The 57,671-nt window shown below is 45.9% G+C and carries 42 protein-coding genes and 4 pseudogenes (1 of these 46 running past the window's edge); 15 read left to right on the top strand and 31 right to left on the bottom strand.

Annotated features, from left to right (window positions below):
• The 7 genes and pseudogenes from I8J29_RS21290 to I8J29_RS21260 all read left to right on the top strand — a co-directional run.
• Positions 1–602 carry the end of an aldehyde dehydrogenase family protein gene (locus I8J29_RS21290; RefSeq protein WP_240546379.1) on the top strand. It extends 919 nt beyond the left edge of the window, so only the last 602 of its 1,521 coding nucleotides appear in the window; the start codon falls outside the window, past its left edge; its stop codon occupies positions 600–602.
• Between the two features lie 99 nt (positions 603–701).
• Positions 702–2,080, top strand: a pseudogene (locus I8J29_RS21285) (FAD-dependent oxidoreductase).
• A gap of 181 nt (positions 2,081–2,261) precedes the next feature.
• Positions 2,262–2,800: pseudogene (locus I8J29_RS21280) on the top strand (NAD(P)H-dependent oxidoreductase).
• A 284-nt stretch (positions 2,801–3,084) separates the two neighbouring features.
• Positions 3,085–3,186: pseudogene (locus I8J29_RS21275) on the top strand (IS66 family transposase); the annotation flags it as partial.
• A gap of 119 nt (positions 3,187–3,305) precedes the next feature.
• Positions 3,306–3,989, top strand: a complete 684-nt coding sequence (locus tag I8J29_RS21270) for a response regulator transcription factor (RefSeq protein ID WP_208849496.1) — start codon at positions 3,306–3,308, stop codon at positions 3,987–3,989.
• Between the two features lie 5 nt (positions 3,990–3,994).
• Complete coding sequence (locus I8J29_RS21265; protein WP_208849495.1) at positions 3,995–5,353, top strand: sensor histidine kinase; 1,359 nt, start codon at positions 3,995–3,997, stop codon at positions 5,351–5,353.
• 54 nt (positions 5,354–5,407) lie between these two features.
• The gene (locus I8J29_RS21260; RefSeq protein ID WP_208849494.1) at positions 5,408–6,817 is read left to right on the top strand and encodes a hypothetical protein; all 1,410 of its coding nucleotides are present in this window, start codon (positions 5,408–5,410) and stop codon (positions 6,815–6,817) included.
• A 563-nt stretch (positions 6,818–7,380) separates the two neighbouring features.
• On the opposite strand, the gene I8J29_RS21255 is transcribed toward I8J29_RS21260, so the two are convergent.
• Positions 7,381–8,319: a phosphotransferase family protein gene (locus I8J29_RS21255; protein WP_208849493.1), complete on the bottom strand. Its 939-nt coding sequence runs from the start codon at positions 8,317–8,319 to the stop codon at positions 7,381–7,383.
• A 1,611-nt stretch (positions 8,320–9,930) separates the two neighbouring features.
• Here I8J29_RS21255 and I8J29_RS21250 point away from each other — a divergent pair.
• From I8J29_RS21250 to I8J29_RS21240, 3 genes are all read left to right on the top strand, one after another.
• A complete protein-coding gene (locus tag I8J29_RS21250; RefSeq protein ID WP_208849492.1) occupies positions 9,931–10,848 on the top strand; it encodes a DNA/RNA non-specific endonuclease in 918 nt (305 codons plus the stop codon).
• Positions 10,849–11,317: 469 nt separating this feature from the next.
• Positions 11,318–11,950, top strand: a complete 633-nt coding sequence (locus I8J29_RS34510; RefSeq protein WP_338113258.1) for an oxidoreductase — start codon at positions 11,318–11,320, stop codon at positions 11,948–11,950.
• A 482-nt stretch (positions 11,951–12,432) separates the two neighbouring features.
• The gene (locus I8J29_RS21240; RefSeq protein ID WP_208849490.1) at positions 12,433–12,873 is read left to right on the top strand and encodes a GNAT family N-acetyltransferase; all 441 of its coding nucleotides are present in this window, start codon (positions 12,433–12,435) and stop codon (positions 12,871–12,873) included.
• A 388-nt stretch (positions 12,874–13,261) separates the two neighbouring features.
• Here the strand turns inward: I8J29_RS21240 and I8J29_RS34660 are convergent, their stop codons facing one another.
• The 9 genes from I8J29_RS34660 to I8J29_RS21195 all read right to left on the bottom strand — a co-directional run bounded on the left by I8J29_RS34660 (position 13,262) and on the right by I8J29_RS21195 (position 21,121).
• The gene (locus I8J29_RS34660) at positions 13,262–13,357 is read right to left on the bottom strand and encodes a spore germination protein (protein WP_208849524.1); all 96 of its coding nucleotides are present in this window, start codon (positions 13,355–13,357) and stop codon (positions 13,262–13,264) included.
• A 587-nt stretch (positions 13,358–13,944) separates the two neighbouring features.
• The gene (locus I8J29_RS21230) at positions 13,945–15,063 is read right to left on the bottom strand and encodes a GerAB/ArcD/ProY family transporter (protein ID WP_208849489.1); all 1,119 of its coding nucleotides are present in this window, start codon (positions 15,061–15,063) and stop codon (positions 13,945–13,947) included.
• 16 nt (positions 15,064–15,079) lie between these two features.
• On the bottom strand, positions 15,080–16,174 hold the full coding sequence (locus I8J29_RS21225; protein ID WP_208849488.1) for a Ger(x)C family spore germination protein: 1,095 nt from the start codon (positions 16,172–16,174) through the stop codon (positions 15,080–15,082).
• A complete protein-coding gene (locus I8J29_RS21220; RefSeq protein ID WP_208849487.1) occupies positions 16,167–17,618 on the bottom strand; it encodes a spore germination protein in 1,452 nt (483 codons plus the stop codon). Before I8J29_RS21220 ends, I8J29_RS21225 begins: the two co-directional genes overlap by 8 nt.
• Before the next feature lie 106 nt (positions 17,619–17,724).
• Complete coding sequence (locus tag I8J29_RS21215) at positions 17,725–18,420, bottom strand: YjjG family noncanonical pyrimidine nucleotidase (RefSeq protein ID WP_208849486.1); 696 nt, start codon at positions 18,418–18,420, stop codon at positions 17,725–17,727.
• Positions 18,421–18,494: 74 nt separating this feature from the next.
• On the bottom strand, positions 18,495–18,956 hold the full coding sequence (locus I8J29_RS21210) for a carboxymuconolactone decarboxylase family protein (protein ID WP_208849485.1): 462 nt from the start codon (positions 18,954–18,956) through the stop codon (positions 18,495–18,497).
• 136 nt (positions 18,957–19,092) lie between these two features.
• A complete protein-coding gene (locus I8J29_RS21205) occupies positions 19,093–20,025 on the bottom strand; it encodes an EamA family transporter (RefSeq protein ID WP_338113256.1) in 933 nt (310 codons plus the stop codon).
• A 5-nt stretch (positions 20,026–20,030) separates the two neighbouring features.
• Positions 20,031–20,666, bottom strand: a complete 636-nt coding sequence (locus I8J29_RS21200; RefSeq protein ID WP_208849484.1) for an FMN-dependent NADH-azoreductase — start codon at positions 20,664–20,666, stop codon at positions 20,031–20,033.
• Between the two features lie 11 nt (positions 20,667–20,677).
• The gene (locus I8J29_RS21195) at positions 20,678–21,121 is read right to left on the bottom strand and encodes a carboxymuconolactone decarboxylase family protein (protein ID WP_208849483.1); all 444 of its coding nucleotides are present in this window, start codon (positions 21,119–21,121) and stop codon (positions 20,678–20,680) included.
• Positions 21,122–21,354: 233 nt separating this feature from the next.
• Between I8J29_RS21195 and I8J29_RS21190 the strand changes: the two genes are divergently transcribed.
• Entirely contained in the window at positions 21,355–21,726 is a 372-nt protein-coding gene (locus I8J29_RS21190) for an RrF2 family transcriptional regulator (protein WP_208849482.1), read from the top strand.
• Positions 21,727–22,676: 950 nt separating this feature from the next.
• Positions 22,677–23,426 carry a DUF4046 domain-containing protein gene (locus tag I8J29_RS21185; RefSeq protein WP_208849481.1) on the top strand — a complete coding sequence of 250 codons (750 nt, stop codon included), beginning with the start codon at positions 22,677–22,679 and terminating at the stop codon, positions 23,424–23,426.
• A 38-nt stretch (positions 23,427–23,464) separates the two neighbouring features.
• On the opposite strand, the pseudogene I8J29_RS34655 reads toward I8J29_RS21185, so the two are convergent.
• From I8J29_RS34655 to I8J29_RS21080, 21 genes and pseudogenes are all read right to left on the bottom strand, one after another.
• A pseudogene (locus tag I8J29_RS34655) lies at positions 23,465–23,611 on the bottom strand (transposase); the annotation flags it as partial.
• A gap of 395 nt (positions 23,612–24,006) precedes the next feature.
• On the bottom strand, positions 24,007–24,462 hold the full coding sequence (locus I8J29_RS21175; RefSeq protein ID WP_208849480.1) for a MarR family winged helix-turn-helix transcriptional regulator: 456 nt from the start codon (positions 24,460–24,462) through the stop codon (positions 24,007–24,009).
• Between the two features lie 1,545 nt (positions 24,463–26,007).
• Positions 26,008–28,485 carry a GH116 family glycosyl hydrolase gene (locus tag I8J29_RS21170; protein ID WP_208849479.1) on the bottom strand — a complete coding sequence of 826 codons (2,478 nt, stop codon included), beginning with the start codon at positions 28,483–28,485 and terminating at the stop codon, positions 26,008–26,010.
• Positions 28,472–29,572, bottom strand: a complete 1,101-nt coding sequence (locus I8J29_RS21165) for a response regulator (RefSeq protein WP_090647523.1) — start codon at positions 29,570–29,572, stop codon at positions 28,472–28,474. The genes I8J29_RS21170 and I8J29_RS21165 overlap by 14 nt, the downstream gene beginning before the upstream one ends.
• The gene (locus I8J29_RS21160) at positions 29,569–31,353 is read right to left on the bottom strand and encodes a cache domain-containing sensor histidine kinase (protein WP_208849478.1); all 1,785 of its coding nucleotides are present in this window, start codon (positions 31,351–31,353) and stop codon (positions 29,569–29,571) included. The genes I8J29_RS21165 and I8J29_RS21160 overlap by 4 nt, the downstream gene beginning before the upstream one ends.
• Positions 31,354–31,356: 3 nt before the next feature.
• Complete coding sequence (locus I8J29_RS21155; protein WP_090647517.1) at positions 31,357–32,439, bottom strand: Gfo/Idh/MocA family protein; 1,083 nt, start codon at positions 32,437–32,439, stop codon at positions 31,357–31,359.
• Positions 32,440–32,532: 93 nt separating this feature from the next.
• The gene (locus I8J29_RS21150) at positions 32,533–33,363 is read right to left on the bottom strand and encodes a carbohydrate ABC transporter permease (protein WP_208849477.1); all 831 of its coding nucleotides are present in this window, start codon (positions 33,361–33,363) and stop codon (positions 32,533–32,535) included.
• Positions 33,360–34,247, bottom strand: a complete 888-nt coding sequence (locus tag I8J29_RS21145) for a carbohydrate ABC transporter permease (RefSeq protein WP_090647511.1) — start codon at positions 34,245–34,247, stop codon at positions 33,360–33,362. Before I8J29_RS21145 ends, I8J29_RS21150 begins: the two co-directional genes overlap by 4 nt.
• Positions 34,248–34,310: 63 nt before the next feature.
• On the bottom strand, positions 34,311–35,459 hold the full coding sequence (locus I8J29_RS21140; RefSeq protein ID WP_240546377.1) for an ABC transporter substrate-binding protein: 1,149 nt from the start codon (positions 35,457–35,459) through the stop codon (positions 34,311–34,313).
• Between the two features lie 950 nt (positions 35,460–36,409).
• Entirely contained in the window at positions 36,410–37,300 is an 891-nt protein-coding gene (locus tag I8J29_RS21135; RefSeq protein WP_208849475.1) for a carbohydrate ABC transporter permease, read from the bottom strand.
• Between the two features lie 13 nt (positions 37,301–37,313).
• The gene (locus tag I8J29_RS21130; protein WP_240546376.1) at positions 37,314–38,243 is read right to left on the bottom strand and encodes an ABC transporter permease; all 930 of its coding nucleotides are present in this window, start codon (positions 38,241–38,243) and stop codon (positions 37,314–37,316) included.
• 79 nt (positions 38,244–38,322) lie between these two features.
• The gene (locus tag I8J29_RS21125) at positions 38,323–40,017 is read right to left on the bottom strand and encodes an extracellular solute-binding protein (RefSeq protein ID WP_208849474.1); all 1,695 of its coding nucleotides are present in this window, start codon (positions 40,015–40,017) and stop codon (positions 38,323–38,325) included.
• Between the two features lie 241 nt (positions 40,018–40,258).
• Positions 40,259–42,598 (bottom strand): helix-turn-helix domain-containing protein, encoded by a 2,340-nt coding sequence (locus I8J29_RS21120; protein ID WP_208849473.1) that lies wholly within the window; start codon positions 42,596–42,598, stop codon positions 40,259–40,261.
• Positions 42,599–43,723: 1,125 nt separating this feature from the next.
• Entirely contained in the window at positions 43,724–44,560 is an 837-nt protein-coding gene (locus I8J29_RS21115) for a phytanoyl-CoA dioxygenase family protein (protein WP_208849472.1), read from the bottom strand.
• 88 nt (positions 44,561–44,648) lie between these two features.
• The gene (locus I8J29_RS21110; RefSeq protein ID WP_208849471.1) at positions 44,649–45,665 is read right to left on the bottom strand and encodes a LacI family DNA-binding transcriptional regulator; all 1,017 of its coding nucleotides are present in this window, start codon (positions 45,663–45,665) and stop codon (positions 44,649–44,651) included.
• 44 nt (positions 45,666–45,709) lie between these two features.
• Complete coding sequence (locus I8J29_RS21105; RefSeq protein ID WP_208849470.1) at positions 45,710–46,549, bottom strand: carbohydrate ABC transporter permease; 840 nt, start codon at positions 46,547–46,549, stop codon at positions 45,710–45,712.
• Between the two features lie 18 nt (positions 46,550–46,567).
• On the bottom strand, positions 46,568–47,443 hold the full coding sequence (locus tag I8J29_RS21100) for a carbohydrate ABC transporter permease (RefSeq protein ID WP_208849469.1): 876 nt from the start codon (positions 47,441–47,443) through the stop codon (positions 46,568–46,570).
• A 107-nt stretch (positions 47,444–47,550) separates the two neighbouring features.
• Positions 47,551–48,939, bottom strand: coding sequence for an ABC transporter substrate-binding protein (locus tag I8J29_RS21095; protein WP_208849468.1), 1,389 nt, complete (start codon positions 48,937–48,939; stop codon positions 47,551–47,553).
• Between the two features lie 939 nt (positions 48,940–49,878).
• Positions 49,879–51,408, bottom strand: coding sequence for a molybdopterin-dependent oxidoreductase (locus I8J29_RS34505; protein ID WP_208849467.1), 1,530 nt, complete (start codon positions 51,406–51,408; stop codon positions 49,879–49,881).
• 587 nt (positions 51,409–51,995) lie between these two features.
• A complete protein-coding gene (locus I8J29_RS21085) occupies positions 51,996–52,412 on the bottom strand; it encodes a DUF5071 domain-containing protein (protein ID WP_208849466.1) in 417 nt (138 codons plus the stop codon).
• Between the two features lie 210 nt (positions 52,413–52,622).
• Positions 52,623–53,411 carry an SDR family NAD(P)-dependent oxidoreductase gene (locus I8J29_RS21080; RefSeq protein WP_208849465.1) on the bottom strand — a complete coding sequence of 263 codons (789 nt, stop codon included), beginning with the start codon at positions 53,409–53,411 and terminating at the stop codon, positions 52,623–52,625.
• A 163-nt stretch (positions 53,412–53,574) separates the two neighbouring features.
• Between I8J29_RS21080 and I8J29_RS21075 the strand changes: the two genes are divergently transcribed.
• The 3 genes from I8J29_RS21075 to I8J29_RS21065 all read left to right on the top strand — a co-directional run bounded on the left by I8J29_RS21075 (position 53,575) and on the right by I8J29_RS21065 (position 57,385).
• Positions 53,575–54,477, top strand: coding sequence for an AraC family transcriptional regulator (locus I8J29_RS21075; RefSeq protein ID WP_208849464.1), 903 nt, complete (start codon positions 53,575–53,577; stop codon positions 54,475–54,477).
• A 344-nt stretch (positions 54,478–54,821) separates the two neighbouring features.
• Positions 54,822–55,199 carry a BlaI/MecI/CopY family transcriptional regulator gene (locus tag I8J29_RS21070; protein ID WP_208849463.1) on the top strand — a complete coding sequence of 126 codons (378 nt, stop codon included), beginning with the start codon at positions 54,822–54,824 and terminating at the stop codon, positions 55,197–55,199.
• Positions 55,196–57,385, top strand: coding sequence for a M56 family metallopeptidase (locus tag I8J29_RS21065; RefSeq protein ID WP_208849462.1), 2,190 nt, complete (start codon positions 55,196–55,198; stop codon positions 57,383–57,385). The genes I8J29_RS21070 and I8J29_RS21065 overlap by 4 nt, the downstream gene beginning before the upstream one ends.
• Positions 57,386–57,671: the final 286 nt, after the last annotated feature.

The following is a 57,671-nucleotide window of genomic DNA, read 5'->3' as shown; positions in this document are numbered from 1 at the left end:
CTTGCGTTGCCGGCACGAGATTGTTCGTTCCCGAGCATCGCTTGGAAGAAGTAAAACAGCTGGCCCGCGCGACGGTCGAATCGATGAAAGTCGGCTTGCCGACCGAAGCCGATACGAATCTCGGTCCGATCGTGTCGGAGAAGCAATACAATCAAGTTCAGCACTATATTAACGTCGGCCTTCAAGAAGGCGCGGAACTCGTGGTCGGCGGCGCAGGCCACCCAGCGGGACTGGAGCAAGGTAACTTCGTAAAACCGACCGTATTCGCCAACGTTACGGAAGACATGACGATAGCGAAGGAAGAAATTTTCGGACCGGTACTTTCGATCTTGACGTTCAAAACCGAAGAAGAAGCCATCGAAATGGCGAATAACACGGACTATGGCCTTGGCGCGTATATCAGCTCGAGCAACCTGGAGAAAGCGAACGAGCTGGCTACCCGGATTCAAGCCGGTTCGGTGCTCATCAACGGCGCCGGCTTCGAGATGAAAGCTCCGTTCGGCGGTTACAAGCATTCCGGCATCGGCCGCGAATACGGCGTGCACGGGCTGGAAGACTGCCTGGAGACGAAGACGATCACCGGCTACGATTTGCCGATGTAACTCGCGGTTGCTTTTTGAATACCAAGTTCTTAGTCGAGAACTTGGTTTTCCTTTCTCGAATTATGTGAAATGAATCACAAACTATTGGAGGGAACAACGATGAAAATCGTAGTAGTCGGCTGCACCCATGCCGGAACGGAAGCGACGAAGGACCTTGCGCGCATGTATCCGGACGCGGAAATTAACGTATACGAAAGAAACGACAACGTATCCTTCCTTTCCTGCGGCATCGCGCTTAACGTCGGCGGGGTAGTGGAGAACACGGAGGATTTGTTCTATTCGTCTCCCGAAGAGCTGAGCGCTCTCAGCGTCCATATGTTCATGCAGCATGAAGTGCTCGAAATCGACGCGATGAACAGCAATCTCGTGACGAACGAGCGCTTCTCCGATACGTACGACAAACTCGTCATGACGACGGGCTCCTGGCCGGTCATTCCCGATTTACGCAACATCGGGCTGGACAACATTCTGCTTTGCAAAAACTACAATCACGCCTTGACGATCATCGAGAAAGCCGAACACGCGAACAACATCGCCGTTATCGGCGCGGGATATATCGGCATCGAGTTGGTCGAAGCTTTCGAGCATCACGGCAAAAACGTCACGTTGATCGACAATATGGACCGTGTGTTATTCCGGTACTTGGATCCCGAAATGACGGACCGAGTCGAGGCATCGTTCTCCAACGCGGCATCCGCTTGGCGCTCGGGCAGACTTTGACCGGCTTTGAGGGAAAAGACGGAGTCGTGACGACCGTCGTCACGAACGACGACGAATATGTCGCGGATCTGGTCGTTCTATGCATCGGCTTCCGGCCGAATACGCAGCTGTTGCAGGGGCAAGTCGACACGCTTCCTAACGGCGCGTCCATCGTCGACGAATACATGCACACGAGCGACCCCGACATCTTCGCGGCGGGCGATAGCTGCGCCGTGCGATACAATCCGACGGGGGAGCAGGCTTATATTCCGTTGGCGACGAACGCGGTGCGCATGGGTTCTCTTGTCGCGCGAAATCTACTGAAGCCTACCGTGAAATACTTGGGTACGCAAGGGACTTCCGCGATCAAAATCTACGATCTGCACATCGCTTCGACAGGCATGACGGAAGCGGCCGCGCTAGCGACGGGCATGAACGCGAAGAGCATCGTCGTCGAGCAAAATTACCGTCCCGAATTTATGCCGAGCTACGAGAAAGCCATGTTGAAAGTCGTCTACGAGGAAGAGAGCAAGCGCATCTTAGGAGCCCAAGTATTGTCCAAAGCCGACTTGACCCAATCGATAAATACGATGTCGGTCTGCATCCAAAACCGGATGACGATGGAAGAACTCGCCTACGTCGATTTCTTCTTCCAGCCTCATTACAACAAACCGTGGAACCTTCTTAACGCGCCCGGACTCGAAGTCGTTCAGGATGAACGTCTAATAAAGAAGCAGCCAAGTCCACGTAGAGTGGGGCTTGGCTGCTTCTTTTTATAAAAACCGGTTGAATTTGTTAACGATTATCGATCAGGCGATTTTTGAGATAGATCAAAAAAAAGCGAATAACTTATCCGCAAAATGAAAACGATAAAAATCATGTACACCTTCAAGAATACGAAATGATCTCTGCACAAATAGGTGATGGAACTAAATGTAACGAAAGGAAATTCATTTACTTATGAAAAAATCATTAGTTTTGGTTGCTCATCCGAACTTAGAAAACTCCAATGTAAATAAAAGATGGTTAGTGGAGATACAACAGTATCCTGCGTTTATAACAATTAATGATTTATATGCAAACTATCCCAATTTTCAAATTGATGTTGTAAAAGAACAACTGCTCGTAGAGCAGCATGATCGAATAATTTTTCAATTCCCGTTCTACTGGTATAGCTCACCACCGTTATTAAAAAAGTGGCTGGATGATGTATTGACATATGGTTGGGCTTTTACATCGAAAGGAAGCAAGTTAAAAGGAAAAGAACTCGCACTTGCCATTTCAATCGGAGGATCCGAGAGTGATTATCGTCACGGTGAAGGAGAGGGTTATTCAATAAATGAACTAATTAGTCCTTTTCATGAAACGAGCAATTTAATTGAGACAAATTTTTTAGTTCCATTCACACTTTTGGCACTGATAAAAAGAGTGATAAAGAGTTATGTGAGAGTGCTAGAGAGTATGCAAATTATTACAAGCGCTTTAGAACCTTTCGTTAATGGATAATAATTCTCTTTCAAAATTCTTGATGTATTTTATTGTCCAAGAAACTGTATCGGCAGGCAGTTGAGGAAGGCGTATTCGTCGTTCGACTGGAACCTCGAATGATGGTGCAGATGCACTATGGATCCATTGTCTATCTCCTAAAAGGTTATCAGCAAGATCTGCTGGAACTGACAGATGATATCGCGGACCAAGCGATTCTCGCTTGCTGGAACGCGGTGAGTCAAGAAAAGGGTTGGAACAATTAGTTCAGCCCGATTCTTTTCCCGCATTTTAGATCATCGATAACAACCGAAGTGATCGATCAATCAAGCCATTCGTGATCGAGAGAAAGAACTGGTTATTCGCGAACACGCCCCGTTATGTTTCAGGTTTTATAATTAATACCTAATTTCCATTACACTTTGTTCAATCCTCCTTAAATGCAGGCTGTTTCAGTTTTATTTCAGAATTGCTTGGTATATTGTAATTGATGAGTTGTTTTGAAAAGGAGAATGGATTGTGCGAATTTTGTTGGCTGAAGACGATGAGACGTTAGGAGAACTAACCGAGCATCAGTTGAAGCGACAGTATCATGTAGTAGATTGGATGAAGGATGGGCATCAAGCCAGGGAAGCGATAGCTTCTGGCTGTTATGACGTATATGTCCTAGATTGGATGTTGCCCGAGATGACAGGATTAGAGCTTGTACGTGAAATACGTCGGCAGGAAGATCATACCCCGATTCTCCTGTTAACGGCACGAGATGCCGTGAAAGACAGGGTGGAGGGCTTACGAGCTGGGGCGGATGACTATATGATAAAGCCTTTTGCGTTTGAAGAGTTGGAGGCTAGGTTAATTGCCTTGTTCCGAAGGCAGGATCGGAGTTACCACTCATCGGATATCCTTACATTGGGAGAAATTTCTGCTAACTTGGATAGATTTGAAGTAACCCGAAAGGGAGCTACAATTCTATTAACAAGGCGCGAATTTCAGTTGCTCGTCTGTTTGATGCGCCATTCAGGACAAGTGCTGTCGCGTGAACAGCTGCTCGATCATGTGTGGGGACTCGCTTCGAATGTAACACTGAATGTTGTCGATGCTACAATCCGATTATTGCGAAAGAAAGTAGACGGACCGTATGAAATAAAATGTATTCAAAGTGTTTATGGCGCCGGCTACAGATTCATCATAGGCGGAGAGTGAGATCGATGTTCAAACGGACGCGAACCAGACTAACGCGAGAATTCTCGCTTACGATTGGCATTATTCTTATGATCTCTGCCTTTTTTTCGTTATGGATGGTACAGCAAATGCTTACTTCTACGGAAGACAACCAGCTCGGCTCATTGAGCAAGCAGTATGAGGCAGAGCTGCAGAAGCTGATTGAGTCCCCCAAAGGAAATGCATTATTCGACCCGTCGGTTGATAGAAACAAAGTCAATTCATTCTATGAACCTGGTGGATTGCAATTAAATCAGATGGCTTGGTTGTTTGATCCAAATGGAGAATTGATTTTTCAATCCTCGCCGTCTGAGAAGAATGCACTTGGTGTTAATTTTCCGTTGACGGCTCTTATGCCCATTTTGCTTAAGGAGCCGGATAATAATTACCGAAACGTAAACGCTGAAGGTCGAACATTCCGTATTGGCGGAACCATAATTTCAACGGGCAAAATTCAAGATTACAAAATAATCGTCGCGCAAGAAGTGACCAATGACAATAAACTAATTGCCCAATTGCGATGGGCATTTGCAGGGTTTGCCTTGCTCTTGTTAGCAGCGGGTGGGGCAGCTGGCTCTATCTTGGCTGGACGAGCGATGGGGCCGATTGCTCAAGCTTTCCACCGACAGGAACAGTTTACTTCAGACGCGTCTCATGAGCTTCGGACACCTCTAAGTATTTTGAGATCGGCAATTGAAGTATTGGATGAAGAGCGCAATAAACTTTCTGATTTCCATCGCCACGTATTAATGAAGTCAAGTCAAGAAATTCATCATATGAACCGACTTGTCGAGAACTTACTTGTTCTCGCCCGCAGCGACAACGGCCGTCTTGATTTGGTGACCTCGGAATTTTCTCTAAGGTATACGATTCGCCAAGTCATGGAACAGTTGCAACCAATATCAGAATCAAAGCAAGTAGAACTGAAATGGGAGCACAGTCTGAATTCATCTGACGAAGAGAAAGCCATTATTCTGGCTGACGAAGTGCGTATCCGACAACTTATTCTGATTCTCATTGAGAACGCAATACAGTACAACCGAGAAGGCGGTAGTGTCACGATCTCCGTGGTAACGAATCAGCAGAAGGTCATCCTTATCATTAGCGACACGGGAATAGGGATAGAGGAAGATCATCTGCCCCATATCTTTGAACGATTTTATCGAATGGATAAAGCCCGCACTCGCCGTTCGGAAGGAACCGGTCTCGGTCTTGCAATTGCTAAACAAATCGTCGATGCCCATCGTGCAAAGATTGAAGTGTGGAGTACGCCCCAGGTGGGGACAACATTTCGAGTATCATTTTCGAGCATTTCAGATTCTTTTCAGAATGTTCCCTTAACTTAGTCATGTAGTCTCCTTCTTAAACTGAAGGAAAAACCAAACAAGGAAGGGATATCAATGAAGAAGAATTGGAAACTTGCAAGCGCAGCGATACTAATTGCAATTGCAGTGCCTGTAACTGCGTATGCAGCAGACAACCTGAGCAACCAATCCAGTCAAGCGGACAAAAAGGCAAGTTTGGCAGCCGAAACGATAACGCCTGCTGTCAAACAAGGCGAAAAGCCATCCACGGACAAAAACGGCAAGTTACAGTTAGATTTGCAAACCATTGCTAAAACAAAGCTAGGTCTGGATCAAACTGCTTTTGAACAAGCGGAGAAGGCTGGTAAGTCACTAGCAGATGTCGCGAAGGAGAAAGGCATGGAACTTCAACCGCTAATTAATGAGCTGAGCAAGGAAATTAACGATGAAATTCTAGCCAATTTTGACTCCGAGGCTTTGACGGATCAAGAGAAAGAGAATGTGAAGAAGAAGGCATCCATGGAAGCAGAACGAATCTTCACTGAACCGCTAAACAAAGTAAGTTCGAAGCAAGAGGGTAGCGATTTGAATTTAGCTGCGGCACTTGAGTTACTCGGAATCGACAAGGCTGCTCTCGCTGATCAAGTACATGCCGGTAAATCACTAGTTGACATTGGGAAGGGGCATAACGTAACCCGCCAGCAATTAATTGACACCCTTTTGTCCAGTGAAAACGCTAAAATTGAAGAGCTTGAGAAAAGTGGTAGTATAACACAAGAGCAAGCAGATAAGAAAAAGCAGGCAGCTCTTCAAGATGCAGCGGATTTCGTCGATCATACGTCGGAGCTGTTTAATAAGAAGGAGAGCTTCGCTGGTGAACGAGCCAAAGATGCGGGCTTCGAGGTAAGGCTTGATTTTCAACAGATCGCAATAGACAAACTGGGGCTAGATAAAGAAGATTTCCAACAGGCGGTGGAGGCCGGGAAGTCTCTAGCTGAGATCGCCAAAGAGAAGCGTATCGAAGTCCAACCTCTAATGGATGAATTAACAAAGGAAATTAGTGACGAGATTCAGGCAAAGGGCTCTACTGGACTCACGGACGAACAAAAGGAAAATATACACAAGAAGGCCTCTTTGGAAGCAGAGCGAGTCTTCAATACCCCACTGAACAAAGAGCAAGAAGCGAAAGAGCAATGCATTGGCCAATATAACATGATAGCTGCTTTTGAATTGCTCGGCATAGACAAAACGACTTTCGCCGAACAGGTTCATTCAGGCAAATCGTTTGCAGTCATTGCGAAGGATCATGGTGTATCACGTCCAAAGTTAATCGATGTTCTTATGTCCGACATCAATGCTAAACTCGATGCTGTCAAAGCGAATGGCGACATCTCGCAAGAACAAGCAGATCAAAAAAAGCTAGCTGCACAGAAGGAAGTTGAAGACTTCGTCGATTATACCGCTTCGATGTTTAAGATGAAAGATAAAGAAAGCGATTCCGAATAACGCCAACAGAAAGAACGTAGTAGCAATGAAAGGTGCTAGGCGGATAGCAAAAAAGAAACGGCTGCCGGTTAATGACCAGCTAGCCGTTTCTTATGATTCCTGTTCGATCTATAGCTGACTACCAGCCGGATTGTATCACCAAGAGCCGACTAGCCTCGAAAGTGGCCGATGCCTGATTCAGATATTGAAAGATTACTTACAGTATGACAACCCTTAATAAAGGGAAAAATATCGCTGTTCGAGTAACACTCGAATGGTTATTTTTTTGTGTGCTGCGTAAGTTTCAATGTAATGGGATAAAGGGTTCTTGTCGACCGACAACCTGGAGCTAGTAGTTCACCAGCTCTTTGTTCACCGCTGTGCCGCTTCATGACCGTTTTCCAGCCGTCGACTACCTGACGAACAGTGAGTTTTTGAAGATCGGCAGGTGTAGGGAAGTGACGCAGGGTACCCAGTGGCCCTGGGCCAATGAGGTGTTTGTAAATCTACCTCAGCTCCGGAGGGAGAGGTGGCTGTTGCAATGGCTAGTACCCCGTTAGCATATTTTTCAGAGACATTCTCTGTTAATTCATAATCACGCTTACAACTTGTTTTGCGAAACCAGCATAGGCTTCAATTCGCTCCGGACAACGATTAATTGCCCATCTGGTGTGATCAAAAGCTTTAAGTAATTGTAAAGCTCTCATGCTAGCAAGAGCCTCGTTACTCAAACCGTATCCTTCTAAAAATGCTTGGAACTCCTCAGTATTTGGACCTTCTTTTAGCCCCAGCATGTGGTACTGCAACACTTGAAGAACTGCTCCATGCGGAACGACATTCACTTCAGAATTGCCCCAATCCAGCAAAATAACTTGATTATCATGGACAATTATGTTCTTTAAAGAGAAATCTCCATGGATTAATCCGAAGCGAAACGTTTCATTCTTCATATTCTCAAAAAGTTTTTGTACTCTTTTTGATTCCTCCTGAGTAATTACCCCAAGCTTAATAAGAGGATCATGTTCTGTTAAACAATGGATATTGTGTTGTAAATCACCTTGCAAACTGCCGTCTGATTTTGCGTGTCCTAATGACTGGAACACACCACTCACAGAATCGAGAAGACTTCTTCCAAATCCACTTACAGGAATCGAATCAATACGCTTGGCGTATTCACCAAGCCGTCTCCAAATTTCGGGCTTGTGAACTTTACTGTCTAACCCGTTATCGCCATGGATAAAGGTTTGAATCATATAGGCTGTTTCATTAACTACACCTATGGACAATACCTCAGGTCCAGGTACTCCAACTGCAGTTGCTTGCTCGATACACCACTTTTCCTTAACATAGGTTGGATATGTATCCTTTATGTTCATGCGGACTACGACTTTTTGGTACTCCGTTTCGAGTACATAAATTTGGTTGTCGATGCCTTTACCTGTAATTTGATATGAAGACTTAATTTCTTCTTGGAGAAAATCTCCTGCAATTTGTGCAGCTTCTGATGGTAATAAGTCCTTCATGACATCCCCCTAAATTTCACCGTTTTAAACAATACTCGATTCGTAGAGTATAGTTGCGCTAAAAACCTTCTTCCAATTGTTCTTCCCCAGTAAGTTCTTTTCTAGCAATGATACACTACTTCCTTTAAATATCTTCATAATCACTTGTTTTATGATGGTGAGATTCATTATTAGTCATCCATTAAATATCAAACTAATGGGCTAGCGCCGTGTTCCATGTAGGTGTTCCTCTATAGACTGTTGGCATGACGGGTACCCACTAGCCATTCACATTGGAGGTGTTCAGAACTGGATAAATTAAGAATTAAAATGTGGGATCGATATCGATCGATTCGTTCTTATAATGGGTTAAGACTTACTTTTGATCAGTATTGGTACGAACTTCTAGCTAGAAGTTGGATATCAGAAGGGCCTCCCACCCAATACGTTTATGATGAAATCTGTAGGGAAATCGAGAACAATATGAGTCCATAACCATAAATGTTCTAGTTGTGGCAAGCCATACATTGGTATCAATCTCGAAACGTCGTAGAAATCTGAATTTCTCTTGCAAGCAAAACTTCGAGGCTTGTACTAACCGTAACTGATGATAAAGCAATTGATGCTATTCACCGTGTAAAACGTAAACTTATGGCGGTTTCAATCCTTATCGCTGTTTACCCGCAACCTGAGCCGTGAGCAGAAAGCCGGCACAATAAATCGGTCGAGAGTGCTTAACACGTGTTATGTCGTTAGACAGTCAAAATCTGCCCCCTGAATGCGCGCGCCTTACGCAAAGAGGGCAGATCTACTTAATATTACGATCCTCAATAGAAAATTAGAATCTAAGCTGCTTCTATTTCTGTATTATAATGGATAAGACATTTCCGGAGAATGACGAGCGGCAAACAAAAAGCAGACAGACATAAGGAAGGGAGCAACGATAAAGATGAAGCATGTCGTTACGACCATAAGGACGGACGTAATTGGAGGGAATCCGCGTCATTATTCGGGGGTTCAAGAGATTCTTTCGCTATTAATGAAGTATAAGGATGTCATTGTCCCATTGGACTAAGCGAAGGGCGATAGTGTTATTAAAAAAATCGGAAAGGGATGTGAAAAAGGTGCCAAATAGTAAAATTGGAAGGGGGAAATTATGAACAAAACAATCAACGATTGTAGCTTCTTTAATAATTGGGACCTCAGTTGCAAAAATGTTACATATTACAACTAAAGAATTAACTTCAAGATAAAGAAGCTAAAAAACCTTATTTTTATTTGTTACACAAAAGTCGCAATTTAATCAACTATACCCACGCGGAGTGTATTTGAAGAGATCAACGCATCGTACTTACGGCAAGCGCAAACACGCCGCAATAGTCAAAGCACTTTTCTTTAAATTCAATTTCGGAGCATTATAAATGGTCAACAGCCAATGAAGGCATTGGCAAACGCGGCCGGGGGAAATAAGCAATCTGCTCTTGTGACATTTGCCTATTTGAGGAATATTTTAATATCAAGAGCATTCACAAAGGAGTAGCGAAAGGGCAGGATAATTTAATATGTTAATAGTCTTTTATGGTAAGATAATAGAACATGAACAGGTATGAAACTATTATAGGAGAGTCCTAAATGAAAAAGAAAATGAACTATTTAGTCTTACTGTTAATGATCATCGTAATGGTTGGTTGTACCAATGCAGAAAATTTAACTGTTACAAATACAGAAGATGCTCAACAAGTAGTAACCACAGTTAATAAAGAACCTGAAGAAACTACCCAGACGGTTGTTGACGAGCCGGTAGCCGAGGAAACACCAGCCCAATCAAATAACGAACTATTCTCAGGATACAAACGTATTGAAGTGGATGGTTGTGATTTGTCTGGGTATCGTGAACCTAATGTCGTTGTGGATGTTGGTTATGGGGACCGTGAATACTGGGCATTTACAAACGAACAAGGGCAACTAGTGCGTGTCATTGCTGACGAAATCATTCTACAAGATAACAGTAACGAGTCTGTCTCATCGTCTGGTAGATATTGCTCTGATGAGGCGAAAGTCCCTGGTGTCGAAAGCGAAGTATTAGATGAAGGACATGTCATTGCCGATTCTCTCGGAGGGGTATCGAATGCTTATAATATCACCCCTCAAGATAGTACACTCAACCGATATGGTGATCAAGCATATATGGAAGATGCGATACGCAAAGCAGGCGGAGCTACTGATTTCGAAGCAATTATCACATACCCGAATACAGAAACTCAGATTCCTTCAAATTATCAGTATACCTATTCGTTAAAGGGTAATGTAATTGTTGATACATTTGATAATGTGAACCCAGATGAAGTAAACGCATCACTCGGATTAACAGCCAGTGATTCTTCTGATTCAACAAGTTCGGAGGATCTTTCTAGTGTCGATACAAACGGAAACGGAAAGGTAACGATTAAAGAAGCAAAGGCAGCCGGTTATAGTATGCCAATAACGAGTGACCACTGGCTGTACAAATATATGGATGATCGTGATGGTGACGGTATGGTAGGTGAATAAGACTACAATAAATGAACCAAAATAAGTTTAATATAACAACCCTGCTTGTATAGTCATCCGACACTGCAATAATTGTCGGATGACAAGAACTTTATCCCTTAAAAAGCTGCGTAAATCGCAGCTTTTTTATTTTAGTCCATCAGGTTCTTGTCACAAATCAATCAAGAACCTAATGTCATTTTCAATTTTGACAAGAACTTTATGTCATTCCCGACGGAGCAGACAAGCTGACTTTATTTGTATGAACTAGCGAGCAGAAATACGGTGCTGACAGAACCCATGGCATGATGTGATTCGTATCTTGTTTTCTTATTCTAGAATCGTGTACCGAATAAGAATAGACCGCCTTAGAAGAGCAGGCGGCAGTATAAGGTAGCGTCCAGCTCAGTCACAAGCTATAGATTCCTTTCTAATAAAAATCCACTTGCTTTGCCATAAATTGAGGTGATGCCGAAATCCCAGTTTCAATATACGATTCCAGATGGCACCGATGACGAGAAACTTCTCCTTGAACGGCATACCTGGTCCCGATGTTGCCGCTTATTATCGTCGTCGCGCGGAGGGAGGGGTCGGACTGATCATTACCGAAGGGACCATCATTAACCATCCGGCTTCGGCGGCTGACCACAACGTACCGCGTTTCTTTGGTGAAGATGCGTTGAACGGCTGGGCGCACATCGTCAATGAGGTGCATGGCGGATTAACTGCAATGGGAGTAAGTCCGGATTGGTCGACACATCTTATCGAACATGCCGTATCAGCTGTCCATGACATCCCACATGGCGGAGGGATAGCTATAATTGCCCCTCATTGGATGGAACATGTCGCGGCCATACGGCCGGAGAAAGTCGCACAGTTTGGTGTTCGTGTATTTGATTTGGATAGGACAGGAAAAACAGATCATCAACTGGCAGCGGAAGCGATCCAGTCGCTCAAGGAATTTTGGAAATCCATTGGCGCCCCAACGAAGTTGTCTGATTATGGAATCGATGACAAGGAAATTGAACTGATGACGGAAAGGGCTATGCTCGCCGATCAAATTGGTAGTTATGTTCCTCTTACAAGAGAAGACGTCAGAAGGATCTTGAGAAATTCTTTATAATTCTGAAAATGGGCTGTCTCATAAGAGACAGCCCATTTTTGCCTTATCTTGATACTCATCAATCCGAAGTATTACCATCCAAAATCTTTAACCGTTTGGTTGTTGGGACATTGTACGCTCCTATAGGGTTGTTTGAGACCCATCATAGTATAAGCGAGCGTTCGCGCGCAAATGGACATGATCGGATTAGGCAATCAAATGAGGCGATCGTGATATCTCCTTCCATCCGGATCGCATTCATTGCCGTTAGAGGAGCTTCACATCGTACAAAGCGGATTGACTATCGCACTTCGTCAAGTTTACTGTCCCCGGCCAGCGACCGCGACCTCGGCGACAATCAGGCGGCCTGCGGTCGACGGCGGCGCCACATCGACCGACATATGTACAAAATCCCGATTTTGTGTAAGTGTAAGACGGCAGCGTTGATCTGATGAACAGTTTGTGTAGTCAACGCTGCTCGAAAAGAAATCTTAAAAAATTTAATGACTTTGTTCCTGCATGACTTGTCCGAATATGACGAAAAACTCGATTTGAATCCTGAGAATGGATTGTTTGAATTCGATGTATTTGACTGGTTTTTTGAGAAAGAGGGACTAACACCCTTTTTTATTAATTTAGACGGTAAACCAGTAGGCTTTATTCTGTTGCAGAGTGGTCCATATTCCAATCAAGAATTTGCTGATTATGTGTTAAACTCCTTCTTTATCCTAAAGAAGCACAGAAGAAAAGGAATTGGTAAATTAGCTTGTAACAAGTTCTTTGAATTGTATCCTGGTAGATATGTCATTGGTCAGGCACAAAACAACGCACCAGCCGTAAAATTTTGGAAAAGTGTCTATGAATCATATGGGGTTATTCCTTTTGAAAAAGAAGAAATCGAAGATGGAATCAATGTAGTGTATCAATATTTCAAAACACATTGATCACTAAGCTCCCTCGTTACGATTTAGTTTTCTCACGAATGCTCGCTTATTCGCAGAGAGCCCTCTGTGTACAGAGGCGCTCGTTTTATTTCAAACTCTGAAAAAATCACTCTACAGGAGCGCTAACGGTGTACGTTACTGCAACGACAACAGGCTGTCGATTTTCGGCAGCCTGTTGTGTTAACAAGCAAGAGTTGGTGCTCAATGCCAAACTTATTTATTTGATGATCGAAAAACACACTATATAATGTGTAACAATATATCAGAAGTCAATGTCAGTAAGGGATTAAATTTATTTATAGACATATGTATAAAATACGACTTTTATGCAGTAGTTTGTGGCCTGGCCGCCCGGCGGAGCCCTGCCGACAGCTGACGCGGCCCGGCTTCAAACGAGGTTCAAGTTCACGCTCAACTGCTCGACGAAGCCCGCGCGCTCGCCGACAATCGATCGTTCGTTTTCCGGCTCTTGAATGGAACGAATGTGCGACTGATCGAGTGTTCAATAAATTGTATGGCTGGCTGCATCGCGATTAAATCACCGTTGCCTTATTATAAAAAAGATGCCAGGACCGTAACGGCGCTGGCATCGTGCTATCGCTCAGGCTGTCTTTAAATAGCGTGAACACGAACTGGCTTACGTTAATGTCCATCTTATGCTTGGACGGCGATTGCCGCTCGCCTCCGTCGCCGAGGTCCGGCCAGATTTTGAGTCGGGATTGGTCAGAGATCGCCATCAAAATCCAACAATTGCCCAATAAGGGCCTTGAATGCCTTGGCATCCTCCGCTATGGCGGCATCGCATAAGGGGGATATAGTTTCAGTCGCGTTTTGGCCTGGAAGGCGAGCTCTGAAGTAGGTGCGATGGTCCTTCTTCACCCATGCTGGTACGTATGTGGACTAGCCGTTCTACCACAAATCGAACCACAGCCAGGACAAGCTTGCCACGGAGCGAATTAGCCCCGGCGTAACCGATGAACTTGATGTCATAAATGACAAGATCCTCGATCGCCACATGGCGCCTTCCACGCTTAATAAAGAGAACCGGCACGTGAATACATGCCGGTTCTCTCAATCGCTATCATTTCCTGCCGACAGGCTGCCTCTCTTGAACAATCGGATGATGCTTACCCATATCGCCAGCAGCGGAATATACCCGTATAGGAGAATCGTTCCACTGCTGGCTAGCAACGCGTCCAACCTGTCAATTGTTAGTGGCCCTTTCAACTGTACGATGATGATAAATAAGAGAATGCCGGTTAGCCATAACGCTGGCCTCGCTTTAAGCCTGGCCGTTTTTCGCAGCATTTGCGTCCCTCCCCATAGGGCAATGCAGATGCGAGGCAAAATAATAAGAAACCAATTAAACACATACAAGTAATCAAAGCGTTCAAAGAAAGGAAATCGAATGATCTTCGATAAAATGAGCGTGGGCCATATCGTATGCTTCAGCTCTACGATATTGAAATAAGCAAATACCACACAGGCAAAAACCATATACAACATCGTTGTATGGGCTGCCGCAACATGAGCCCATTTCTGTGCTTTCTTGTTATTCTTGATATAAGGATAATAAAGCAGCAAAAATTCAATGCCCAGAAATAGCGGCACCGCACGATGGGCAGACTCAGTATAATCGGCAATGTTATGCGTTAATATCGGCAAAAAATTATTCCAGTGAGCATATTTCATGGGGAAATAAAGAGTGATCAGCATCAAGGAAGGGATAATCACACACCATAAGCAAATCCCGGTTATGACCCTGAATCCGCCGGTTACAAAATAAATAGACGTCAACAGAATAATGCACGTCAATTCCCAGGGAGGTGACCATTGAAAGACCCAAACATGTAAAACCTCTACGTACGAACGAATTTCCGTCGAGATGAACAAGAGGGTATACCCGTAGAACCCCAAAGTCAGGAGATTCCCAAGCCATTTGCCAAACAACTGCCGATGCAGCGAAATGATATCCCCCTGCTCTGCATGATTGAGCACAAAAAAAATCATCCACACAACCAAATGAATGCTTAATCCGGTAATCAAGATGGACATCCAGGCATCCCGTTCGGCACCAAGGATGATCTTGCCCGGAAAATTCAGCATCGCGATTCCCGTCTGCGTCCCATGAAGGACAAACCACAGATAGAATGACGATACCGTTAAGTTTTCACTAACCTGTTTATTCACGAATACCCCCGCTGCCTTATTCCACAATGCCGGATTTGATGAGTTGCACCTTCACATGAACATCGAATGTGATCGCTGGATATTCAACTTCGTAAAATTCCTTCTCGCGCCAAACTTTGCGATGCGCTCTCACATAATCGCCGATTCCTAACGGGTCTACCTTGTTCTCTGCAAATTTATGGAGCAGCGCCAAGAGCTTGTCGTCCAGTTGATTTTCTAATTGGGTCGTCAGAAGCCGCGTATCCTCAGGTTTTCTTAATTCTATCCACTTCGGAAAATCCTTAATCATCCCTTTCAATGTAATGTTGTAGATGATCTTAGGTCCCGCTGCGGATTTGGACAGCGATCTGGATTTCTTGCCGCTTAGACCATTAAACACGGCCGTCTCTTCGTTTTGCCCCTTCGTAATTGTAAATGGTACATTCCCTCGAACAAGGTGGCCTTGAAGCATCTTATACATCGGAATTTCTTCCTGAGTAATCAGTAACTTCAAACGATCATCCTTGAAAATCGCATGTCCGGTTATGTCAATTTTGCCTTTCTCATTTACCTTTATATAGGGGAGCGACGGATCTCTTCCTTCGCCATAGTAGTCAAACAACAAGTTGTGCAGATTGGAATTGGGGACTTTCCCGGCCCTCATATTGTGTTCTAATGTATGATACGGCAGGTTTTCGCTTTTTATATTCACTAGGCTCGCCATCATGGATGAAGTCGATCCATCCGAAACGGCAACAATGAGGTAGTGGCTTATCACGGGATCTCTGCAAATGGATTTAATTAAGGGCGTTAAGCCTTCCTCCGCTAACGGCTTGTCCACAATAAGCAGCTTCAGCTTGGCTATCATCACGGGCATTGAAGATTGATTGTTCAGTTCATCCATCAATAGCGAAGGTTTTGAAGCCTTACCCTGTAGGATCGCTGTTCGCCCGCCATGGTTAAAGTCAGAATAAAGCCCTGTTTCTTTGAACCCGCTGCCGCTCTTGTCCAGTCCCAGAATCGTAAGAATATAACTATGATCCACGATCCGTTCGCTGCTGCAGCCTGTCAGCACCAGAACAAGCATCACAACCCATGGAATCCGACGTCTCCACATACTGATATTAGTCATTATCAATACTCTCCTTGTCAGGCGTGTACCGTTTCTTCGAAAGCGGCTTTAGATAATCGCTTCGATTGGCTGTGTACTTGTACGATAATCGAACGAAGCTATCGGCAAAATGACCCTTGCGAAAAGGAAACAACGGAACCAGATACGGCGTCCCAAGTGATTTCAACCTCAGTAAATGCCCTAAGAGTAAAAGGAACCCTACCGTAAGGCCAAAACCACCCCAAAAAGCCGCAAGCAGGATGAACGGGAAACGCAGAAGGCGGATGGTGTTCGCCATATTATAGATAGGCGTTGTGAAAGAGGCCAGTGCAGACAAGGCAACGATAATGAGTAAAATATTGCTGGTAAACGCAGCTTGAACCGATGCTTCGCCGATTACAATACCACCTACAATCCCCAAGGTCTGGCCGATCTTCGCAGGCAGTCGAGCACCTGCTTCCCGTAATAGCTCAATTGTAATCTCCAAGAAGATAACCTCGATGACCGGGGGGAACGGGACATGAATGCGGGAATCAATAAGGGGCTGAAGCAAGCTCTCGGGGATGACTTCAAAATGATACGTGAGTACTGAAACATAAAGGGGAGACGCAATAATCGAGAAGATGACACTCATAATTCGAATAACACGAAAAAAGGAGGCCAGTATCCATGAAAGATAATAATCCTCGCCGGAAATAAAAAAGTCCAATAGCGACGAAGGGGCCGTTATCGCATAAGGCGATCCATCCGAGAATACAGCCACCTGCCCCGAAAGCATAGAAAAAATCACGCGATCGACTCTCTCCGTTGTTACGAAAAGCGGGAAAGGCGTATTTGAATGATCCGTAATAATCTGGGTCAATTGCGAGTTGTCGAATACCACATCGAAGTCAATGGCCTGCAGACGCTGCCGCATCGTTTCGACATGCCGGGGATTCGTAATGCCATCTAAATAGGCAATAACCACCTTGGTGTTCGACAGTGAACCCACTGTTATTTTTTCAAAGATCAATGCAGGCGTGTTGATTTGCTGCCGCATTAAATGCATGTTAACCTCAATGTTCTCGACGAAGCCTATTTTGGGGCCAACCACGCTAAATTCGTTTTCGGTCTCATTGCTCTTGCGATGACCCAAATCAGCATGATTCGCATTCACCATGAGATAATTCAGTTCGTCTCCCTCAAACTGAATGATGACATAGCCCTTCATCAGCTTTTTTAGGACTTCCTCCGTGTCGTCAACGACCGTCACATCTTCAAAGGGAATAATTCCTTTAATATCGCTCAATTGGGTCAGATTCTCGATATTTTCTTTTATCCCCGGCAGCAGGAATTGATTTATTTTCTCACCGTCTACCATACACAGGTAATAGCTAATTTGAATGGGTCGATCATCATTAGGGCGAAATTGAAGAAAATCATTGGATTTAAGCGCTTGTTTAAAAATGTCATTGTTGAACATCATCCGAATTTCCTTTTCTTTATCTAAAGTTAACCGTATTGTGTCCAGTATGGAAAAATGTATACGCCAAATAACCCGCCGCAATTCGACGGGCTTATATCAAACATGCTTATTGTTTTGGAAGGCAAATATCAAATAACTCCACTAAGCTTGTGATCGTGTAGGTGCTCTGAATGTCCGCCGGGCTTTTTTGCAGCCGTCGATTCACCCAACAGGTATCCATTCCTGATTGAAGGCCGCCTTTAATATCCGTATTTAACGAATCACCGATAACCAGGGCTTCCGTTCGATCAAAATCTTTAATCCGGCTTATTACATGATCGAAAAAATGTTTGGACGGCTTTTGAAAACCGATACTCTGCGAATCAAAGATATCTTCAAAAAAATCGTATAAGCCTGCCTGCTTCAGTCGCTTAATCTGCGTATGGGTAATCCCATTCGTAATGATAAACAGTCGATTGGACGCAGATAAGCGCTGACAGACCTCTAAGGCACCATCAATAAGCAGCTGGCTTCCACTGCCGAGCAGCTCCCTGTACTGATGTTCCCATTCGGCGCCATCCACGACTTTTTCTAATTTCAGCAACGTTTCTGAGAATCTAGTGTTTAGGACAACATCCAACCTGATCTTTCCATTCTCATAATCAGCCCACAGCTGTTTGTTGACGGAATGATAAACTTGAAGCCATTCATCCGAAAGCGTATAGCCGTATTGCTGAAATAACCGGTTTAACGAATTCGTCTCATTCGCGCCGAAATCCAGCAATGTATCATCTAAATCAAATAGAAGTATGCTGTAGCTCATTGTTCCTCCTGTTATGAATGTAATCCATCCCCGCACAATTGATGTACGGGGATGTTGTTTGACACAACATAAACTTATTTACTTGCAGCCGGCTGATAATCTCCAGGTATCATGCTTGTCGAGATCGCCATGCGATTCCAGCAGTTGATCGCATTGATGGCCATGATCAAATCGACATATTCCGCTTCGTCGAAGTACTCGCGGACTTGCTCGTACAATTCCTGTGGTACGCCGCCTACGGAAATTCGGGTCACCGCTTCCGTAAGGGCTAATGCAGCGCGCTCCGCTTCTGTGTAGAATGGAGCCTCCCGCCATGCGTTAAGCAGATACAGCCGTTGTTCTGTCTCGCCTATCGCGCGTGCGTCCTTCGTATGCATATCCAAGCAGTAGGCGCAGCCATTAATTTGCGAGGCCCGGATTTTAATCAGCTCCCATAGGTTATGATTCAGACTGCTCTTCTTCACATAGCCTTCCAATTTCAATAACGCTTGCAAGGATTCCGGCTGTACCTTCATATAATTCAGTCTCATTTCCATTCGTCATAACACTCCCTTATGATTATAAATTGGTTCGTTCTTGCTTTCAGAACGCCGTTATCAACCTTTACGAACAGAGTATCTCCTAACGGGGCTGGACTAATTCAGAAACCGATTTTCCCTTGAGCAAAGCTGCTTATGATTCTGCAAGTGCCTCGACAATTTTGGCTAGACTCTTTTTGCGCTTCATGAGCTCAGGTAGTGCAATGCCGAGCATCGTAACCCCAATTCCAACCCATTGCAGCCAGCTAACGGACTCATTCAGTATGACGTACGACATCATGACGGCCGTCGGCAGTTCAGCCGCACTCAGAATGGTAGCGAACCCGCCACCAATGCGCGGCACGCCAATGGCATAGAATAATGGCGGAATGACAATACCGAAGAGAGCCAGCAGCAGCCCCCAGGGCAGCAGCCCTTCGTGTAAAGAGCCGTTTACCAGAAAATGCGGCGGAAATAACAGCATGGCGAGAATGAATGAGCCCGACAGCATGATCGCGCTTCGCGTGATTGGCTCAACCTGGCGGGCTGTTTTCCCACTAAACCAAATGAAGAACGCATAGGTAACGGCGGACATTAAGCCGAGTGCTACACCGATCCAGGATACCGCTTCCTGCTCTCCGCCCAAATAACCGCTCGCCATCGTAATTCCAGCAAACAAGATGCTCAGCGAAATCAACTTTTCCTTACCAGGACGCTTACGTTCGGCTATCGCCTCCAACAAGATGCCCATCCACGTAAATTGAAACAACAGAATAATTGCGAAGGAAGCCGAGATATACTGGAGTGCTGCATAATAAAGCATGCCCGTTAAGCCTGTCGTCGTGCCTACGGCCATCAGCGTAAGCACCTGACGCCATGTTACTTGGACGGATTGCGTTGCCGCAGATTGCTTGGAGAATCTCGTGGTTACGAATACCAAGATCCACAGCATCATCACGCCGAACAGGTTTTGGCTTCCAACAACATCGCTAACCTTGAACCCGGATGCATAAGCCTCCTTGACGAAGGTGGACAATAAGCCGAAGCTGCATGCCCCAGCTAAAACAAACCACATATATTTCATCATGCCTCTTAGAAGCTTTTGGCTAGATCGAGCGCTTGTTGAATGGCCCGTTCTTTTATGGAAGACGCTTTGTCCGTCCCTGCTCCTGTGCCCTCGATATAGATGACTTCAATCGAAGGGATACCCATATATTCGGATACAGCCGTCAGGTAGCGGTGACTGAATTCGTAGCCTGCCGATGGTCCAACAGAGAGCATGCTGCCTGAAGCCTGGATATGAAGCAGTTTCTTGTTGGAAGCTAAGCCGACTATGCCTTCTGACGAATATCGAACGGTTTTTCCGGGAATGCAGATGGCATCGATATAGGCTTTCAACACGGGCGGGAATAAGAAATTCCACACAGGATTGACGATGACGATTTTATCCGCAGCGATAAATTGATCGACCAGTTCATTCAAACGGGCCACTTTAGCCTGAGATTCAGCGCTCAATTCCTCAAAAGCAGCACCGGTTTTCAACTGATTCCAACCGTTTAACACCTCGGCGTCCAGCTGTGGAATATCGGTTTTATATAGATCCAAATGAATGATTTCATCGTTCGGATTGGCTTTATGGTAGGTTTGGATAAACTCACGGCCTACCGTTAAACTATGCGATAATTGCGTCTCCAACGGATGTGCGGTAACGTACAGAACGGTTGACATGATTGATTTCTTTACACCTCCTCAGGGAACATACCCGTGGAGATCGCGATGCGGTTCCAGGAATTGATGGTGTTGATGGCCATAATGATCGTCACGTATTCTACTTCATCCACATGCTTCCGTACTCTTTCGTACAGCTCCTGCGGCACACCTTGCTCGGAGATGCGTGTTACGGCTTCCGTAAGCTCAAGCACGACTCTTTCTTTGTCCGTATAAAAAGGAGCTTCGCGCCAAGCGTTAAGCAAGTAAATCCGCTGCTCAGTCTCGCCCATCTTGCGCGCATCTTGCGTATGCATGCTGATGCAAAACGCACATCCGTTAATCTGCGATGCCCGAATCTTAATGAGTTCGTACAGGCTAGCGTCCAACCCGCTCGTCTTTATGAATCCTTCCAGCTTCAACATCGTCTGAAATGCACCTGGATTTGTATTCATATAATTCAATCTAACTTCCATCGTAATCTCCTCCGTAACCGATATGTTTTATTTTGTCTAGCAAAGAGTATCGTCGATAACAAGTATCGTCGATTGACTTCGTCTACAATATAACTCTTTCAATTTCGGCTGTCAACCGAAATTCAGGCTCCAATTAGTTGGAAATTCCGCATCCCCCTATTTGACAAGGGTATTATATCCAACCTATGATGATTAACAAAAACCGGGTTCATATGTAGAAGGCAGGTGTTCGCATGCAGTATAGTATTGGCGTTGAATATGGACTACATTGCTTAGTCTATTTAATAGACCTTCCTCCTGACGCAACCGTCGGAATTAAAGAGCTCTCAGAGTTTCAAGGTATTTCAGAGACGTATCTATCGAAGATTTTCGGTAAATTAACAAAGTCCGGGATCGTCAGCTCCGTCCCTGGTGTAAAAGGAGGCTATAAATTAGCCAGATCTCCTGTGATTACCATGGCTATGCTCGAAGCCGAAGAAAGCATGCGCAATGCGCTGCGCAGCAAATCGCTCACATGGTTGAATGAGGAGCTTAATCGCGTGTTAACCCCTCAATCGCGCCATGACACCCGCGAATATTTTACTCCCGGCAGCAATGGAACATAAAAAACATCGCCAACGATTTGGCGATGTCTTTTATATGCTTGTTTTAACTTTGACCGGAAATCAGGTCGCATTGAAATCGTAATAGAACTTCTGCCGTTTCCCGAGTAACAAATCATAGATATCATAGTTGGACTGCATGACGCCATCCAGGGGATTAGGGCTCGATTCCGTTTCAGCAAATGACGAAATGCTGGGATACCTTATGCACGCGCATTAATCGTCTTGTAAGCGATTTTGGCGTCCTTAGCAGTTACCACCATGCTTTGCTTTCTGAGATTCCTAAGCGCAACAGACGCGTGTACTCGTAGTAGAAGCCCCGACTGACAGCATCTGCGATGACAGCGCATCTTTGGGATCATTTTTTTATGGAGTTGTAGCAGGGTTATCCATGATCACTTGTACTCCCGGATCTGCTATCCAATTGGCCAGATTAAGATCGGTTGGCTCCATGCCAATGATGAGCTTCTTCGATCGGGGAAGCTTCGCCAGGTAAACAGCACCTCATTGGCTCCGGTTCGCTGTTCAAGTCGTCGACGGTTGGAAAACGGTCATGAAACGGCACAGTGGTGAACGAAGAGCCGGTGAAATTACTAGCTCTAACAGCTCGCTCAGTTGGCGCCAAGCATATCGAGAAAGCCTACAAGCTTCATCTACAACAGTTGCTTGCTTTGTGAGCAGCACGGCGCGGATTAGCTTCCCGAATATCGACGGACATGCCGTGAGGTGCGAATGACCGAATTGCGTTGCCAATTAGTTCAGACCCGATTGCACCGTAAAAGTAAGCAGGCAATCCGTGACTCTCCTTTTCCTCGGTTAGGACGACCCAAGCCGATTCCTGCTGACCATAATAAATGCGCCGGTTTATCATACAGCAAAGATGTCGAAACTAAATAAATGGAGTGAATAATTGCTATCTGTTAGTTAAGACGGGGCCTATGGAGGAAGTACTAATGGAAAATAACGAACTGATCACCATTTATCATGAAGTATTGGAAGGAAAACGATCCCGATTTCCTAACCATACATTTACAGGTGAGCAAGGGAAGATAAACTTAACTAATTTAACACGCTATGTAATCGAAAAGCATTTAAACATACCCGTTAATGAAATCCCTAATCATATAGATGCCAAAATACTTTGGGAGCACCGCTTGCGTCCCCCTGCCCTTGTTCAAGGTTGGGGTTTTATCGACTTGATTCAACATGCATATCCAAAACAATTTTTCCCGTGGCAGTTCAAACAAGTTTCTTATGGTTATTGGTCCGGCGAAAAAGGCCGCCAGCGGGCAATCGAAGCAGTTAAGTATGTAATTGAAAAGAAATGTCGTATTCCAATTTTTGAAGTCCCCCAGCAAATAAACAGTACATTTTTAAAAAAACATGGATTAAGTGGCATTTTTAAAGTATTTGGGGATTCACCTTATCAAATGATAAATGCTGTATACCCCAACAAATTTCAACCTTGGGAATTTTCTAATGTGCCATTAAATTATTGGAAAAATGAGGTTAACATAAAGCAAATGATGGATATATTGCTATTTGAAAAACTTCATTTTGCGACATATCAAGAGGCTCTTATAGAGCTAAACCATAGGCATTTTCCTCATTACCGTCTGACGGGCTTTTTTCAAATGGCATTTAATTCACGTTTACTAAATGCAAAAAATTGGATTGTCGGCCAAATAAAGCTCAGTAACTAAACCAGGCAAGACTAAGAGGCGTCTGCGGCTAATGTTTTCTACGCCATCGGCAAGCATAATGCGTTGTGTTTCTCTCCCCAAACTTTCAGTTGGGAACAGTTACGGATTCCTTCTTGTTCAGCAATGGCCTTGTAACTCGCTGAGCCCTCAACATACGCTTGGACCGCCTTCAGCTTGAATTCATCCGTATAGGACTGAAACGTTTGTCCCTATTTAGCCATAAAAATATCCCCTCCAAGTGGCACTCAAACCCCCATGATAACATGAAGGTTTTTTTGAGTGTCTACTTGAAGGGGATAATACCATATTCGCGGCCTTTAATGAGATAATGTTCTTGTCACCCGACAGGGGTCGACCTTGCCCGAGCCCGCGGATTCGAGAATCCCACTCAGTCCGGCGCCTGATCTCGCGAATTATGCCCGCTCCTGTGCTAGCTCTAATACCTGTGAATGGAGCCAAGCGACTAAGCTCACCGAATAAAGCGAATTGTTACTTCTTCATCTCCTTGAATTCACCTTTGACCGATTGTTTACTTGCCTTAATCTAAAAACTCCACAAGCCCTGGAGTTCTTTTTCAGTCTCATTTCTCACTATTGAAGTGCTCCGTCTCATAAACGATTTGTGTTTGAAGAACGAAGAGCACTTTCCTCAATTGAAAAAGTTCTTCCTCCGACAAGCTGCAGGTAACCATCCGATTAACTTTATCCGGAATCGGCTGTACCTCGTGGATGAGCTCTCGCCCTTCTTGGGTCAAATAAATCAAAAAGGATCGACGATCGTTTGGATTCACATGCCGCGCGAGTGCTCTCCGCTGTTCAAGACTGTCAATGATTCTCGTAATGGTCGTCTTATCTTTATCCGCCATATAGCCGAGATCTTTCAACGTGAGACCGTCCTTCTCCTGTAGTTGCTTCAAGACGTTCCACTGCTCGGGCGTAATGTCGAATGCTTTCAGATGTAGCGTCATTAGATATTGTAAGCTGCGATTCACGCGATAAAAAAGCAAGGCTAGTTGTTGGTATGGATGTTTTGCCATAGGAGGCGCTCCTTGTTCTGGTTTGCATGCGGCTACCGCTTTTCCTGAGCCATCACGATACCCACCGCTCCGATGATTGTAAATCTAATAATCAATCAAGATCGTCATGCATATGGAGCCGATTCTTCTCTCGGCTCTCTTACCGATACCGATGCATCGATATGAGCTGATGAACTTCCCAACACTTAATAATAGCTCAAAAAGTTGAGTCTTGGATAGACTTCCGAGCTTTCCGTCTTTATCACGAATATGCCCGAGCCTATCTTCATGGCCGGAAAAGCAGTTCAACACATACCATTCCTAAGCTCCATTTCCAGTAACCAATAATTAGTTTATAAGCATACATTATGCGTACCAACTAATTAGGTGTGACAGCTATCGAAATGAGTTAAACCTTATACATTTCTTCGCTAAATCTGACGCCAACGAGATTATTTCAACATAAGCCTTCTATTTCTTTCCGTAATTGCGGGAAATCCATTCCGAGAATAACATCGGATTGTTGCTGAATGACGAACATAACGGGGGTCGTCTCATCCTTACGGACCGTTATGACCGGCTTATTGAATTCCCCTTTTGCCGAGATAATTTCTTTGTTCATCCATCGATTAAATTGCGATTGCGCATAAACATCCGACAACATCACAACCACATCGCATAGTTTAACTTTATCGCGTACAAGTCGATACAGTGAAGGATCTCCAATCCGGTCATATCGCTCTTCATATGCAAAATAGAGAGGGCGAAACGAAAAAGATTTATCGAATGCAAGTTAAATTCGATCAGACGCCGCTCTTCCTGCTGCTTTGCTTGGTCTTCCTCGCAAAGCGGTTTAAGAAGCAGTAAGCATATCCGACGAGAATGACCCACAAAAGACAGTGCAGCCGCGGTGCTGCTGGTGTGCAGTCCATTAGTCCTCCACTGATTAATAAGACGAGCGTAATCGCGGATTGTAGAATTAACCGAATGATTTTTTTTATGTTAGTAACCCGCGCCGTTGAACACGCAATGTGAAGACAAATAGCATGAAGCCGATGCGCTCCGTGATGAAGCGGTCGAAGTGAAGGTGATCAATCTCAACGACACGAATCTGCGTGCCATTTGGCTTCCAGAAGGAAAATGCGTCCATCGAGATAGATTGCGGCAAGCTGGCACGCCTTTGGGTTGCCATGGCACCGGCTTACGAGCCGGATCGTGCTCTACTTTTGAAACAAACTGCTTAGCTGCTTCTCATGTAACACGAAAATGGGTTTGTTCGTGGGATCTAAAGACTGCACGGAGTACCGGATTGCTTTGGGCAAAGGGCATTGCCCCGTAGATCGAGGCCGGGACGATAGCCATACATCAACAAACGGACTGCATGTGGGCAGAAGAAGAAGATTAATATAACGAAATATCTAGCGCGACAAACCTTTCATTTCGACGTTGAAGTGATCCGCGCTCAATCCAAAGAAGTCTCTAACTCCGCAATGAATGCGTGCGTCGGAGACTTCTTCCTTTATGCCGCCAACCGGTGCACGGTGCACAGCATTTAGCTATTCGCAATCAGATGACGCGCACCTGATCGATTTCTATTTTGCCCGCTTTGACGTCGACGAACGGCTTGCCGCCGCGCATGCCTGCAATGCCGTAGCCGCCGGACGTGCAGAGGAAACTGCCGTAATCTTCGACAGACCTCGGCGACAAGTACAGCGTTCGGTCAATCGCGTCGTAACGCGTGCCGCTCCATCCCTGAATTAAACCGTAGGAAGCCATCGCCCGTGCGTACCAATGGCCGCATTCGTATTCGTCGAAAGGATTTCGTGTCCGGCCGTCGTAGCGGTCTCGGCAGATTCGCACGATATCCAATCCTTCCTCCGCGCAGCCGACCGAGAGCAGATGAGAGGCGACCTGGTATTCGATTCCCGTCCACACCTCGTTGCTGTATACGAACGGAAGCGCCAATTGGCCGCCCTTCGGCCACGTACATAACAGCAGCCCGCCTTCGTCGCCGATCGCGAAACCGGGACGCTGCGGATTGACATGGTCGGATAAATCGCGCTTGAGATTATACTTGTATACGCTGAGCAAGTGGCTGCGGACGTTGTCGCGGTTGAGGATATCGCCGAGTCCGCACATCTCGGCCAGCCAAGCGCCGATGACGCCGTCGGAGAGACAGCCCATGCCGTATTGGTATTTCGGGCCTTGTCCCTTCAAGAGCTCGATCGCCTCGGTCGAGTAATTGACGTTCCACGCCTGCTCGCCGCTTGTCGGAGAAGGCGTCCGAAGACCTTCCCAAACGATATGCTGTTCGTAATATTCTCCGTTAAACAGCACGTGATCCAGATAATGCCTGCCTCGCAGATACAAGGAACCGTAAGGGTCGGCTTCCCCGAGCGCTTGCGCCATCAGCGAAGCGGCCTTCAAAGCGCCAACGTAGATGGAGGAACACATCCCGTCCGGTCCCCAAAATTCAATATCGTACGTATTGTGATGCGGCTCGGATAGCACCCCTTCCTTCTTCGGATCCCATTCTTCGATGCAATAGTCCAAGCTCGATTTGATTTTGGGCCACAGGTTCCGGAGCCATTCCGTATTCCCGCCGATCCGCCACTCCCGGTACGCCTTCATGATGCCGCCGAGCTGACCGTCGCTCGCTGCGTGGAAGTCGTGGTCGGCCGGTTGAATCGGCAGCGGAATGCGAAAATTCTGGTGTCCCCGCTCATCCTGTCCTTCCGTGAATTCGGTCGTGCGAACGCCTCGTTCCAATTCGGGAAATAAATGCGGAAGCGCTTGCGCATAATTCCACACATGCGTGCAGGTACCGTGGCAGCTGCCCCGAGTGTCCTCGCTTCCCTCCCAGCCCCAGAACCTGCCGTCCGTCTGACGGAGCACGGTCGGCGATTTCAAGATCGACAGATTTGCCGCGATGGCATGCACGAGCTCGGCGGGCATCGACGTCCCATAGAAACTGTCGGTAAAGTCGCGGCTCTCCTTGCGCATCCGGTCGTAGTGTTGGAGCCAATAATCGGCGACATCGCTGGCGCCGGCGAACCTTCCCGCATACCAAGGTTTATGGAATTCCAGTACGGCACGACCTTTGCCATCTACCTTTTCCTGCGATGAAGCGGCGGGACTGGGAACACCGACGGTTAGGTTGGTCTCCGGAACCCACCAAGACAGCATCAGCCTGACCGTCTTTCGTTCGTTGGGAAGAAGCGCCACCGGGACGAAAAGGCTCGCTCCCGGTCCGGGCTTGCCTTCCGCTACCGGCGCTTTCTCCTGGCAATGTCCGGCGGCGATATCGTTCCAGATCATCGTGAGCGGATCGAACCAGCCGCCGCGAAACCATGCGCAGTCCGCCTTCGCTCCGGGATCGTCCGTGACGGCGCTGAATGCCCCCTGCTCCCAGCCGCGGTTCTCGATCGGCGGCTGCTCCAGCCTGAAGCCCCGACCCGAATCCGATCGGACAATGCGATGATTGCCGGAGCCGTCCGCTGCCAAGAAATTGGCGGCATGAAACGAATAGACGAGCTCTACCGTCCGATCCGTCGCGTTGGAGAACGTGAATTCCAGGCCGGCCGTGGGCAAGCTCGAATCGTCGGCGTTCAGCGGAATGAACGGACTCCATCCGGTGATCGATACGTCGACCGGAATTTGGGGATCTCGCAGCTCCACCGTTCCGAACGGAAACCGGGAACTGAACGCCGCCTCCTTAAATCGCGGCAGCCCGTAATGCTTGCCGAACAAGCCATTCCCTGGCCCGACGAACCGATCCGACCGATGGCTGAATATTTTCCAGGACGGCACCGGCCCTTCCAGCACCCTCGCCAGATTGCCCGACTCGCTCTTGACGCAGAGCGCGGAGAACATCATCGGCTCGTGGGTGACGTCCGGCGCGTTGCGCAAGGAAAAATGAGTCATCGCGCCCGTTCCTTCCAAGCAAAACATGCCTGCGCCGATGCCTCCGAGCGGAAACGCGACATGCGAATTTCGGGCGCCGGCATAGCTGCCGTCCTGCCGCTTCTCCTCAATGTTCTTCATATGACGAGCAGCCTCCTGTCGACTCTTCCTTTTGTCTCATTTCCATCGGGGATACCCCGTAATGCTTTTTAAATAGTTTATGAAAATAGGACACGTCTTCATACCCTGCTCTTCTCGCGATATGCTTGATTTGCGTGCCGTCCTGCATCACCCATGATCTAGCCGCTTCCATGCGAAGGCGGATGATCTGCTCCATGAGATTCTCCCCGAATCGGAGCTTATACATTTTGCTCAGGTATTCCTTGCTCACGAAAAACCGGTGCGCAAGCGTTTCCAATGAAATCGAATCGGCGTAATGCTGCTGAACGTAATCGAAGATTAGATTCAGATTGAGTTTTTTGCGCTCTTTCCTGCTCGAGATGATGCTGCCCATCGCTTCCCGGTAAATGCCGAGCAAGGCTTCGGCGATATCCGCGGCGGCAAACTGCTGCGGCGCATAGGCTTTCATGAATTTATCGCGCAGCACGTCGAGCAGCTCCGCGCACTCCATCGCGGCGAATTCCTCCAGCATAATCAAGAACTCATGATAAATGCGGAACCACTGCGGAGCGCCGCAATTAAAATGGGCGTCCACGTAAGAGATGCATTCCAGCAGCGCGTCTTCAGCCGATTTAACGGCCAATTCGTTCAGATGGGCGGAAACGCTCCGTTTATAGTCGTTGAGAACGGTTAGCAGCTCGGGGGAAAGCGCCACTAATGCCTCGGAGATCTGGCGTTGGCGCTGCTCGAGGCAGAGCTTCAACGCTTGCTTCAGCTGCTCGGGGTCGACCGGCTTCAACAAGTATTCCACGGCAGCGGAGCGTATCGCTTGGCGCGTGTATTTGAAATCGTCATGCCCGCTAAGTACAATAATTTTCGTATCCAGCTGAGCCGTCTCGATTTGGCGAAGCATATCGATGCCGTCGACGACCGGCATGTTCATATCCGTGATGATGATATCCGGATGCTTCTCGCGGATGAGCTGCAAGCCATCCTCCCCGTTGTCCGCTTCCCCAATCACCTCGATGTCCATGTCGGCTTGAATAACGAATTGCTTGATCAATTCGCGAGTCCATGATTCATCTTCGACGATAAGTAAGTTAGTCAAGAGAATCCCCCTCCCTGCGCAGACAGATTAGGCAGCACGAGCGTAACCCGGGTCCCGCTCTGCCACTCGCTTTCGATTTCCAGTCCGAATTCGGATCCGAATTGCGTCTTCATTCTCGCGTGAATGTTGCTTAAAGCCATGCTTTCCTTCGATTCGATAATGTCTTCGATGTTCCGGGACAGACGCTCCTTCAGCTCGAATTCGGACTGCTCGGACATTCCTGTTCCGTTATCGGCAATTTCAATACGCAATTTGTCCGGCTCCCACGTTGTCTTGATGCGGATGACCCAACCGCCTCTTTTATTGCGGAAACCGTGCTCGAACGCGTTTTCGACGATGGGCTGCAGCGATAACGGAGGAATCAGACCGCTGCCCGCCGCAGAATCGTCCTCCCATTCCAACGTGATTTTATCTTTGAACCTGAATTTCTGTATGACCAGATAGTTGCGAATATGCTCGAATTCTTGCTTCAGCTCGACCAAATCTCCGCCCACTTTCATCGTATAACGAAGATTGCTGCTCATCGCCTGAATGATGTGGTAAATATCGGGAACATCCTTCACGACCGCCATCGCGCCGATCGATTGCAGCGTGTTATGCAGGAAGTGGGGATTTATTTGCGCTTGCAGCGCTTTTAATTGCGCCGTTCGTTTCTCGATATGGATCTGGTAACGCGACTTGATGATTTGGGCGTATTTCTGCTCCAATAAGCCGATTTCATCCTGCCGGTCATGGCCGATGTAGATTTCGCTGTTCGTTTCTTCCGTCCAAGTGATCGCCCTGACCAGCTTCAGAATTGGGGCCGTCGCCTTGTTCGAAACAATGATCGAGAATAGAATCGAAACGACGATCAGGATGGATACGATCCAGATGCTGAACCAGATCGTGTTCTTCCCGCTCTCGGAGACGACGCTGGTCGGAATCAATTTCACAAGCGTCATCTTGCCTCCGGCGAATGGCTGATAGAACGCATAATACTTGCCGCTTTTGTAGAAATGGTCGCCTGAATGGCCGTGGATCCGCGTAATAATGTCTTCCGGGACGGCCGTAGCAGCCCCGCTCACCATCGGTTCGAGCACGACCTTCCCCGTATCGTCCAAGATCAGAATCTTTGCCGAATCGCCGCTTTTCAACGATTCGAACAGCGGATTGAACATGCTCCAGTTCACCTGCAGCGCAATGCCGCCCTCCAAATCGAGTCCGATAAATCGGTAGATGGAACGATACATCGTGAAATGACCGGGATCGGGATCGGCGATAAAGGCTGCTTTCCTGCCGCCAAGCGCATTCCACGGCGCGACCGACCCTTGATCGTTCAAGATGCGTTCTTCGCCGCTACGGATGGCGTATACCTTGCCTGCATCCTTCTTGAACAATTGGATTTCGTCGAAGCTTTTCAGATTGGAAACATACTGCGCCGACAATTTATCGAACAGATTATTTTGTACCGGGAATTCGACGGGATCGTCCGGCTTCTGCGCGGCATCCATAAAGGTTGAAACGGCTTGGTCGTTCATTAAGGAAAACAAAATCTGATCCAAGACCTGAATTTGATCGTCGACAAAGGAACCGGTCCATTCGATTTTGGACAGGTTGGAACGGGTAATTTCCGACTCCAGGCGATCCTCGGCGTTACGGATGGCCACGACGGTCAGCACGATTAAGGGCAAGCAGGTCAGAAGCATCATGACGAGGAACAGCTTCCGCTTGATGCTGCTGGAAAAGGATTGAATGAACGACTGGAAAGCCGCGAGCAATTTTAAGCGCAGACGATTCGACATCGGCTACTTCAACGAATCCATGATCATACCGAAGATTCGAAGATCATTCTTGTAGTCTTCCGGCGTCGTTTTCGGCGTTTTCTTCTCCGTTAAGACTTCGTACAGTTCGTTCAATTCCAGCGTATAGGGATCGGTAAGCGTCGGCCGAATCACGGATTCCTTGTACTGCTCGCCCTCGGTTTCGTTAATGAACAGCTTGGTCGGAAGATGGCGGATATAAGGCGTATCGTACTGCACCTTCACCGACTTGCGGCTGGCGTACACCTCGATATGGGCGTCGAACCTCCCTTGTTGGTCCATCCCGGTCTCGTACGTAACGGAAAATCGGCCATAATCGAAGATGGCGGTCAGAAAAATGCTGCCCGGCTGCTGAGTGACCTTGGCTCCGACGACGCCGAGCGGCATTCCTAGCGCTTCCCTCATGGCAGACAGGTCATGGCTGCCCAAGCCGGTCAGGAAGCGGTACACGCCGAACAACGGAGAGCTCGGCTCGAGGCCCGTCGCTTCGATGCCCAAGCGTTCCGACCTGGCGGCTCGATCGGCTTTGGCCGATTTCGGAATATCGTCGAAAGCGACCGTAGGGCTGGTCGGCCGAATAAAATAACCGTTAGGTCCAATAATGTCTCTGACGCGTGCGTATGCAATCTGGTCCAACCCGCCGATTTCCTTGACCAGTTCGGTGAAGGAAGCCGCATACCGCCGCATGTAGCCAACCATTACCGTTACGTTATGCCGGTCGCGCTCAGTAATGATCGCATCGGCTTCCGCCGCGGTCAGGCACATTGGCTTCTCCATGAACACATGCTTGCCATGGCGGATCGCCTCGATCGCGCATTCGGCATGATATTCGTCGCTGTTCAAGATGAACACCACGTCGATGTCCGGCTGCTTGACAAGGTCCGCCATGTTCGTATACCGGTTCTCGACGTTATACTGCTGCCCCAGATGCTCGACCAGCCGGGGGGAAATATCGCATAAAGCGGTCACCCGGAAACGATCTGCAAGCGATTGCAATACTGGCAGGTGAATGACCTGCGCGACTTCCCCCAGGCCGATCATGCCGACGTTTAACGCTGTTCGTGCCATATTCCGTTCACTCCCGTAGATGATGATTGATTTCTATTGTAACGATTAAATGATTGCGCTGCATTTGGAAATATCTAGAATAGGTCATGCGCGTTATCCTTTTATGGCCCCTTCCGCAATCCCTTGAACGATATATTTCTGGAAAACGAGATAAACCAGAATTACCGGCAGCGACGTCAGCACCAGAATGCTCAGAATGTAGGACCACTCCGTCGAATACGAGCTGAAGAACGTGCTGGCCAGCAGAACGAGCGTGTAGCTCTTATAATCCGTAATCATGATCAGCGGCAGCATGAAGTCGTTCCATACCCACAGAATATCCAAGATGACGATCGTCATCGTAATCGGGATAAGCAGCGGGAAAATAATGCTCGTGAACGTCTTCAGCTGTCCGCTGCCGTCCATCTGAGCGGATTCCTCCAATTCGCGCGGAATCGATTTGACGAACCCGTGGTAGAGGAAGATTGCGAAATTGACGCCCAGGCCAATGTAAATCAAAGGCAAACGATACACCGAGCCTTGGATTTGAAGACCGGAAGCGACCTGGATCAGCGAGAACATGATGGAATAAAAGGGAATCAGCATGGACGACAGGAACAGAAAAAATAGAAACGCGCTAAGCTTCCCCGGCGTACGTGATAATTTGTAACCGGCGAGCGCGCTGCAGACGACGATGCCCGCAATCGACAGGAACGTAATAATGAACGTGTTATACAAGCTGCGCAGAATGTGAACTTCCGTCAGGACGTATTTATAATTCTCCCAATGCATCGTCCTCGGCCACTCGATCACGGATTTGAACATCTCGCCTTGCGTCTTGAGCGAATTCACGAGCGCAAGCGCGATGGGAAACATAAAGAAAATCGTGACGGCGATCAGCAGCAGGACGATGAGCGACGAAAGCAGCCGATTCTTTTTCCTCATGCTTCTACCTCTCTTTTCTTGAGCACGGACACCTGGGTGACGGTAATGACCAGAATGATCAAGAATAAAATCATCGCTTTGGCGGTCGCGTAGCCGTAACGCAAGTCTCTCGCGAAGCCTTCCTGATAAATGTTGAACGCGATGACTTCCGTGCTATAACCCGGGCCTCCACCGGTGAGCGCATAGACGACCTCGAAGATTTTGAAGGAGCCGTTTAAGGTCAAGAACACGCATATCGTGATGGCCGGCATGATCATCGGCAGCGTAATGTGCAGGAATTTGCGAAAGGTCGTCGCGCCGTCGATCGTCGCGGCCTCCTGCAAATCCCGGGGCACGCCTTGCAGAGCCGCGATATAGATGACCATCAAATAACCGGCACCCTGCCACACCGATACGAGCAGGATTGATACGAACGCCATGGAAGAAGAGCCGAGCCACGGCTGGTCCAGGATGTGCAGCACCGTCTTCTCCGCGAGTTGGGGGAAAACCGTCGAAAAGATGAACGTCCACATCAGCGTACTGATATAGACACTGAACATGTTGGGCAGGAAGAACAAGGTCCGGAACAGCGATTTGGTTCGCATCCGGCTTTCCACCAGCAATGCCAGCGAGAGACCGATTACATTTTGCAAGATGACGATTGCGAGCACGTACTTCAAGGTATAGAACAACGAATAGATGAATCTCGAATCGTCGGTGAATGATTCGATGTAATTGGCAAAACCGACGAAATTGTAATGCCGGTACAAACCGTTCCAATCTGTGAAGCTGTAGTAAATCCCGCCGATCGTTGGTACCAACAAGAAGATCGCGTAAAATACCAATGCCGGGGCTGCGAAAGCCAATAGGGACATCCAGGGTCGTTTGATTAACGCGCGATACATCTCTATCACCGCCTAACTAACGAGAAAGCGACAACGCAAGCGGTTGCCGCTTTCTCCGTTGCATTATTTTTGAAGCTCGATCGATTTCTTCCAGGCTTTGTCGATTTCGTCGACCAGTTGATCCTGCGTGATTTGACCCGAGAAGTAGGATTGCGACATTTTACCAATCGCCTCGTTCGCCGATTGCGGAATCGATTGATCCAGGTACGAATGTCCGCTTTCCACGTATTGATTGCCCTGTTCCGTCCAAGGGAACGTCTCGATGTTCTGATTTTTGGCGACTTTGTTGAACTTCAATTGATCGAAGAAAGCCGAAGAGTCGTTATCGTCCAAAATGTAATTCAGGAAATCGGTGGCAACCGCTTTGTTCGGGCTGTCCGGATAGACAGTCAATGTCGTCGATACGGCCAAGTTCACCATCGTGGAATCGGGATCATCATTGACGGGAAGCGCGCCAAGACCCAGCTTGAAATTCGGATTCGCCTTCAGAATGCTGTCCGCGTACCACGTGCCGGTAATCAGCATCGCGCCTTCGCCGTTGGCGAATTTCGCCAGGCCGTCATCCGCGCCGATCTCGAGCGGGCGCTTCGTTCCGTTGGCGTTGACCAGATCGATAATGTCGAACATGCCTTTATCCTTTAACTCCTTGAAGGAAGCCTCTCCCTTGTTCATGCGCTCCCACCAATCCGGGTCTTGCTTGGCGGCCACCGATTCAAAGGCCAGCTGCGTGAGCCATCCGGGGAAGCTTTCTTCTTTGTAGGCCAGCATAAACGGCGTCACGTCGTTGCTCTTCAAGGTTTCGACGACTTGCTTCATTTCCGACAACGTCGTCGGCGCCTTCAAGCCGTACTTATCGAAAATGTCTTTGTTATAGAGATAACTCCAGGAGAAGCTTTCCATCGGAACGCCGATGACCTTGCCATTGATGGTGACGACGTTGCGAATCGTGTCGATTAACTTGCTTGCGAACGGTTCATTGGAGAGATCCGGCAAATATCCGCCCTTCTCGAAAGTCGGTCCGTCGAAGGCCGCATGGAACGAGAAGATATCCGGCGCGTCTCCGCTGGCAAGCCTCGTTTTCAATAGATTCGCGTCCGAGGGCAATTCCAGGTTATACGACACTTCGATCCCCTTGTCCGTTTTCTCTTTGGCCGCGAACTGCTTCAAATATTGATCGAATTGTTCCTTGAATCGTCCAAGTCCCGTCAACATCAGATTAAGCTCCACTTTTTTCGGCGGATCGACGGCCTGGTCTCCGCCCGAAGCACCGGTGTTATTGCCCGAATTCGATGCACTGTTGCTGCTTCCGCAAGCGCTAACGATGCTGATCAGAAGCAACAATACAAGCCAAACGCCCAATCGTTTTTTCAATGCTGCAACCCCCTTTTGGATAAACGCTAATTTGTAAGCGCTGTCTTGTTTATTATATTTTTCGTGTCTTTGTTTGTAATTGGAGAATGTTAATCGTTAGGACTGTAATAAATTGAAGTGCGCTATTCTGTTAACCGGAGCAAGTAGATTGCAACTATTTTATGTATCTTCATTCTACTCGTCATAATTTTTTCTGTCTAAAGAAGATCATTTAGACATAAAATGCAGATAGTCCGAAGGTAATAACGGGAGACATCTAATAGGCGTAGTGAAATGGTGTGAGAGATGGTTTATTTCAAGGCGACGAGAAGACCCGGTTGTAGGCTATGTGTTAGACAAGAATATGCCCAAAATAGTTATATCAGGGCCCCCTTCTTTACGGAGATGCCGGCGATTCGCCGACCGGCTCTCCACTCATGATCTTTTCGTATATCACAACGGCAATTGACTTATCCTCGAGTGTTAGGATCAGCTTTTCTATTGGCTTAAACCATTCTTGGAAGAGAAAAGAGGATCGCTACCCGAATAACTTCGCTGTTTGCGCCAAGTTTACTTTGTGCGAACAGCATATTTAACGCCGTGAAGAGGCCGCGGGCAATCCCGCGGCCTCTTCATCTCCGTCAACTATACTTAGCTATAGGTTCAGTGATCGTCATATTGAATGGCCACATAGACGTAAACTTTCTTATCCGGACCTAATCGCCGTCCGAGCGCACCTTTACCTAAACAGTCTAGCCATCTCGAGGAATGACCGCTTTACTGTACTCGCACTTTTAAAGCGCTCGTTGTCACTAGCCTTTTAATGAGCCGACCATAATACCTTTGACAAAGTATTTCTGCAAGAACGGATAGGCGACGAGAATGGGTAACGTCGCTATCACAATGGTCGAATACTGAATGAGCGCTCTATACATGTCCTCCGCTTGACCACTGATTCCGTTTTGTACTTGTAACATGCTGCCTTTATCATTTTGAATAAGGATTTCCCTAAGGATCAGCTGAAGGGGAAAGGTACTTCGATCTCTAAGGAATATTGCCGCATTAAACCATGAATTCCACATGGCTACACCATAGAATAACACCATAACCGCAATAATGGGCATTGATAATGGAAGGATGACTCTAAAAAGAACAGTAAAGTCATTTGCTCCGTCAATCTTAGCAGATTCTTCAAGGCTCTCAGGAATCTGCATAAATGACGTTCTCATGATAATAAGATTCCATGTACTTATTGCGCTTGGGAGAATAATAGCCCATCTCGTATCGTAAATTCCCAAATCCTTAACTAATAAGTAAAACGGAATAAGACCGCCGCTAAAGAACATCGTTATGGTTATTAGAATTAATATATATTTTGAAAATAGAACCCCTTTTCTTGATAACGCATATCCCCCGAAGCAAGTAAGAATCATGCTAATCAATGTTCCAACCACAACGTAATAAAGGGTATTGTAATATCCAATGCTGATATTAGGATTATTTAACACCAACGAGTAGCCTTTCCATGTAAACCCAAGAGGTTTTAGCAATATTCCTTCATGTTGCATCAATAGCCTCGGATCACTTAATGAAGCGAAAATTACATATAGCATAGGATATATACATGCGATGGAAAGCACAGACAAGAAAATGATATTAAACAAATCGAACGTTTTTTCACTCATTGAACGATTATGAATCATTTTAACACACCCTTTACCACAAGCTATTTTCCGAATATTTCTTTGAAAGCCAATTGGCTCCTATAAGAAACAAGAAATTTATCAATGAATTTAGCAGACCGATTGCCGTACTATAACTATAATCAGCATTTAAAAGACCTCTTCTATAAACATAGGAAGAAATAACATCGGCAGTATCATAGGTTAAAGGATTGTATAGAAGAATGATCTTTTCGAACCCTACGCTCATAATGGAGCCCATTCTGAGGATTAAAAGGATAATGATCGTAGAGGATATGCCCGGTAACGTAATATGAAGTAATTGTTTCCAACGTCCGGCTCCGTCAATCGTAGCCGCTTCATATTGTTGCTGATCAATATTCGTCAAGGCAGCAAGATAGATAATGCTCCCCCAACCTATACCTTGCCAAATTTCGGAACCAACAAATATGGTTCTGAATAGATCCTTATTAGCTAGTAAGTTCGTTTTTTCAAAACCAAAATGAGAAAGCAACTGGTTAATTAGTCCATTGGTAGAGGTAAAATCGATAATGATACCGCATACAACTACGATTGATATAAAAAAAGGCAGATAGGTCAAGTTTTGAACCGTTTTTTTGAATATCTTACTTCTAACTTCATTCATTAACAAAGCAAGGATAATAGGTGCGGGAAAGCCCCATAAGATGTCATAAATATTGATAAGAAACGTATTTGTAATTACGCGCCGAAAGTTTGGATCAATGAAAAATGATTTGAAATTGTCGAGTCCGACCCATGGACTATTGAGAATTCCACGCCCTGGATTAAAGTCCTTAAAAGCAATAATCACTCCGTACATAGGTATATAGGCAAATATGATATACCACGCAACAACTATAGAAACCATTAAATAAATGTATTTATTTTTTTTGAAGTCTGTTTTTAGAATGTTTTTTTTCCTGTTATGGGCTTTTACGATCAAAATGAATCATCCTTCCTACCAAATTAAAGCGATATGGGATGGTAATCTGTTGATTTGCCATCCCATAAAATTATATTGGTTATCTATTGTTATAGCGTCCAAGCTGATCTTGAGTGATTTTAATCATCTTATCGATACCCATTTTTTTAATTTGCGCGACATACTTATCAAAATCACCGATAGGTTCTTCACCCATTATGAACTTGTAAACCATTTCTTCTCGATACGTATTGATTTGTGTCATAACTTCGGCATTTACTTTGACTTCTTCATCGGTTGATGACAAAGGTGGCATATTATAATCCTTTTCTGGGGTGCTCCATTTATCCATCGCATCATAAACTTCAGGAGCCATTACATAAGATAGCGGATTTCTAAGATATGCCTCATAAAGGGATTTATATTTATCAATTGCAGTCCAGAAATCCACGCCATCCGGATTCTTCGTTAAAAGATCAGTAAACTCAGGATGCTGCGTTTTAATTCTTTCACTCAGAGCTGGCGGGAAGAATCCGGGGCCGTCCTTCTGCTCCACGGGCCCGTCAACCCAGTTGTATGATACGCCTTCAACTCCATAGTTGAACAACATAAACCCTTCTGCCGAATATCGGTAATCAAGCCATCTTAATGCGGCTTCAACGTTTTTGCTTTGTGCGGATATCGCAATATCGCTTCCTTTTGAATACCAATTCTTGTTTCCGACGTGTATGGTCTTAGCAGGGTCATCTCCCGCTTTAAGGACGGGATAAGTCGTCGGCACTAAATTGTATTTGGGGTTTGTTGCTTTACCCGAAGTAGCCCACGGACCAAAGCTTCCGTAATAAGCAACAGCAACTGCGCCAGCTTTTCCAGATGTAACCTGTGCATCGGCACTTGTATCATCACGTGTTGCAAAATCTTTGTCAATTAGCCCCTCTTTATACCATTGATTCATTAAGGTAAGGAAGTCTTTGAACCCAGGCTCGATCGGGCCGTAAACTACAGTCCCGTTTTTATTCAAAAATTGGGAATAGGAAGAACCAAAGGTACCGGCAAATGCTTCTGCAGCACCAAATTTGCTCTTTAATTGTAAAAGCATTGGCGTTTCGAGCTTTTTCTTATCCTTAAGCGCTCTAAGAACATTGGTCCAATCGTCAATCGTCTTAGGTACCTGCAGTCCCAATTCGTCAAGATAATCTTTTCTGATTGCTGGACCTGCCCATGACGGCTCTTCATCTGTCTGCAGCATCTTGAAGCTCCATATCGTACCATCATCTTCTTTGGCCTGTTTAGCGAAATCAGGATTCTGAGCCAACACCGCCGCATAGTTTGGAGCGTACTTCGGAATAAGATCATTTAATTTTAGATATACGCCATCCTGTACAGCTTTGAGTCCGCCACCTTTATATCCCTGATCGGGAATAATATCCGGAAGCTCTCCGGAAGCAATCATTAAATTAAATGCATCTGATTCTTGTCCGGAAGGTGGCGTAATATAATCTACCTTAATCCCCGTTCTTTTTTCCATTTCCTGAACAACCATGTTATCATTTATGCTTTTAATATAGGTTGAACTAAACGGGTGCCAATAAGTGAGCTTCGTGCCTTGGAATTTTGCAAAATCCGCTAACGACCCCGCCCCATTAGTTGCAGTGCTGTCTGGCGTGTTTGGAGTGCTGTCTGGTGTGTTTTCGGAACTGTTTGTATCATTCCCACAAGCAGCAAGAGATAGAACCATTGAAGCGGCAAGTATGCCTGAAGATAGTGAAAGACCTAATTTCTTCATTTTCTTCATTGCCATTCCCCCTCTGGGTTATTGTGTTTCCGATCCAGGTAGCAAGTTAACAGGTCCTAACTCGGTTACCCTGGTTAGACTGTATGTCAGGTAGGGAGGAACCGTAAATCGTCACTTTAATCTTCATCGCCAATAGTCAAACTATCGACGTTTAGATGCGCTTGAACGCTTTCAATAGATTCACAAGCATAAAGGGATGCCAAATTTAGTCAATCGTCATTTTTTACTCGATCACCTAAATTTAACTTCGATCTAAAACATTATTTAGTTCACGATATTTCCCTGGGGTTACCCCTTCATTTTTTTTAAAGGTACGAATAAACATATTGCTGTTCAAGAATCCTGTTAATTCGGCAATATTCTTGATACTCAATTCATCATCCAGCAGGTAAGCCTTTGCCTTCTCTAATCGGGTTTTGTTTATTGTAGACAAGACACCTTCCCCTGTCTGACTCTTGAAAAATCTCGACATATAAACAGGCGTTAGCCCGAACTCAGAAGCAATAGATGCCACGCTTAAAGAACTGTCGCTGTACTGGCGTTCAATATAGGCAATAATCTCCATACTTTTGCTTGAATTTACCACTTTATTTTTTTCATTGTAAGCCTGCTCTATTTTCAATAGAATATCCGTCATTTGTTTTTGCATTTTAAAAATAGTTTTGCATTCAATTAATTTTCGAAAAGGATTAAGGCTCTCAATAAACTTGCTATCGTAGATCAAACCTCTATCATTAAATGCATTTATCATCGTATTTACGATAGCAAACATAAGACATCTAGCCATATCCAGCGAAATATTGGGATTCGCAAAATTCTGGTCGAATACATGCTGCATGACTTGTTTTGCATGCGCAAAGTCGCCGGCTCTTATACTATTAATAAATTGTTGCTGAACTTCGATCGGATACGTATTGGTAAAATTAATTCTGTCAGGAGGATAAATATCGCTATACAGGATGATATTGTTATCCCCTACGACAATTTTATATTCCGCAGCTTCAAGACACTCTTTGTACGCCTCAGGTATACCGCTGATTGTAGAGTGTACATTACTTATTGAGGCAGTTAAAAGGATGCCGTACTTATCGAAAATCAAGTTTTTCCCGCTGATTATTTCATTTTGAATGAAGTCGGTGTCCTCGGATGATTTATCGATATTCGCTATACACACGATGGATTTATCTACTTCGAAAAAAACGCAGTTAAAATGTTTACCAACCAATTCCTCCATTATATTTCGAACGATAAACTGTGCTAGTTCTATGGATTTGTCATCGCTTTCATCATTTTCGGAAAAATGAATTTTACCTACATCTTCTAAGTAGAACCCGATTACCACAAAATGATCACCATTGAGATCTATGCCATATGTACTGTATCTGTCATCGAGAGGCAGACTGCTTTTAATATATCCTTTTACTAATCTGTTGAGAAAATTATCTTTAAGCGTTTCCTTGTGCTGTTCCCATGTGCTTGTAATGCTTTGGTTTTCATCAATAATACTCAACATCGATTTTTCAATTAATTTGAATTCATTTAAGCTATGATCATATTTAATTTTGCCTATTCTCGAAAACATCATCATTATATTATCAATCGGATTATAATTTTTTCTAGCGAATAATAGCGCTACGAATGTCCCTCCAATCAGGCATAAAAAGGTGCATACTAACATGACTGTAATAACATCCTTTGCTTGCTTGGAAAAAAACGATCTCGGCACAATGTTTATGTAGCTCCAGTCTACATTTGCAGATTTGATAAACGTTAAGTCAACTTTGGAGCTGCCAAGTTTTAATTTTAACGAACCTTGATTTCCAATCAGGTTTAAATCGGGAACATTAAGATCGCTCTGATTATTTAAAGACGCAACTACCTCATTCCGGCTATTTATAATGATGGAGTTCCCCCCTAAACCTTTATTCAAATTACTTAATGAGTTTTCTAGAAATGCACGGTCAAGAATGATCCCAAGCGTTGCGTTACTTTCCTCAACACCATAAGACGGAATCGATTGAAGAAGCACCACGCCACCCAAATTGGGGTATTCCGTATTTCTTGATGACATTGGATAAAAATCCCTCTTATGCAGCTGTTTTAAAAATTTTATCCATGCCTCTTCATCATGCACTTCATTCGGATAATAAGAATTGAAATATTCCATACCGCTGCTTGTCCCTTTGTCGGACACGATTAGATCTCTTTTAGGAACATAGATGAAAACATCCTTAATATAGCTGTTTGTGACCTTAGAGGTCCCAATGGTACTGATTACTTGCAACATGGATAAACGGTAAGCTGGCTGTATAGGCTCAACAAGATTGCATTGTGCGATAACGTTCTTATCCAGCACAATCGTGTTTATTATTTTGTCGATGTCATTCAGTTTATTATCTATTGTATCCTGTAGTTGTTTTAGCATGGCATGATTGGCTTTATTGATTTCCGTTTGAATGACTCGAACGGATTGTATATAGGCTACGGCGCTTATAATCAACGATACTAAAATTATGGTTAAATACGAAAATAATAACGATATAAATATTTTTCTTTTTTCCTTTATGAATTTTAAAATCATGCTTCCTCAATCCTCCATAATCGCATTCAGAGAAATAATAGATGACGAATTGTAAAAGAATCGAAACGCTTAAAAAGCAAAAGGCCCATGCCGGTTTCATGTAAAATGGAAGTAACTGAAATACCATTTACAAGAGAATTCAACATGAGCTGCTCCTATTTTAATCGAAACGCGGGAAATTGGAGACGTTACAATCTAGATCGATCATGACAGGCGGTTTTTTCACCTCCCTCTAACTTCGCAGTTGGACCAATCGCAATCGCCGTCTGATCCATCCGCTCCCTCACAGATAAGAATTTAACTCCTTCTTAACTAATCTATCTATCACCGTATGGTTTCGCGCACTCTATCTAAGAACTTTGCTACATTTCAGTATGCTCCCGGCAAGGATGTTGGGCTTCTTCTCTTTCAGGCTGCTCTCTTCTCCGTAGCCGTTACCTTGGATAAACTGTATGTCAGGTAAGAAGGAATTGTAAATCGTCACTTTTTACAGGATCGACTAAATTTTACATCACTCTATACATTATTTCGTTCACGGTAAAGATACGAATAACCATATTGCTGTTCAAGCCTGTCAATTCGGCTATTTCCCTGAATTGTGTAGGAATCGTGACGGTTAAATGCAAAAAGCCCATGTTCGGTTTCATGTAAAATGGAAGTAACTGAAATACCATTTACAAGAGAACTGAACATGAGCTACTCCTATATTACCTCAAAACTTCAGCTTCCGGGGTTGGTTTAACAACGACGAGGGAATCGAGTCTCTATTAGGGTTGTTCCCAACGCAGGTTCTACGTCTGTCAACGATATGTTGCTAAAAACGAGGCTATCACTGGGTGTAGCAGCACGGCCATTCCACAAATACAAAAAATCGAAGCCAAGAACGATCTGGCTAAACTCATAGTTGCCGTAGATCGCCCCAAGTCACTACCTGTAATTACGAGATGGCGCCCTTCTTCCCCAATAATAAAGCACTCCAATGATGCCCGTTTTAAGCGATCATCGGAGTGCTTCTCCGTTCTATTTATTCAGTTATTATTAGAATACAAGTAAGAATCACCATGTCTAGTAGCTCCATCGGTGATCGACTTCAAAATCGTCGCGTTGGCAAAGACAGGCCAGTAGCTAATGCTTGGGCTCCCCTACCGGATAACCGATTAGCTCTTTTCTCAGCAGCCGCTGTGCTTTCGTGGAGAGCTGGTCATATGTCTCATGCGGAATTTGAATCGTGCCTGTGCGCGGTCCGTTCGCCGAATAGATTAACGCGATATTCGGGCGATGTTTGTCCGAACGATTCGGCGTGCCACGGTGCCATACTCTGTCATCCCGAATGAGAATGGAGCCTGCCGGCATTAGCATTTTGATATGATGCATATGTTCCGCAAGCTTCGGCTTGCTAAACGCATTCGGTGCGTACCAGCTGTCCGGATGCAGATGCGTACCGCCTGGCCACACTTCCATCGGTCCGTTGTCCTCCGTTACATCGACGAGGGGATAGTTGACAACCAGGTTGACGATTGGCAAGTTCCCATCATGGCGATCGCCGTATCGCGAGGATGTGTCCGCATGGACAGGCTGTTTATTCTTGCCGCCGGGCATGGACGTGTTCGTCGCAAAATACGTCATGAAGCAGTCTTCACCGAGAATCTGATCTACGATCTCCGTAACAAACGGATTGGCAATAACCGCCTCATCGCAGAACGGTTTAACGAATGGCAGATAGAGCCGTACATGGTTCGTGCCATCATTGAACCCGTTATTCGGGTTCAGTATCTCCTCGCGGTGCTGCTCGACGTACGGGTCCAAGATGGATACATAGTTGTCATACAGCTCTTCCACCTGCGCTCTTGGCAGCACTTCCTCAAATAAAACATACCCGTTCACCTTAATCAGCTGTACAGCGAGCTCCAACGTATCCGGCGATAACCGCCCACTTGCTAATTCTTCAGCGCTAAGTCTCATCCTCGTTCATCCTCCCGAAATTGGTTTGATGGAGTTGATTTTACTTAAACGTTTAAGTTGCTTTTTATGAGCGGGATCTGGTTGCTTTTTACCGTAGTGTCTTGGTGCTCTCCCGAATGATCAGCTCATTGTTCAGCACCACGTTATGATCGACTTCCTTGTCTTCGAGCATCTCGATGAGCAACTTCGCCGCCGCCCAGCCCATATCGTATTTATTCTGGTGAATCGTCGTGAGTTTCGGCACGCAGTACGATGACAGTATAATATCGTCATAGCCGACAACGGATACGGAATCGGGTACCTTCCGGCCCCGCTTCTCGAGTGCGCGCATTGCCCCAAGCGCCATTAAATCGCTGGAACAGAACACGGCCGTTACGCCGGGATGTTCCTCCAGTATCCGCAGCATTGCCCGCTCGCCGCCATCCTCGGAGAACTCGCCGTCCCCTATTTTGGACTCATCGTACGCGATTCCGTTGTCCGCGAGCGCTTTCTTATACCCATTCAAACGCTGCTCGCTCACATGCGCCGCCGGATACCCGTTAATCATGGCAATGTCGGTATGTCCCCCGTCGATTAAATGCTGAACGGCTTTACGAACTCCCTCGATATTGTCGGTTGTGACATTGCCCAAATGCTCGTTCGAGAACGGAATATCAATGAGCACGCAAGGGAATTTCGACTTCTGGATGACTTCCTCAAGATACGGGTCATCCACTCTAAGCCCAAAGATGATGGCCCCATCGACGTTACGCTCCTTGCATAAATTGTAATAGGACTTGATTCGCTGCTTGGACGGGCTCGTACTGAAGAGCAGAATATCGTAATTCAACTCGTTCGCCCGTTCGTTGATGCCCATCAAAATGTCAAATGCGAGCGTGTCTTTCCCGTTCGTATATTTCAGCCCCGAGAAAATAACGCCAATCGTGTTCGTCTTGCTCGACACGAGGCTTCGCGCGACCGCATTCGGCCAATAGTCCAGCTCTTCGGCAATCGTCTTGATCCTCAGCTTCGTTTCCTTGCTTACATCGTTATAGTCGTTCAACGCCCTAGACACCGTTGTTGTCGATACTCCGGCAATCTTCGCAATATCTTTTATCGTCGTCATACATTCACCTGCCAAAGTATGAATGGATCCTTCCTCTCTCTAGATTAGCCTTTTACGCCGCCGCTGACTACACTTTGTTGTACCTGCTCCTGCGCCACCATGTACAGAATAATGCTTGGCAGCGTGACAAGCGTCAATGCCGCAAACAGCTGCGTGTAGTTATAGGAAAACTGCTCCGTAAAGAACTGCAGCGCTACCGGAAGCGTGCGGTTCTCCGCAGAGGACGTTAGCATAAAGCCGTAGAAAAATTCGTTCCAGTTGCCGAGGAACATCAAGATGCCTGCCGTCGACAGCCCCGCCTTCGCGAGCGGCAAATTGATATGAATGAACACTTGCCAGAAGCTCGCCGATTCCATATACGCGGCTTCGTCCAGCTCTCTCGGAATCGACAGGAACGATGCTCGCAAAATGAATAGCGATACCGCAAGGCCAGCCGAGATGTAGACGACAATGAGCGCAAGTCTCGTATCGTAAAGCCCTGTCAAATTAATGAACGAGAAGATTGGCTGGGCGGTCGCATGGCCCGGAATTAGAAGCGTCACCGAGAACAAGATGAACAGAAGGCGTTTCCCGAAAAAATCAAATTTCGCGAACGAATACGCCGCGAGCGCGTAGAACAGCAGCGCCACCAGCGTCGACGTTACGGCGATCAGCACCGAGTTGAACGTGTTGCTCAAGAAATTGTTCATCTTGAACACGGAATAATAGGCGTGGAAGTTAATCTCTGTCGGGAGCGCGAACGGCTTATTTAAGATCGCTTTGTTCGATTTGAAGGAAGAAACGACGATCCAGAGAAGAGGCACAACCGAGATGCAAACGGTAAAGAACAGCACCAAGTAACTGGAAATCCCTACAAAGCCGCGTTTTACATAATTAGCCTTCATCGGCAGAATCACCTCCCCTCAGTTGTATACGCTTTTGTTCATCCGGAACGCTTTCGTCGTAATGGCGAGAACACCGATGCCGAGAATAATCATGATCGTCGCGACCGCATTGGCATAACCGAATTGATAGTTAATAATGCCGTCGTAGAGCATGACCGAGATATTGTAAGTCGAGTTGCCCGGTCCTCCCTTCGTTGTCAGGAAGATCGCCTCGAACATCGTAATCCGTGCGATGACGGATAATATGACGGAAGTGCCGAGCGAGCCGCGGATAAGCGGAAGGTTGATGCGCCAGTGGATCTGGCCTTCTGTCGCGCCGTCGATCTTCGCCGCTTCATGCAATTCTTTCGGAATCGCCATTAGATCGGACAGGACAAGCAGCGTTACGATAACGGCGTAGAACACCCATGTCAGGCTGATCGCCGAGAACGCATACTGCGTATCGAAGAACCAGTTCGTATGGAAGTTCGAGAAGCCAAGCTTACGGATGAAGTTATTCAATAGGCCCATCTGATCGTTAAAAATAAACCGATAAATAATCGCCCATGCCGATACGGCGATGACGTTCGGAATCATGAACACGCCTCGCACAAACCGCCAGCCGACCGGGCGCTTGTAAATAATGAACGCCACCAGCGCGCCGAAGGGCACATGGATAAAAGTAGCGATAATGGACCATTTGAGCAGGTTGATTAAGGAAACCGTGAGTGTGTTATCATCTGTGAAGATCATTTTGTAGTTATCAAACCCGACAAATTTCGGCGCATTAAATCCATTCCACTCGGTAAAGCCAGTTGTAAATACTGTGATAATCGGCACGAAGTAGAAGGTCAGAAATACGAGCAATGTCGGAACAATAAACAGGTACACCCATAGTTTATTGTATTTGTACATGACTGGACTCCTTTCCTCACGTGAACGATAGGTTGGCGTTCGATGTACAAGAAGCGCATTAGCTGCCTGCTATGCGCTTCTTGCGGATATTTTATGCAATCCGGGAGTTATTTCTTAAATTTCTCTGCGGTGTCCGTCATCGCTTTACAGAACTGTTCCGGCGTCATATCGTTCGTTGCCAGAAGCGGCAAGTTTTTAGCAAACAGATCGGATACCGACTGCGGCACGATGTCATAGATCAAACGGTTAAGCGTCTTCATCTTCGAGCCCACTTCATCATTGAGCTGTCTCATGATTGGATTCAGCTTCGCCTTCGACTCGTCCGGCATCGGCATCTTAGGCGCGAAACCGCCTTCTGCGACGAGAAACGCATTCAATTCTTCAGGCGAATAAATGAATTTAAAGTATTCAATCAACCCGTCGATTTGATCTTGCGGAGTACCTGTTGGGATCGAATACCAGTAGCCGTCTGCGGAGCCAAGTGCAACACCGTTTGGATAGATTGTCGCGCCGACTTTGTCTGCGAAGCCTTCTGTTGCTTTATCCGTGTTGCTAAAATCGCCGACCATCCATGGGCCGTTCGCAATTGCAGCTGTGTTCTCGCTGAAAAATTCATTTGCCGCGATTGAGTACGTCGCGCCAAGAGCGGACTTAGTCGTGTAATCTTGAAGCAGCTTTTGAATCTTCGTAAATGTATTGATCCAGAGCGGCGAATTGAAATTCGTTATGATATCGCCCTTTGTCAGAATCTGCTGACCTTCCGGATCGGATGCGATCATGGCGGAAGCGAGTAGCATTGTTGTCCAGCCGTTCTCGCCTGTCATTAAGGAAAGAGGGGTAACGCCCGCGGCTTTCAACTTATCCAGGTCGCTGAAGAAGCCGTCCCATGTGTCGGAGAAACCTGTAAGGCCTGCTTTTTGCATCAACTCTTTGTTGTAGTACATGCCAATCGGACGTTCGAACGCGAGTGGAAGCGATACGATCTTGCCGTTCTTATCCGTGTTATATTTTACAGAATCATCAATTAGTACGTTTTTGATTTCAGGGGTGTTGTCGATGTAAGGTTTGAGGTCAACGAGGTCACCGTTGTTGATCATGATGTCGGCAAGCTCCTTGTCGACTTCAATGAGTGGGGGGAGTTTCTTCTGCTGGTAGAGCAGCTTGATTTTCTTCGAGTATTCGTCTTGAACGATTTCCTCGATTTCAATCTTGTACTTGCCCGCGAATTTCTGATTGAAGCGTTCGATCTGAGGAAGAAAGAAGATGGCGCCTACGTTATTGCCGGTTTTGTAGCTTGGGAACTTGATGACGACTTCTTTGCCGCTGGCCGCTTTGCCGGAACCGCCGTTCGAAGAATCGGAGCTGTTATCATTCGGTGCCGCGCCGTTGTTACCGCTTGAATGATCGCTGCCGCTTTTGTTTCCATTGTTACTGCCGCATGCCGCGAGCGAGAGAACAAGAAGAAGCGCGATAAGTAAGAAACTGATTTTTTTCACCGTTTAAACCTCCCCATTTTGTTAGCCTGTCTCCTCAAGCGCAACCTGAAGTGCGACTGAATTAATGGTAGCGGTTAATACTGATGAATAAAAAAATATATTGTCCGTTCCCCCCTTACGCGCAAATGGAATGTAACCCCATTTATCCGAAACGTTTAAGTCCGACTTCGACTACAGTATAGTTTCATTCGAAAGCGATTACAATACTTACTCTGTAAACTTTGCAAACTGATTCTTGAGCCCTATTCGATCGACAAAAAGACGTTCCCACGGCGAGAAACGTCCTTTTTTGCAATTTTTTACGCTTATTTCACTTCTTCTGCTTATGATATGTTACATCTTCATTAGTACGGCATATATTCAACTGAACCTTCTCCGCCATATCATCAGCTTTGGTTCACAGGATATCGCTCAACCGGCGACCGGATCGGATTCGGGCCGGTAAGAGTGTGCCTTCGGGAGTGATATTACAAGAAAGATACTGAAAAGGTTGAGCCGAGATTCGCTCCGGGTATGAACACCTACGAACCGCTTGAAAAGAAGGATGCTGACGTGAGAGAGTTTAACCCGTCTATATCTGGATTGTACTTCAGAAGACTAAGTGGGTTGCGAGTCGTTATCCACTTCTTTCATGGCTCCAGTACACCAGTACTCATAAATCCACCGGTCATCATCGAGTTGCAACGTTCCGGCCACCCAGTCGCTTCGCATGAAGATCGTGCCATCCACATTGGGCAATGTCGCCCCGTTGACAGCTGTTCTCGATGAGCCTTCTTGTAAATTTAGAGCTCTACCAGAAGCTTCAGCCACTCATACAAAACCGGGTGATGCCGACTGGCTTCTCGTTCGGTCGTATAGTGAAAGCGATCGGTTATCTGAAGTACCTGCTCGGTCTAATTGGTAATGTCACTTGGCGGTATAATTGTCTCTTTTGTAATGCTATTTCATCCCAACTACAGTGGCGAACGCTTGAACGGCGGCATTAGCCACTTCCATGTCTTGCTCCATGGTGCCTCCGGCGACGCCGATACCGCCGACAATCATGCCTTCGTGGACGAGTGGTATACCGCCTCCCAAGATGGTGACTGCCCCTTGGTTTGTCGTGTTGACCCCATAGTGTTGACCGCCGGGAAGCGCCGACTGGGCTAAGTTAGCCGTGGGCATTTGCATGGTTACACTTGTCCAGGCCTTCCCCTTGGAGATTTCGATCCCGGCGATCCGGGCATAGTCCATCCGGTGGAAAGCGACCAAGTTCGCCCCGGCGTCGACGATTGCGATATCGAAGGCGAGTCCCATTTGACGAGCTTTCTGTTCCGCAACCTCGAGCAATTGTTTCGCAATCTCCAATGTAAGCAACTCAAACACTCCTTGTTGTTTTGTTTCCTGTAGAATATTATTGACTGAATTTACCAAGTCTGGGGCTGTCACATGAACATTTACGGCATGGATGGAATTATTTTGGTAACCTTTTACATTCCATTCAGCCTTTAGCGGTTGAACATCTCCTTGATCGTTCGTTGCCTTACTCATAATCGTGTATTGACCTGGTTTTTGCGCATCCCACGCAAAAGACCATCTCCTCCATGAATAGGGAACATCAGGATCAAGTATGTTTGCTTCAGTCCAGAGTGTCCCGCCATCTGTACTAATCTCTACTTTCATTACAGAATGCTCACCAGCCCAAGCATATCCTTGTACCACGTTGGTGCCAACAGCCAACTCTTCCTCTTCTGTAGGAGATGCTATCGTTGAATTGATTAAAACTGGTGATAACGGTAGTGCACGTTTGTAGTCGTTTTCTTTTTTTAGAATGACATAATCTATACTTTGAAACGGTCCCTTGAATGGTTGATCTACAACTCTGATCCTATGCAGCCATTTAACAGATGCAACTGCATACCATCCAGGCACAATTAGTCTTATTGGAAAACCATGTTTATCGGAGAGCGGTTCGCCATTCATTTCATAAGCCAATAAAGTATCCGGGTGAAGTGCTTTGGCAACAGGAAGACTTCTTTTGAAAAATACCTGTCCATCCATGTCATTTCGGTGGCCGTAATCTAATCCTTCAAAAACAATCTCAGTCGCACTTGGGGATATCCCTGCTTGGTCTAATACATCCTTTAGTCGAACGCCTCCCCAAATGGCGTTGCTTATTGCACCGAGCTTGAATTGGTTACCTTGTGCTTTCCTTTCAAATAACGAACGCTTGTTTCCTGCACACTCTAGTGTAGCGGATAGCGTGACCTTATTCATGTTTTTCAAATCAGCAAACGTAAATTTAATTGGTTGATCCACTAACTCTTCAATTGAAAGGTACCAGGTGTTTATATCGATTGTCGGGTATTCAAAATGATTTCTTACGTAAAATAATTGATTCGGTGTAATGGTTTGGAGGGTAGCGACCATGGGGAATTCAAGATTTTCTGATGGGAAATAGGAAACTGGAACCAAATGAATGTCGCGCATGAACAAATCCACCTCTTCAGCTAAATAAACTGAACTGCTCTGGAATTTATTTTTAGCAGATAAACGTAATTTTAACCATCAAACAAGATGCCATCAACGCTATGCGGCAAGCTGGCACGCCTTTTGGTTGCCATGGCACAAAGCGGTGAAGCTTACGAACCGGATCGTTCTACTCTTGAAACTAGCTGCTTAGCCACTTCTTATTTACCATGAAAATTGGCTTATTCGCGGGATCTCAAGACTGCACGGAGTACCGGATTGCGTTGGGCAAAAGGGCACAGACCCGTAGCCGTTAGGATAACCGGCCTCCACCCGCCGGATAGGCGTAACGAAGGAATGAAAGGGCATCGACCCGTCGAGAAATGGGAGTGAAAGCCTCCGGAGGTACGTGGAAGCAGCGTGCATTAAAGCATTAAAAAGGAGCGAAAACTCGCCCCTTCTGTTCCCGCATGCGCTTTGGTTGCCAAACTTGACGGTACATCCCCTCTTCTGTCCGAATCGCGATTCATCCATTGGAGAGATCCTGCGAATAAGCGAGCATTCGTGAGAAAACTGCATTGTACCGAGGGAGCATAATGGTATTATATTTAAAGCACCTCTATGTAGTCGATTGTTTCTTTAGCCAAAATATTTAACTCTTCCAGCAATTCACCCTGGGTTGGTTGTAGTACGATTCTCAATAAATCTTCTTTAAGATGAATAGAAATATCCTTCGGCAACTCTCTTATTAATGAATGCATTACACTAAATTGCCACTGAGGATCCCCACTGTTTAACACAAGTCTAAAAAATGGCAACAAAACAATTCCATAATCGGCCAAGGCTTTAGATAATGGCGGCGCAACCGGCCAATTGATATCTTGCAACCATTCCATAAGCAGTGGCAATATCAACTTTATTTGTCCAATATCTAGTCCACGTAAGGACTTTAAGCTCTCAACATCATATTTATCTTTTGGAATAGCTCTTTTTGTTAATTCCATAAACTGATCAGCTGCCTTCATTTTTGTTAAACTATCGTGTCCCGTTAGAATTCCTGTAAAACGAATAATTGGTGTTTGAACAAAAACGAGCGCCTCAATTTCGCAGGAACTTACCGTTATTTGTGATAAGATTCAGCTTAACGGTCATATCGACGAGAGAGCTGTCGCAGACAACTCCTTCGGCGATTCTATTGAAACAATCTCATAAAGCCGTTCGCCTTATTTAATCATTCAGCTAGACTTTTGGTTATTCTTAGAGTTACCTGCATAATCAAAAAGAGGTTCACTAAGTTTGTATTCAAAGGCTTCTCTGTCAACTCTACCAACAGTCATGTTGCTATCATAAAGCTTCAAGAGAAAATTGGCTATTTCATCACCTGTATGGTACGCACTAAAATTTTTGTCATAGTCATACTCGCTCGTATTGTTTGCCACTTTTCCAAATTCGGTTTTGGTTGCCGCTGGTGCCAAAACTTTAGCTTGTAATTTTGCATTGGCGGCTTTCAGTTCATGGGCCAATCCCTCGGTAAATGCACTGACAAAAAACTTGGTAGCACAGTAGATAACGGCCGTTGGCACGATTGTGTATCCACCAGCTGAAGATATATTGATTAATTGAGTACCATCCACGTCTCGATAGTCACGTACATATAAAGACGAAAAGATCGTTAGGGCTTCCACGTTTAGGCGCAGCAGGGCTTCAATCTTTTCCAAGTCTTGACCATACACACTGTCATAGCTGCCGAAACCTGCATTATTAATCCATGTTTCGATTTGATACGGATTTAACTCTCGATAGAGTTGATGGGCGTTTTGATTGACAGAAATATCGACTGCTTTAATCACAATATCCAGATCAGGATTTTCCTGTAAGATTCCTCTTTTCAATTCATTCAGATTGCTTTGGCGGCGAGCAACAAGTATGATGTTTTTCTTTCGTTTTGCGAAGGCCTTAGCTGTCGCGTAACCGATACCAGAGCTTGCTCCGGTAATAACTGTATATCTTCCCTGTGTATTCATATAATCTCCTCCTTTATCGGTTTCCTTATTATGCAACAGATGAAAAGGCGACCGATATCCCATTCTTCTCAAATGATTGCCTAATACTCTCACAGCCATATACGTTACGTACGAATATGAATTAAGATGGAACTATCAAGATTGGAGGAACAAGGAGGATTTTATGTCTGAACGGATACATAAACAACAGGAGGAGCTTGCCCAACTCATTGAGCGTTATTCCGGCAAGGACGGAGTTCACATGACTGCTATTCCGTTTTTATCTTTCACTCGTCGATCTCATGTTACTGGATCAAATTTTGGAGTTTACAATCCTTCCTTTTGCATGGTCGTTCAGGGTGTGAAGGAGGTATTGCTGGCACATGAGAGCTTTAGATACGGCCCTGCCGATTACCTTGTTGCATCCGTTGACTTACCGGTAACCAGCCAAGTCATGGAAGCCTCTTCCCCAGTTCCGTATTTGTCTCTCAAACTCGAATTTACACCTAGTCAAATCTTAGAGATTTTAAGCGATTCTGAAACTCGGGTTGGTCCGAAAGTAAGCGCTAAGCGAGGCATGTTTGTCAGCCGGATAGAATTATCTTTATTGGATGCAGTAATCAGGTTAGTTCGTTTGCTAGAAAATCCCAAGGATATATCGGTACTAGCTCCTCTCTTCACGAAGGAAATTCTCTATAAGGTTCTGCAAGGGCAACATGGGGTTATGCTGGAGCAGATGGCAATCGAAGGGAGCAGTACCAAACGAATCCGAGATGTTATCGAACATATCATGAATAACTATGATAGATCTTTTCGGATTGAGGAGCTTGCGGATTTAGCCAATATGAGTGTTTCTTCGCTTCATAGGCACTTTAAAGAGGTAACCGCTATGAGCCCTATTCAGTTCCAAAAACAACTGAGACTGCAAGAAGCACGGCGTCTGTTATTAGCCGAGTCAACAGATGCCGCGGATGTTTCATTCCGGGTAGGATATGAAAGTCCGTCGCAATTCAGCCGTGAGTATTCCCGAATGTTTGGTCTTTCGCCTATACAAGATATAAAGCACCTGAGGACTATTAACGTATGAATCCCCTCTGCGACGAACCCAGAGGATAAATTGATTCTCCACACGATAATGCAAATCCTCTTCCTTTCCGTAAGTATGGACGTTTGGATATAACTATGGAGTTCGATTTGGGCTACGAACCCCTATTAATTTGCAGCGTTTTGCTGAAGCTCATACCCCTCCATGTTCTTCCTGCAAAAAAAGTTTCCGCCGTTACTTGTGGTACGGTTCAGCTTAACGGGGGCATCGGCTAAGAATAGGTTCGTAACTACAAGAGTTTTTTATGCTTGACAAGTTACGTTTACATCTGTAATCTTGCAATATCGTTTACGAATGTAAACAGAAGGTTGAGAAGGGTGAATAGGATGCTCGAGTCCCCGCACATTACCGAGGCTGAAAGCGAAGTCATGAAGCTTCTCTGGCACAAGGAGCCCTTGTCCGCCAGCGAGATAATTGTTAAATTATCCCAACAAATGCAATGGTCCGATCAGACGATTAAAACCTTCCTGAATAGGCTTCACAAGAAAAAAGCGATTCGATTCGAAAAATCCGGCCGGAACTACCTCTACTATCCGCTGGTTTCACATGAGGAATACTTAAAAGCCGAGAACCGTTCATTCCTGAATAGGGTGTATAAAGGAGCCGTAGGGATGCTATGCGCGAAATTTCTCGAAGAAGAGAACCTCTCGGAGAAAGATATTGAGGCGCTTCAACAAATCTTGGAGAACAAGAAGAGGCCATGAAGGTTCTGGAATCGGTCTTCTCTCTTCTGTTCGCTGCGTCACTGGCATCGACGGTAATCGCATTGATCCTGCTCTTGATCCGGGGGCTGTTACACAAGTACCTTAAGCCTAGAGTCGTTCATCTATTGTGGTTTCTGATGTTGATTAAACTTCTGCTTCCCATTGCTCCGCAGAGTCCTATAAGCCTGTTTAATGTGATGCCGCAATCTTCCCTGATGGAATGGAATTTAGGTCAGACGAGTAGGCAGCCCGCTCCCTTTACTAAGACAGGTGCCGGCTCGGAAGTTCAATCAAATGATTTTGATGGAAAAAAACACGAGCTCGCCCCGAACCCGGGGGACGTACCACGAATTTCAGCCATAACACATTCTTCTCAAGACTATTCCCCAAGGACCGCGAACGGACTAACGTGGCTATCGATTGGCTCGTTAATATGGCTTGCAGGGCTTCTATGCTTGGGAGGATACTACCTGTTTAGCATACTGTTATTCCGCGGAAGAGTCGGAAACTCCCTACCGATCGAGGACGCTGAAGTACTCGCCGTTCTTGAGGCGTGCAAACGGAAGCTTAACATTAAAAAACGGATAGTCGCCTATGAAACAAGCCGTCTTGGCAGCCCTTGTCTCTATGGCTTGTGGAAGCCGAGAATTTATTTGCCCGAAGATATCGGCACAATCGCCGATTCAATTCAGCTGACCCACATCCTGATGCATGAGCTGATTCACTACAAACGTAAGGATTTATGGTTCAACTCCCTGTGGATTCTCTCCATAGGGCTTCATTGGTATAACCCTTTTGTGTGGCTTTCCCTAAGAAAGATGAAGGTCGACCAGGAGGTGGCCTGCGACTCAAGTGTTCTTGAAGCGCTGGGCGAGCATGAAGCTAGGTCCTATGGCATGACCCTGCTCATGCTGTCGCGCTTATTCCGACAGTTCTCTCCTCGGATCAACCAATCGCATTTCGGGGACGGCAAACATGAAGCGAAACGGAGAATCATGATGATCGCCAAGTTTAAGAAAGATTCGTACAAACTATCTGCCGCTGCTATTCTCTTCGTTCTTGTCTTGAGCTCCATCTTGCTCACTAATGCGACAGATGCCCGGAAGGGTACCGAGTCGGCTGTTGCCGTCCAAGCAACAAACCTTGGTTTGGATCTATATCCGATATACAATGATTCGTTCAGATGGTTCCATAGTCTCGGCCGCGCACTCGATTTTCCGAAATATGCCTTTAAAGTGCCTGATTATCTTCCAGAAGGTTATCGGTTTGAGAATGTATTATATTATAGAAATTTCACCCGTCCCAACGATGCCGATCTTATTGATGTAGCCTCCATTACTTTCGTAGCCAACTTTGGCCAAAAAAATGAACAAACCATAGAGATTAAAGCTTCCAAGGGCAACGGCAATTTGTTGGAGCACAATCAATTGCGGGGGGCTCATTTCCAACGTGCGAACGAGACTCCCGAATACCGACAGGAAGCCGTGACGATCAGCGATGTCAAAGGCATTCTATTCACCGATAAGAGGCGCTACAAACAAAGGCCCGAAACGGGCAAAAGCTTCTACTGGCAGGATGGCGGTGTATCGTACACAATCGATTATTATAGCGAGCACATGTCGCAAGATGAGCTTGCAAAAATGGTACAATCCTTTGTTTTCCCGCAGCAAGTTCAGCATGTCCGCTACGATGGGGAAGGAAATTCATTTCCCCTTTATGACGAGGAGGATTTGCTTGCGGCGAAGAACGTTCTCGGCTTTAAGATGAAAATCCCGTTGGAATTGTCCGGACTCCAATTGAGCGGTTCGATAATGCTTAGAGCCGGCGATCAGAATACGGGATATGCGTTCAGACAAGAGACAGACGCTCTGTGGACGACCTATTCCGCACCGAACGATTCCTCCAGCTACGATATAAACGATACTTTATTGCTTTATCAGAGTAAGGATCCGCTTTTTGATACGTCCAAGCTCTCTCTCACTCGGAAACTCGAGCTTGGCGGCGTCGAAATTACGGCTTATGAGGACAATAACCATGTTTACTTCCCATCCGGCACCGAAGTGAATTTTCCTTATTACTTGTGGAAGCAGGACGACGTTTATTATACTGCCGTTTTCTCTGGCATAGACAAGCAAAAGTACCAGGAAGACAGCCTGAATGCTATCATTTCGACCTCCGGGCAATAGCTTCTGGGATGAAAGGGATACCTTTGGACATAGCGGCATAGGAAAGTTTTTTCGCCGTCACTTAGGGTACGGTTCTCCGGCGCTGTCTAACGGCAAGTTTTAGGGCCATCCTTTGCGGGATGGCCCTTTCTTTGATCTCGCTTTGTTCAACTAACGTGTCCCGTTAACATTCCTGTAGGTGTTAGTAGATGCGATTTGCAGAAAAACGAACGCCTCGCTAGGATGAGTATGTACTGGGTTGCAGCCCTCAGAACTCACCTTAGGAGGCGTTATAAATGAAGTCTAG

This window comes from Paenibacillus artemisiicola (assembly GCF_017652985.1).
Lineage (GTDB): Bacteria > Bacillota > Bacilli > Paenibacillales > Paenibacillaceae > Paenibacillus_Z > Paenibacillus_Z artemisiicola.
The sequence above is the reverse complement of the archived record's forward strand: the minus strand, read 5'-3'. Positions and strand labels throughout refer to the sequence as shown.

Coding starts and splice junctions, on each gene's coding strand:
- I8J29_RS21265 (WP_208849495.1), top strand. CDS start 3,995: ATGTTCAAACGGACGCGAACCAGACTAACGCGAGAATTCTCGCTTACG.
- I8J29_RS21260 (WP_208849494.1), top strand. CDS start 5,408: ATGAAGAAGAATTGGAAACTTGCAAGCGCAGCGATACTAATTGCAATT.
- I8J29_RS21255 (WP_208849493.1), bottom strand. CDS start 8,319: ATGAAGGACTTATTACCATCAGAAGCTGCACAAATTGCAGGAGATTTT.
- I8J29_RS21250 (WP_208849492.1), top strand. CDS start 9,931: ATGAAAAAGAAAATGAACTATTTAGTCTTACTGTTAATGATCATCGTA.
- I8J29_RS21240 (WP_208849490.1), top strand. CDS start 12,433: ATGACTTTGTTCCTGCATGACTTGTCCGAATATGACGAAAAACTCGAT.
- I8J29_RS21225 (WP_208849488.1), bottom strand. CDS start 16,174: ATGACTAATATCAGTATGTGGAGACGTCGGATTCCATGGGTTGTGATG.
- I8J29_RS21220 (WP_208849487.1), bottom strand. CDS start 17,618: ATGATGTTCAACAATGACATTTTTAAACAAGCGCTTAAATCCAATGAT.
- I8J29_RS21215 (WP_208849486.1), bottom strand. CDS start 18,420: ATGAGCTACAGCATACTTCTATTTGATTTAGATGATACATTGCTGGAT.
- I8J29_RS21210 (WP_208849485.1), bottom strand. CDS start 18,956: ATGGAAATGAGACTGAATTATATGAAGGTACAGCCGGAATCCTTGCAA.
- I8J29_RS21205 (WP_338113256.1), bottom strand. CDS start 20,025: ATGATGAAATATATGTGGTTTGTTTTAGCTGGGGCATGCAGCTTCGGC.
- I8J29_RS21200 (WP_208849484.1), bottom strand. CDS start 20,666: ATGTCAACCGTTCTGTACGTTACCGCACATCCGTTGGAGACGCAATTA.
- I8J29_RS21195 (WP_208849483.1), bottom strand. CDS start 21,121: ATGGAAGTTAGATTGAATTATATGAATACAAATCCAGGTGCATTTCAG.
- I8J29_RS21190 (WP_208849482.1), top strand. CDS start 21,355: ATGCAGTATAGTATTGGCGTTGAATATGGACTACATTGCTTAGTCTAT.
- I8J29_RS21185 (WP_208849481.1), top strand. CDS start 22,677: ATGGAAAATAACGAACTGATCACCATTTATCATGAAGTATTGGAAGGA.
- I8J29_RS21175 (WP_208849480.1), bottom strand. CDS start 24,462: ATGGCAAAACATCCATACCAACAACTAGCCTTGCTTTTTTATCGCGTG.
- I8J29_RS21170 (WP_208849479.1), bottom strand. CDS start 28,485: ATGAAGAACATTGAGGAGAAGCGGCAGGACGGCAGCTATGCCGGCGCC.
- I8J29_RS21160 (WP_208849478.1), bottom strand. CDS start 31,353: ATGTCGAATCGTCTGCGCTTAAAATTGCTCGCGGCTTTCCAGTCGTTC.
- I8J29_RS21155 (WP_090647517.1), bottom strand. CDS start 32,439: ATGGCACGAACAGCGTTAAACGTCGGCATGATCGGCCTGGGGGAAGTC.
- I8J29_RS21150 (WP_208849477.1), bottom strand. CDS start 33,363: ATGAGGAAAAAGAATCGGCTGCTTTCGTCGCTCATCGTCCTGCTGCTG.
- I8J29_RS21145 (WP_090647511.1), bottom strand. CDS start 34,247: ATGTATCGCGCGTTAATCAAACGACCCTGGATGTCCCTATTGGCTTTC.
- I8J29_RS21140 (WP_240546377.1), bottom strand. CDS start 35,459: ATGTTGACGGGACTTGGACGATTCAAGGAACAATTCGATCAATATTTG.
- I8J29_RS21135 (WP_208849475.1), bottom strand. CDS start 37,300: ATGATTCATAATCGTTCAATGAGTGAAAAAACGTTCGATTTGTTTAAT.
- I8J29_RS21125 (WP_208849474.1), bottom strand. CDS start 40,017: ATGAAGAAAATGAAGAAATTAGGTCTTTCACTATCTTCAGGCATACTT.
- I8J29_RS21120 (WP_208849473.1), bottom strand. CDS start 42,598: ATGATTTTAAAATTCATAAAGGAAAAAAGAAAAATATTTATATCGTTA.
- I8J29_RS21115 (WP_208849472.1), bottom strand. CDS start 44,560: ATGAGACTTAGCGCTGAAGAATTAGCAAGTGGGCGGTTATCGCCGGAT.
- I8J29_RS21110 (WP_208849471.1), bottom strand. CDS start 45,665: ATGACGACGATAAAAGATATTGCGAAGATTGCCGGAGTATCGACAACA.
- I8J29_RS21105 (WP_208849470.1), bottom strand. CDS start 46,549: ATGAAGGCTAATTATGTAAAACGCGGCTTTGTAGGGATTTCCAGTTAC.
- I8J29_RS21100 (WP_208849469.1), bottom strand. CDS start 47,443: ATGTACAAATACAATAAACTATGGGTGTACCTGTTTATTGTTCCGACA.
- I8J29_RS34505 (WP_208849467.1), bottom strand. CDS start 51,408: ATGCGCGACATTCATTTGGTTCCAGTTTCCTATTTCCCATCAGAAAAT.
- I8J29_RS21085 (WP_208849466.1), bottom strand. CDS start 52,412: ATGAAGGCAGCTGATCAGTTTATGGAATTAACAAAAAGAGCTATTCCA.
- I8J29_RS21080 (WP_208849465.1), bottom strand. CDS start 53,411: ATGAATACACAGGGAAGATATACAGTTATTACCGGAGCAAGCTCTGGT.
- I8J29_RS21075 (WP_208849464.1), top strand. CDS start 53,575: ATGTCTGAACGGATACATAAACAACAGGAGGAGCTTGCCCAACTCATT.
- I8J29_RS21070 (WP_208849463.1), top strand. CDS start 54,822: ATGCTCGAGTCCCCGCACATTACCGAGGCTGAAAGCGAAGTCATGAAG.
- I8J29_RS21065 (WP_208849462.1), top strand. CDS start 55,196: ATGAAGGTTCTGGAATCGGTCTTCTCTCTTCTGTTCGCTGCGTCACTG.